The sequence below is a fragment of the Salicola sp. AFF1 genome (assembly GCF_056783195.1).
Genome location: NZ_JBXAYL010000018.1, coordinates 1 through 56,442, shown reverse-complemented (window position 1 = coordinate 56,442; position 56,442 = coordinate 1). Strand labels below are relative to the sequence as shown.

Here is a 56,442-nt window from a genome sequence, read left to right as displayed (position 1 = left end):
CCGGAGCGCCGTTCCTCGGACCAGCTGCGCATGGTAAGCGCGGCGACCAGGAAGATCAGCAGCAGGGGGAACCACTCAAACAGGGGCCGGAGATCGGCCGTGTTGCGGGCAAAAAACGCCTCGCCCCAGAAAAAGGTGAAATGAACCGCAACGAGGAATACGCCCAGTAACAGATAGGCCGCTGGCGAGGCAAAGAAGCTGCGGAATTCCTTTCGGCATACCTGGAAGGTCTCACGCATGGGACGCCTCCTGGATCACGCTTTCGAACAGGGTTTCCAGATCCCGCCGACGGGGCTCGACGGCATGCACTCTGAAGCCGGCCTCAACCAGGGCCGCCACGGCCGCTGGTACCGCCTCATCCGTGGCGGCCAGACGCAAGCGATGACCTCCGCGGTCAGGCCCAACATCGGTGACGCCGCTAACGCCAGATACCGCTTCCAGGGCTGCAACGGGCTGCTCCGCGCCGGAGAGCACCACGTCCACTTCCTCCGATGCCGTCAGGTCAGCGAGCCGTTCATCCACCGCCAGCCTGCCGCTGCGCATGATCAGGACGCGCTCACAGACCGCCTGAACCTCCTGGAGCACATGAGTGGAGAGAATAACGGTGGCGTCCTGGGCCAGGTCGCGGATCAGGTCGCGCATCTGGTGGATCTGGGAGGGATCCAGCCCGTTGGTGGGTTCGTCGAGGATGAGAATGTCCGGCTCATGGAGCAATGCCTGGGCAACGCCAACGCGCTGCTGATACCCCTGGGAGAGCGTGTCGATACGGTCCTCGGCTTTCTCGGCCAGATCGGTCCGCCGGATCGCGCGCGCGATCGCCTGATTGCGTTTTGCCGGATCGATACGGCGCAGCTCCGCCATGTACACCAGGTAGTCGATGACCGTCATCTCGGGCCAGAGGGGGCAGTTCTCGGGCAGATACCCGATGCGCTGCTGAATGCGAGCTGTGGCCTCGCCCATCACATGGTCATCCACCCTGATGGTCCCGGAAGTGGGTTCCAGCGCGCCGGTCATCATTTTCATGATGGTGGTCTTGCCCGCCCCGTTGGGCCCCAGCAACCCCACCACCTCGCCACGCTCGATCCGGAACCCGACGTCCCGAACGGCCATCAGGTCGCCGTACTGTCTGGTCAGGTGCTCGATTTCAATCATCCGGTTGGTCTCCCTGCATCGGAATCCGATAACCTGCCGATTGAGGTTTTGATCGCTCAGACTGTCCGGATTTCAAAAGAAACAGGCTGGGAATTTCAAGAGGTATTACGGCATTGAAATGAACCATAAAACCGTTCAAATTGAATTACTTAAAGAATCCATTCACCAGTGCCGGATCTGCCGTGACTGCCCGGCGCATGGCCCGCCTCTGCCCCATGAACCCCGGCCAGTGATGCAGGCGGGTGCCGGGGCGCGCGTATGCATCGCCAGCCAGGCGCCGGGCAACAAGGCTCACCAGAAGGGCCTGCCGTTCTTCGACCCTTCGGGCGTGCGGCTCAGGGAATGGCTGAACGTCTCCGAAGACCGCTTCTACGATCCGCAGCAGTTCGCCATCGTGCCCATGGGATTCTGTTTTCCGGGGTATGACAGTAAGGGTGGGGACCTGCCCCCGAGGCGGGAATGCGCCGAGACCTGGCATGAATCCGTATTCGCGGCCCTGCCGAATCTCTCGCTGATCCTGGTGATCGGCCAATACGCCCAGCGGTACCACCTGCCCAAGCGTCACCGGGAAAAGACACTGACCGCCACAGTGGCCAACTGGCGGACCATTCTGGACGAAGGCAGCGAGCCGGCAGTACTGCCCATGCCCCACCCCTCGTGGCGGAACAACGCCTGGCTCCGGAACAATCCCTGGTTCGAGGCCGAACTGCTACCCGAACTGCGCCAACGCATCCAGGCCCTGCTGGGCCCCGAGCCTCACTTATGAAGATCCAGAGCGATCCCCCCCACCAGCCCTACCACCACGAACAGGTATCCGGCGATCATGAAAAACAAACCAAGCTTGCGGTCGAATGACGTTGCATAACGCCGTACAGTCGGCACATCAATGGTTGGATCATTTGATGGATTCAACTTCCCCACTGGCAACACGATGGCATAAGCGTACCAAAGCGCCCTGTAGCCAACACCATCCCAGGGGCAGGGCCTTTCCAGCCCATCCTGTTTCATTTCACGTTCAATCCGCGCCATGGACAACCGCGCGAAACCAATCCAGGAAAACGCCATAGCCATAATCAACAGGACAAACGTTATTGCAAACAGGCCCTCAATAGTTCCGAAGAAAAAGCTCACGACCAGCCTCTATCCCAGATTAACTCTGCAACTGATTGCCCAATTTGGTCCATGTAATAACCCACTCCGATGCCGGCTACAACACTCACGCAAAAAATAACGCCCAACACTGCCCATCCCGCAGGACCTGCTACCACCAGCCCAGCATTCACCGCTAACAAAGAACCGCCAGCAAAAACTGCTTTCCCGGCAAGGCCAGCGGACGCACCTCCTGCTCCAAATCCAGTCATCTGGACTGCGCTTTCGCGTAACCACTCCCCTCCTTCTTCCCGCGTCTGGGTTACCCCATAAACCCGCGAGCCAGCATCCAGGGCTACCGCTGTACGACCGAGATTGTTCAGGACTTTTGAAATCGAGGCCATCCTGCTCGCTTGAGTAAAATCCGCAACTTTGATCCTGGGATCAACCTTCCCAGACCGCGCGTCACGACTAGCCAGAGTTATCCCCCTCTCGGCGTTACTCAGGGCATTACCTCGATTTTTTGCGCGCAACGCCTCGGGGCAAAACGCTCCAACTCCAGCCGGTACTGGCTTTCCAGTTTCTGGAAAGCGATGCGCGCATTCTGCTTCATCTTATGGACTCGTGCTCCCATGCCAGGGCCGTGCGCGGATTTGACGCCCTTCCTTAACGCCAGGAGCGCCCTCTGGTATTCCGCCACAGCTTTCTGGAACTTATTGAGGCGCGCCGCAGCTACACCACTTCCAGAATCCACAAAATTGTTAATCATCTTCAGCTTGTCGGAATTCAGGTTCGCCTCGGCAAAAGCCGCTAAGGCGTGCAGATCCTCACCCATTTCACCGGCTCCACGAGCCAACGTGTCGCGCTTTTCCCGGGGAAGGCTATTCAGGTGGGCAACGATTCTTTTTGCCTGGGAGTCATCCAGATCCAGGGAATAGGCACGCGTTGGACGTATACGGTCATGTTTACCAACGCCATTGACGTGACAGAACATTTCCACGGCTTCCGGATCATCGCCGATGAGACCGTTGATGGTCGTCTGTCTACGGGCAAAGCGGATTTCAGGCATGAACTCTCTCCTTGAGTTTAAGTCAGGTTCCATCCTGTGTAGGACTTACTGTGTCAAGAAGGTTACCGTCGCCAAGACTACCTGTCCAGACCCCAACCGAATGTAACGCGTCACCATGAACGAAAAGGCCCGATTCGACGAACTCACACTGAGAACAGGTGTCTACCTGAACTGCGCCAGCGCATCCAGGCCCTGCTGGGCCCCGAGTCAGGCGCCTGACGTCACCACGGGGTAGCCCGGTTCGCCCCAGTCCGCCTCCGGGTGCGCCATCAGGATATCGATGATCACGGGCACCAGTTGGCCAAGAATGTTCGCGCCATCCTGGACCTGCTCCCGGTTCACGGAACTGTTCCAGGTGGAGCCGCCGTGCATCATCTGGTTGCGCAGCGTATAGAGCCTTGAGAACACCAGCCCCAGCACGCGGGCAGTGTCATCCGAACCCAGTGCCCGGGAAGCCGCCACCTTGGCGCGCTCGAACAGCCCCTGCCACTCCCCGCGGGGCCGGCGCCCGTTCTGGCAATCCCAGTACGGCTGGAACACGTACTGATTGTTCAACAGCATCTGGATGGCACTGGGAAAGGCCGTCCAGACCACTGCTGACAGGCGCTTGTCCGCATCCAGAGCAACCAGCCCTTCCAGGAACTCACGCAGTACCCTCTGCTCCGGCATGGGTTCCTCCAGGCGCATTTCCTGAGCGTAAGCGGCGTTGAACGCGATCCACAGGAAGATGAAACGCCCATCCTCGTCATCACACAGTTCCGCCCGCTGGAGCCAGCTCAGGGCGCGGTGGGCCCGCAGGTCCAGAGCGTCCGGAAGATGGCCACGAATGGCTCTGTGACGGCTTTTGAGCGCCTCAAAGGACTGCGGCACCGGCTCCCTCATATTTGACCTCTGATCTCAATACGTATAGGTTCGTACACCATGATCGGGCGGTTACGCACCAGTAATCCTTCCGCGCACCGCCTTCTGGATGTCTCTATCTAATCAGACCACGGGGTATTATTGCAGTGATACGGGCTGAAGGCGTCACCAAAGTATTCGGACCCAATCCGGAATCCGTGAAGCCTCTTCTGGACCAGGGCAAGTCCAAAGACGAAATCCAGGCTGAAACCGGCCACGTCGTCGGGGTCAACAACGCGAGCTTTGAGGTTGGCGCCGGGGAGGTCTTCTGCATCATGGGGCTCTCCGGAAGCGGCAAATCCACGCTCATCCGCTGCATCAACCGCCTCATCGAGCCCACCTTCGGTAAAATCATCCTCAACGATCCCAAGCACGGCGAACTGGACATCGCGGCGATGGACGCTGCCACCCTGCGGCGGGTCCGCGCTGAGCACCTGAGTATGGTGTTCCAGCATTTCGCCCTCTTCCCCCACCGGACCGTGCTCTCCAACGTGGTTTACGGGCTGGAAGTCCAGGGGCGCGACAAGGCGGAACGTGAGGAACTGGGCAAAAAGTTCCTGGAAATGGTTGGCCTTGGGGGATGGGAAAACCACTACCCGGACGAGCTATCCGGCGGCATGCAGCAGCGGGTGGGCCTGGCCCGGGCGGTGGCCACCGAGGGCAACATCCTGCTGATGGATGAGCCCTTCTCCGCGCTTGACCCCCTCATCAAGGTCCAGATGCAGGATGAACTGATGCGGATCCAGCAGGAACTGGGCCGCACCATCCTGTTCATCACCCACGACCTGGACGAGGCTATGCGCATCGGTGATCACATCGCCATCATGGATGCGGGCGAGATCGTACAGGTGGGTAACCCGGAAGAGATCCTGGTCAATCCCAAGACGGAGTACGTTGCCAAATTCGTGGAGCAGGCGGACCCGACCGGCGTCATCACGGCGGAAACGGTGGCCCTGCCGTTCAGCGAACGCTACTTCAGCACCCTGCGCGAGGAGGACGGGAACCAGGTCTGGCACCGCAGCGGCTACATCGACGTGGAGTTCCACGTAGACGCCGATGGCCGTCTCGCAAAAATGCGCTTCGAGGGCAACGACGTCAGCCTCCATGAACTGGAGGAGAAGATCGTTGAAAGCGAGGGCGTCCCGGAGCGCCACACGGACGCGGCCGTCTTCTGCACCACGGATACCGTCCTCAAACGGGTATTGCGCGGGCGTGCCTACTCCGAGCTTCCGGTTCTTGTTCAGGACACCGAAGGGCGCCTCAAGGGCATCATCGACGAGCCGGAGCTGATCCACGGCATTCTCGAGAAACACGGTTACGCACAGGACGACTGAGGCTTACATCATGAATGATCTGATCCCAATGCTCAGCGGTTCCCTGGGCAACCCGTTCGAACTGGTGGACCTGCCCATCGATGACTGGGTCACCCAATTTGTCGACTGGCTGGTGGCCACCTTCCGGGATTTCTTCCGGAGCTGGGTCAGCCCGCCGGTCAAGACGGTTATGGAATGGGTCCAGTGGGCGCTGACTTCCACGCCACCACTGGCCGTGCTCGCCGGTCTGTTCGTCATCGCCTGGCGTGCGGCCTCCTGGAAAGTGGGCGTCTTTGCCGTGGTCGCTTTCGCCTTCATCGGCTTCATGGGCGTTTGGGACGAGCTGATGACCACGCTCTCACTGGTCATTACCTCGGTGCTGTTCTGCCTGGTGATTGGGGTACCCATCGGGATCCTGTGCTCGCGCAAGGATCTGACTTACACCTTCGTGCGGCCGATACTCGACATCATGCAGACCACTCCACCGTTCGTTTACCTGGTGCCGGCGGTAATGCTGTTCAGCATCGGTAACGTGCCGGGGCTGGTCGCAACCATCATTTTTGCCATGCCGCCCACCATCCGACTCACCAACCTGGGGATCCGTCAGGTTCCAGGCCAGTATACGGAAGCGGCAACCGCCTTCGGCTCCACGCCAAGCCAGATCCTGTGGAAGATCCAGGTCCCCCTGGCCATGCCCACCATCATGGCCGGGCTCAACCAGACCATCATGCTGGCGCTGTCGATGGTGGTCATCGCGGCCATCATTGGTGCCGGCGGCCTGGGGCTGCTGGTTTTCCAGGGGCTGAACCGGCTTGATATCGGCCAGGCCTTTGTCGGCGGACTGGGCATCGTCCTGCTGGCCATGGTGCTTGACCGGATCACGCAGGGGCTTGGTGAAAAGGCGCCGGGCAACCGGGCCCAGAATGGGGACTGACATCCATCTGTGAAGTGCGGGTACCGGCGTCGCCGGTACCCGTGGGACGACACAGCTCACAACGACGTGAGTCCAATAAGAGCAAATACGGAGGAACGTATTATGAAACGTCTGAAATCCATTTCGCTGAAAGCGCTGGCACTGGCCTTTGTGGGCTCTCTGGCGGTCAGTGCCCAGGCCGACGACCACAAATCCATGCCCGGTGAGGGCGTAACCGTCCAGCCGGCTGTCGCTACATGGACCTCAGCAGTCCCGGTAAGCTGGGTCTATAGGGAACTGCTGGGCGAACTGGGCTATAATGTCGAGGATCCGATCTCGCTCCAGAACCCTGTGGCCTACCTGGCCATGAAGGAAGGCGACGTGGACTACTGGCCGAACGGCTGGTTCCCGCTCCACAACCCGCAGCTGCCCGACAACTTTGACAAGCACGGGACCATCTTCGATCCGCTGTGCAAGGGCTGCGGTATTCAGGGCTACCTGGTCAACAAGGAAGCCGTGAAGAAGTATGACATCGAAGGCATCATGGACATCGTGAACAACGACAAAGCCCGCAAAGCCTTCGACCACGACGGCGATGGCAAGGTTGAGCTCTACGGCTGCCCGCCCGGCTGGGGCTGCCACGAAGGCATCAACGCCATGATCGACAAGTTTGATCTGGGCGACCGCATTGACCACGTGGATGCCGGCTATTCCGCCAACTTCACGGAAGCCATGTCCCAGATCGAGCAGGGCAATCCAACCCTCTACATGACCTGGGGCCCCAGCGCGTGGATCCTGAAGCTGGTTCCGGGTGAGGACGTGATGTGGGTCAACGCGCCCGGCATCCTCGAGAGCGAGAACGAAAAGGCATCCGGCATCAGTGGCGCCGTGACCGATCCCATCCAGATGGGCTTCGTAGCAGCTGACATCCAGGTGGCGGCCAACAACAAGTTCCTCAAGGAGAACCCGGCGGCTGAAGAGCTGTTCCGCCAGGCAGAGGTTCCGCTGAAGTGGATCAGCCAGGTGGACAGCAAGATGAGCGAGAAGGATCTGGATGACGAAGAAGTCCAGCCTCTCGCCGCTCAGTGGATCGAGGACAATCGTGAGAAGGTCGACAAGTGGCTGAAGGCGGCGCGCGAAGCGGCCAAGTAAGCTGGTAGCGATCCTCGCGGATCGGAACAGGGGGCTCTACGGAGCCCCCTTTTTTTGTGCCCTTTTTCAACGCGATGGCCCGCCTCTGGCTCACTCCTTGCGGAAACGGCTGACAATCTCATTCAGGTCATTGCTCATCTTCGCCAGTTGGGTGGCTGTTTCATTCACGCTGGCCACATCCTGACTCAGATCATCAATGGCCTCGCTGGTTCGAGTCACATTCTGGGTTGTATCCTCGGCCGTTGCCCGCTGCTGCTCGGTGGCACTGGCAATCTGGTTGGCCATTCCGGTGATCCGCTCCACGGCCCCGGCAATCCCTTCCAGTGCTTCACCCGCCTGACTGGCCTGGTCACGGGTTTCATTCGCCGAGCTCTGGGACTGCTGCATCACCGTCACCGTACTCTGTGCGCCGTTCTGCAGTTTCCCCACAATGGTCTCAATCTCACCGGTGGACTCCTGAACCCGTTTGGCCAGGTTGCGCACCTCATCCGCCACCACCGCGAACCCACGGCCCGCCTCGCCCGCTCGGGCCGCCTCAATGGCGGCGTTGAGCGCCAGCAGGTTGGTCTGCTCCGCGACGCTGCGGATCACATCCAGGACCCTTCCAATCTCTTCGGAATCCTGGTTAAGCTGATTGACGGTCTCGCCAGCGTTATTCAACTGCTGCACGAGCTGCTCCACCGACTGGATGGTATGGTTTACCGTTTCCTGGCCGTTCGAGGCCGTCCCCGCCACCGTGTTGGACTCCTCAGCGGCCTCGGCGGTGTTTTTGGCGATATCCTGGGCCGTGGAGACCATTTCTTCCATGGCTACCGATACCTGCTGGATCTGGTCCCGCTGTTGGGACGAACGCTGCTCGGTGCGGTCCGTGATGGTATTGAGTTCGCTGGATTGGGTCGCCAGCGTATTGGCCGAACGCACCACCCGGGAAATGGTGTCCTCCAGTGTGGCCAGGAATTCATTCACGGCCGCGATGAAGTCACCCACTTCATCATTGCGGGCTGGCGTGAGCCGGGTTCCAAGGTAGCCATGGCCGCTGGCGATGTCACTGAGATAGCGCCGGATCTCCTGGCGTGCCCTTACGATGGGGGTTGTCACCATGCGGCCGATCAGCAGGGCCACGGCAATGCCCAGCACCAGCGAAGCCCCAAACGCCCAGTAGATCATGGTGGTGGCGGAATCACTTTCCTGATCCGCCTGCTCAACCAGGTCATCCATGGCCTTGGAGACGGTTGCCTCCAGATCCCGGGACCTTTCGGAAATCGCCGGGCCAAGCTTGTTCAGTGTCCCGGCACTCGCCCGCTGAGCCCGCTCCACGTTGTCCGACAGCGACCGGGCCGCCTCGCTGTAATCCGATATGCCTGAAAGCGCCTCATCCATCAGGCCGCCCAACTCCCCGGGCAACTTCTGCAATGCCGGCTTATTGTCGAGAAAGTCGTTCAGTTCGGAAAGTGATTCATTGATGCGTTGATTGGCGGCATCATCGCGCTCAGCCAGATAACGCTGTGTATCGAGGCGGACACGGTTGAACCGCTCGGACAGGGCCATGATGACCCGGACCAGTTCGGCCTGGCCGTCCCCGGCGGCTATTTCCGCAACCTCATTGAGTTCACTGCTGACCTCCGGCCCCTCGACATTGAGCACATCGCGCAGCAGGCGGTCATTGGCCTTGAACGCCGGGACGACGTCGTTATTAAACGCGTTGTTGTACTTGTTCAGCCGTTGCCGGATACCGTCAATGAGCGCCTGCTGTTCCTCCGTATGCATCCCGTCTTCCGCCGCATCCAGGGCTTCCTTCAGCGAGGCCACGTGCTCGCGATACGACTCATGAACACCTGACTGTGGGTCCGCCGTATAGCGCAGTTCCCGCAATCGCACCCGGTACATTTCGCTGAGGATGTCCACTGCCAGCTGTGTTTCCGGAGCCAGCTCCTGGCTGACGGTATCCAATCGCTCATCCAGCAGGCTGAACCGCTGGGAGGAAAGAAGGGTGACCGCCGCGAACAGCAACAGGATCAGGACAGGGGCAGCCAGAACCTTGCCGCGGACACCAAGACGCTCTTCAATACCGTTCCCCATAACCCTTACCCTTGCGTTCAAAAAATGCCCAGGTGACCCTTCCAAAACCATAGATGGCGCATCGCCTTCACGCCACTGCGGCAAGCGCCTGAGACCGATCAGCCTTCGTCAAACCAATACAAGCAAAAATGGCGCCATTCGATGGGGAAAAGCCAGACGGGTTTCTCGCCATCACTTGCGCTAGCTCTCAGATCCAGGTGGCAAGCGGGTGATAGGGTTGGTCCTGGCATACAGACCACCGCGAGTAAACGCATGGGAATGAACAACCCCGTCCGCATCCTCCTTTTGCTGATCCTGCTTCCGGCTCTTGGCGGCTGCGCGATCCAGCAGTCCATAGGCCATGATGCCGGCGCCTTCCTGCGAGACGTGGAAGGGGACCGCTTCCGCCCGGTTCCCAAACACCGCTGGGACAGCAACAATCACGCCCTGCTTTACCTGTACCGGCCGCAATCGGACTGGGGGGACGCGGAACTCATGGCCCCAAGCTTCTATGTGGACGGCCACCATTACGTGAACCTGCGCAGTGGCGGCTACACCTGGCTGGAAATTCTCCCCGGCACCCGTGAGCTGGACATGCACCGCCCCTTCATGGGCATCGAAGGCGTGGGCTCACCCTTTTCCCACATTCTGGATGCCGAGCTGACGATGAAAGCCGGCGAAATCTATTTCCTGCGCTACTCCGAGGTCAGCGAACCCGACTCCCTGGACCCACGCCTGCCGGCCGACCACCCCCTGAGCCGTGGTGCCGCGCGCCTTGTCGCCCAGGAATCCGCGATGGAAGAGCTGCGCCAGACCCGCTTCATGCAAAGCGTACTGCTGGCCACCAACCATGCCGGCACCTCCATTGTGGCGGATAATCGCGAGGCGGATTACCAGCGCCGGCGCCAGGCCCTTCTGGAAGAGCGCCGGAAAGAGATCGAGCGGATGAAACAGCAAGGCGACTACAGACACGCCCCCTGGTACTGGCCCTGGGGCGGAGGCCCTACCCGCCCGCTGGAAGCGGATCGCAAGCTCAAGCAACTTGAGCAGCAGCGGCAACAGCAACTGGCCTCACAGGACAAAGGGCACTGGTGGTGGCCGTTTTGAACCCAGTCCCGTAGGATGGCGAAGTTATGAGTGCCAATACGATTGCCATCAACCGAAACAAGGATCAGCTGCCAACCAGCGAGCGTCCGGTCTGGCTCTTCGGTTACGGCTCCCTGATCTACAAGGCCGGCTTTGAGTACCTCGAGACCCGTACCGCGACCATCCAGGGCTGGAAGCGCCGCTTCTGGCAGGGCTCCCATGACCACCGCGGAACCCCGCAATCGCCAGGACGTGTCGCCACCCTGGTTGCGGACGAACAGGCCAGTTGCACCGGGCTTGCTTACCGGGTCAAACCGGCTGTTTTTGATCAACTGGACGTGCGTGAGAAGAACGGCTACCTGCGGCTGGTGCGCCCCCTCATGCTGGCAGACGGTGGCGAGGTTGACGGCCTGGTCTACATCGCCACCGAAGACAACGCCGCGTGGCTGGGTCCGGCGCCGGAGTCCGACATAGCACGGCATGTGGCGGTCTCCGAGGGACCCAGCGGGGCCAACAGCGACTATGTCCTTGAACTGGCCCGGGCGTTGCGCGAGCTGGAAGTGCACGACCCTCACGTATTTGCCATTGAACATCATTTGACGGCGTTACTTGATGGGGACCATAAGCGGTCCTACAGTAAGGCCCACTCCCCAGAGACCCAATGAGTCAATGCTGTGGCCGTTAACGCGAACAATAAGTCGGTCCGGGCCCCTCTGCTAGCAACGCCCAACGTCGCGATTGCCTTCAGAAGGCTGCGCACCGACTTCCAGCTGTCGATCATCACCCTGCTCGGCGCCGCGGCGCTGTTTGGCATCATTCCCTTTGCCGTCTACCGGTTCATGGAAGCCAACTACGTGGCCGGCGTTGCCGATTCCCTGATTTCCTTCGGCATCATCATCAGTGTCATCTATGCCTGGATTACCGGCGATACGGAGCGGACCGGCTTTGTCCTGGCCGTTTTCTGCTGTGCGGCAGGCGCCCTCATAGGCTCCATTCTGCCGCAAGTGGGCCACCTCTGGAGCTACCCCATACTGGTGGCAAGCTTTTTCCTGACGCGCCCGGTCATCGCCATCTCACTGAATACCGCCATGGTTGTGGCCATCATGATCTACGGCACGTCCCTGGCCTCCGGGGAAAGCTTCTGGGCGTACTTTGCCACGGCCACGGTTGTCAGCGCCTGCGCCTTCATCTTTGCCATCCGCAACCAGCAGCAACGCCGGGAAATGGCGGTGCTGGCCCGGCGCGACCCGCTCACCGGCGTCCGCAACCGCCGATCCATGGACGATGCCCTGCAACTGGCAGTATCCACGGCCAGCCGTACCGCAACCCCCTATGCGCTGGTCATGCTGGACCTGGACCATTTCAAGGCCATCAACGACGAGCATGGCCACGGCCTGGGCGATGACATCCTGGTGAACCTCGCGCGCATGGTGGAACGCAATACCCGCCAGAGCGACCAGTTGTTCCGCTTCGGCGGCGAAGAGTTCGTATTGCTGATGCCCGGCGTTGACCACACGGGCATGAAGGCAGTGGTTCACGGATTACGCCAAAAGATCCGCTCCACCCTCAGAAGCCCGGACGGCCCTGTGACGGCCTCGTTTGGCGCGGCCCACCTGCACCCCAACGAAAGCTGGGAACACTGGCTGAAGCGCACGGATGATGCGCTCTATCAGGCCAAGGAGAGCGGCCGGGACTGTGTCTTGATCGCCGACGATCCGGAAAGCGACACCGACTGAGGCAGCGGGCTCACCCCACCAGCCAAACCCGTTTACCAGCACGCGCCATACGGCCCTCATCCGCCAGTTTCTGAAGGTGAGCTTCCATGGAGCGCGCGGCCACGGGGTGCATGGCTGCCGGAACATCCGCGTAGACCCGCTCCAGAAGCGCATCCGTATCCAGGCCTTGCGGTGCCTGCGTCAGACAGCTCAGGACCTTGTGCTCACGCAGATGACGATGGGTGATGAGGTAATCGAAAACCGCCTGGGGTTCAGCCATAAGCTGACCGTGGCCCGGCAGCACATGGGCTATAGGCTCCGCCAACAAACGCTCCAGTGTTACCAGATAGTCCCCCAGGTCGCCGTCCGGCGGATCAATGACCACGGTGGAGGACTGCATGACCAGATCCCCGGCCAGTAGCACACGATCCGGTTCCCAGAGAAACGCCAGATGATTCACCGCATGCCCCGGTGTGTGCAGCACCCGCAGCCCTGGCGCAAGGTACTCGCCATCCTCCGGTTCATGGTCCGGCTCAAGGTCATAATCATGATGCGCGAGGCCACCAGCGGGACGCTGGAAAACAAGCTGGGCACGGGTACGCGCCCTCAAGCGGTGGCTGGCCGGCGAATGGTCCAGATGAGTATGGGTGAGCAGAATGCGATCGACCCGACCGCCAGCGGCGGCCAGAACCGCCTCCACATGGCGCTCGTCATCCGGTCCCGGGTCGACCACCAGCACCTGCCCGCCAACACGCAGAATATAGGTATTGGTACCCGGCCCGGTCATCGTGCCGGGATTGGGCGCCGTCAGGCGGGTTATGGCCGGCGTCAGGGGCACTGGCTCGCCCGGCTCGATGCGCCCGGTTGTTGCCCCTCGCCCTTGCGGGTCCAGAAACCGGGCTTCGTCATAGCCGGGGTCACCGGCGGCCACAAGACCATCACCCACCGGCCAGGGCTCGGTCGGCGCCTCATAAGGGGCTGACCCGGCCAGCGATGCGATGAGATCCGCAACACAACGGAAGCCCCGGAGCTGGCGCAGCATCCCCAGGGTTGGGGACACCATCAGGCGCTCCCCGCGTGCATGGTCCGCCAGGGCCTGTTCCGGCGTCAGCCAGCAAGCCGCCACCGTCTCGGCGCCATCAGGCCAGGCATCCTGGCCCGCTGGCACCGGGGCCAGGAAGAACCGGGTATCAAAACGCCGTGGCGGCCCCGGGGGTGTGAGCCAGCGGCCCAGATACACAAGCCCGTCCGTAGCGGGCGCCAGCCCCCTGGCATGGCAGTAATCCGCCAGTGACACTTGCGCTTCATCGAGCCGCTGGCGCTCAGCCTTTTCAGACACCGTGTGAGTGATCAAACCACCCAGCGAGCCCCGGACCACGAGCACACCAGCCTCCTCAAAGCACTCACGAAGCGCCGCAGTGCGGTCCACCGGCGCCTCGTCCAGCGTCCCAGCCGCCCCGCCAGGAAACACGTCGAACCCTGGCAGGAAGACCGCCTCATGGGTGCGCCGCATCAGAAGGACCTCCGGGCCGGTGGCACCATCACGTGCCAATACCAGCGTTGACGCCTCACGAACCTCGGTCATGATCCTCTCAGCAAGACGCCTCCATCACCACCTTGCCCCGGGTATGGCGGGTCTCGATGTGACGGTGGGCTTCTTCGGCATGGTAAAACGGGTACACTTCATCAACATGAACGCGGAGCCTGCCCTCTTCCACCCACTGGCGCAACACGTCCAGATCCGCCCGGTTCGAGTGCACGACCACCAGCCGGCTGCGCTTCTGAACACCAACCCGGGCCAGGCCTTCGGCGGGCAGGCTGCGCGCACCGGGAATCGTACTCACATAACGCCCACCCCGGGTCAGGCTGTCGCTGAAATCACGGGCCCGGTAATTGCCGAAGACATCGAATACCGCATCAAAGGGTCCGGGGATGGCGGGCGCCGGTGTCTGCTGATAATCCACCGCCTCGTTGGCCCCCAGTTCAGTCACGAATTTCAGGTTCCGTTCACTGCACACGGCGGTGACATGACAGCCAAGATTGCGCGCGATCTGTACCGCGAAATGACCCACGCCGCCACTAGCCCCATTGATCAGAACCCGGTGACCCGGCTGCACTCCGGCGCAATCACGCAGTGCCTGCAAGGCGGTCAAGCCGGCCAAGGGTATGGCCGCCGCGTCGCTAAAGGCCAGCCCTGACGGACAGGGCGCTACCTCGTCGGCTTCAAGCACAGCGTATTCCGCATGCACGCCTCCATGGAATCGGTTGCTCATGCCGAAAACCGGCTGGCCCACCACAAGGCCACGAACCTGGTCACCCACCCGGGTGATCACACCGGCCATGTCGAGACCACTGATCCGTGGGAGTGGTTCGCGGTCGAGAAATCCCAGGAAGGAACGGAACGTGCCCTTGCGCAACAGGATATCCTTGGGGTTGAGTGCGCCGGCGCGCACTTTCACCTGGACCTGCCCGGGGCCAACGGTGGGCTCCGGCCAGTCATCCACCCATTCCAGCACGTTGGGTTGTCCAAAAGCCCGGTAAACAATGGCTTTCATGGCGATTCTCCCTGTCCATCGGCGAGGGGTTTGACGCCATTGTAGTCACGAACCGGCGGATTGTCCTTGCAACGATACAGGGCCGTGTGACAAGACACGACCCTGCGCACACTCTTTACCTGGCGGTTAGGGGTTGCGGAAATCGGCTTTCGGACCGAGGTAATACCACCAGTTCACTACCATGCAGACGGCGTAGAAAGCGGCGAAGGCATAGAGCGCGTTTTCCGGGGTAGCCGCCTTGATCTGTTCGCCAAACACCTTGGGAATGATAAAGGCGCCATAGGCGGCAACAGCCGAGGTCCAGCCCAGGACCGGCCCAGCCTGCTCGGTGTTGAAGACCTTGGCAATCGTACGGAAGGTGGACCCATTACCAATGCCGGTAGCCGCGAACAGCACCAGGAACAGCAGCAGGAAGGGGACGAAGAAGTCCTGCGGTGTCTGGGACGCATAAGCCTGCTGCATGTAGTAGGCCACGCCCAGTGAGCTGACGATCATCACTACGGCCACGATGCCGGTAACCAGGGCTCCCCCAACCTTGTCCGCAATCCACCCGCCGACCGGACGGATCAGGGCCCCGATGAATGGCCCCATCCAGGCCCACATCAGCGCCGAGGGACCGGCCGGGTTCGGCGTGTCATGGGTCATCACGCCATCCACCATGATGTGCTGATAGCCGAAGATCACCTTGATGGCGAGACCAAAGCCGGCGGAAAAACCAATGAAGCTGCCAAAGGTCATGGTGTAGATCAGGCTCATCACCCAGGTGTGCTTATTGGAGAAGATCCTGAACTGGCGCTGCAGATTCGGCTTGATCTCACCCGGGATCAGCTTCAGGAGCATAACGGTAGCGAACAGGATGCCCGCGATGACAGGCCACTTGACCCAATCCGGCGTCCCCAGCCCAACCGGCTGCGGCAGGATGATGTAGAGGCCAACGGCGGCAGTGAAAAAGCCGATGAGCAGCATCCCCGTCATCTTGCCAAAGGCACTGAGGGGGCTGCCGATGTTGGGCGATACGCCTTCCGTGCGGATATTGTCCATGCCGAACCAGCCGGCGAATGCCAGCGGGATCAGGAACAGCAACCAGACATAGCCCGCATTGTGGATATAGGTCTCACTGCCGGCGGGAATCTTGCCGATCAGCGTCCCAGAACCGTTTTCCAGAACCATCGGCGCGCCGCCGAAGACACCAATGGTCATGAACAGCGGCACCAGGATCTGCATGGTGGTCACACCGGCATTCCCCAGCCCGGCGTTAAGCCCCAGCGCCAGCCCCTGCTTGCTCTTGGGGAAGAAGAAGCTGATGTTGGACATGGAAGAGGCGAAGTTGCCACCGCCAATACCGGAAAGAAACGCCAACAGCTGGAAGATCCAGAGAGGCGTTTCCTTACTCTGCAGAGCCAGCCCCGTACCGAAAGCGGGAATCATGAGCAGGGCGGTGGTGAAGAAAATGGTGTTGCGACCACCCGCAATGCGGATGAAGAAACTGCTCGGGATACGCAGCGTGGCCCCTGTGAGCCCGGCTATCGCGGTCAGTGTAAACAGCTCGTCCTTGGGAATCGGGAAGCCCAGGTTGTCCATCTGGACGGTAATAATGCCCCAGTAAAGCCAGACCGCGAACCCGCACAGCAGACTCGGTATGGAAATCCAGAGATTGCGGTTGGCGATTGTCTTACCCTTCGACTCCCAGAAGTCAGGGTCTTCAACATCCCACTTATAGAGATCACCCATGATAAGGCTCCGGGTTAATGTGAATGGATTGGCGTGGGCGGGAGGCTGGCCCTCCCGCCAGTGTTTCAGCGTGTCTCGGCCTTGCCCTCATGCCCGTAGTCAGGCTGGATCTCGGGAAGATCAAAGGCGCTTGCGGTGTCGCCGCGCTCCGAATGGCGGCGCTGCTCCATCCGCACGATGGCGCCATGCATCCACAGCAGCGAAACCAGCACCAGCAGGAACAGCAGCATGAAGCAGCTGGTCCAGACCCCGAGCAGGTCATTCAGGCCGCCAAACATGATGGGCAGGAAGAAGCCGCCAAGCCCGCCGATCATGCCGACAAGGCCACCGACCGAGCCCACATGGTCGGGGTAATAGACCGGGATATGCTTGTAGACCGCCGCCTTGCCGAGAGACATGACAAAGCCCAGGGCAATGGTCAGCACCACGAAGAGGGTCAGCGGTATGCCAAAGGCGAACTCGATCGTGCCATCAATGCCCTGAACGATGTAGCGGGTCTGCGGGTAGCTCAGAACGAACAGGCACAGCAGCGACACGCCATAGGTCAGGTACATCACCGTGCGCGCGCCCATGCGGTCGGACATCCAGCCCCCGAGGGCCCTGAAAACCGACGCTGGCAGGGCATAGAGGGCAGCGAGCATGCCGGCCTGTTCCAGACCCAGGTCGTAGACATTGACGTAGTAGTTGGGCAGCCAGGAGGCGAGCGCCACAAAGGCGCCAAAGACAAAGAAGTAGTACAGCGAAAAGCGCCAGACCTGAAGGTTTTTCAGCGGTGCCAGCTGTTGCTTGACCGGGGTGGGCTGGGCGCCTTCTTCTCTGCGGCGCTTGAGGCGCGGGTCATTCTCGGTCATGAACCAGAAAACGACGGCCATGGCAGCGAGAACGACGGCGTAGACCTGAGCGGTCATTTCCCAGCCAAGCGCAACGACGAGAAAGGGAGCCCCGAAGTTGGTGACAGCGGCACCCACGTTACCCGCCCCGAAAACACCGAGGGCTGTTCCCTGGTGCGTTTTGTCATACCACTCAGAGGTATAGGCAATGCCGACGATGAAAGACCCGCCGGCCAGACCGATACCCAGGGCCGCAACCAGGAAAAGACCGTAGGTTGTGACAGTGGAAAGAAGGAAAACCGCCACGGACGTGGCCAGCATCAGGATGGTGAAAACCAGCCGACCCCCGAAGCGTTCGGTCCACATGCCAAGGAAGATCCGGCTGATCGACCCCGTCAGAACCGGCGTCGCCACCAGGATCCCGAACTGCGTATCCGACAGCCCCAGGTCCTGCTTGATCTTGACCCCGATCACGGAAAAGATTGTCCAGACCGCGAAACAGACAGTAAAAGCCAGTGTGGAAAAAGCGAGCGCCTTATGGGCTCGCGGTGGATCGTATTCGTGTTCGCTCAGCATCGTTAGCTCCTATTCCGGTCAGCGGCCACAGGGCGTTTTGCGACCCTATGGCACAGATTAACCAGAAAGGAACCTTTTACATACAGGTTTATTTCCAAATAATCAGTAACCTCCCCACATAGGGGTAGAAGCGGAAAAATTGAGGTATCTCAAAACGGCTTCCACAGGGCCAACACAAAGATAACCCCCAACTGAAACAGGGCTGTCAGAGCCGCCGCCGTCCTCCAGGCCGGCGAACGGCCACGGTCCAGGGCCCACTTGCCAGCCAGGATGTAACCAACCAGAAGGATCACCTTGGCGGTCAGCCAATGGTGAACGAACGGCAACCAGCCCGTGATTGCCAGGAGTCCAAAAGCGGCGGCCAACAGGACGGTATCGTTCGCATGGGGGATCCAGCGCAGGGGGGTCTCACGCCACCCTGGCCGGCCCATAGCGTCCAGCCCCAGACGCAGCAGCATCAGCCCGGCCGTCAGACAGGCCGTCAGCATGTGCACGCCCTTGATGATGTGATAGAACTCCATTGTCGACTCCCGTCACTAAGATTTATTAAAAATATATCTTAAATGGGTTACACTGTGGCTGTCATGCAGTATGGCAGCAGCGCGATGACGGACTGGCTCATGCTCATTAAAGCGTTCTGGCGCGCGCTCGCTGGCGCAGCGGTGCTCCTTGGTGCCCTGGGCGTGGCCCTGCCCGGGCTGCCCACGGTGCCCTTCCTTCTGGTCGCCGCCTGGGCCGGGAGCCATGGCTGGCCGGAGCTCGAGCAACGCCTGCTGGCGCATCCGCACTACGGGCCCGCCATCCGGGCCTGGCGGGAGCACCGTGCCATACCCAAACGGGCGAAATGGGGAGCCTCGGTACTGATCGCCATCAGCGTGCTCATGCTGGTGATCTCGCCAGTGCCGCAACTGCTGCGCTGGCTGCTGCCCCCGTTACTGCTGTGCGTCACAATCTGGCTCTGGAGTCGACCCGATGGCTGAAACCCCCAATACACCACCCCGCCTTTCCCCTGTCACGCTGTTCAATTACCCCTTCCGGATTTTCTTCCTGTCGCTGGCGGTGCAGGCGGTACTGATTGTTCCGCTCTGGGTCGGGGCCGTTACGGGGCGCCTTGAATTGCCGCTGGCCCTGCCGGCACTGGCCTGGCACCAGCACGAAATGCTCTTTGCCTGGCTGCAGGCCGCCATTGCCGGCTTCCTTCTGACAGCCGTCTGTGTCTGGACGGGCACCACCCGCACCCATGGTTGGCCACTGGCCGGGCTCTGGAGCGTGTGGCTACTGGGCCGGCTCCTGATGACCCTGGGAGAATCCCTGCCTGAATGGCTGGTCATCGGCGTTAACCTCCTGTTCCTGCCCCTGGTGGCCCTGGATGCCGGGCGGCGCGTATGGCAGGCACGCCAGCCGCGCCAGATCCCGATCCTGCTGGTGCTGCTGGGCCTCTGGCTGATGCAGGCGGTGTTCCTCATCACCGGCAGCGGCACCGCCCTGGACGGCGCACTGCTGATGGCCATAACCATGATGCTGATCATCGGTGGCCGCATCACGCCCAACTTCTCCAAGGGGTGGCTGCGCACCCGGGGCTACGACACCGATGACATCGCGACCCTTCCCTGGCTGGAGAAGGCGGTTCTGGCCATCATGGCCTTGACGTTCGTGAGCGTTCTGATGCTACCGGATCCTGTGACAGGAGTGCTTGCCCTGGTGGCCGGGGCACTGGTACTGGCCCGGATCCTGTTGTGGCGCGGGTGGCGGGTAGCCCGGGACCCGCTCCTGTGGATCCTGCACCTGTCACTGCTGTGGATTCCCGTGGGGCTCTGGCTGCTGGCCGCCAGTCGCCTCGGGGATGCTCCCGAGACGGTCTGGGTTCACGCCACTGGCCTCGGCGCCATGGGCGGATTGATCCTGGGTGTGATCAGTCGGGTGGTTCTGGGTCATACGGGACGCACACTGACGCTGCCTAGCGGCATGGTCACAGCCTTCGTGATGATCCATCTGGGCGCCCTGCTGCGGGTTGTTACCGGCGCCGGAGGCATGGCCTGGCAGACCGGCATCAGTGTGAGCGCACTTCTGTGGATGATCGCCTTCGGGCTCTTCCTCGTCCGTTATACCGGCATCCTGCTGCGGCCGCGGGTCGACGGGAGGCCAGGCTGATGCGACTCACCAGCCACACTGACTATGCGGTGCGCATGCTCATCTTCCTGGCCCTGCGTGAAGGGCAGCTGGGCACCATCCGCGAGGTGGCCAGCGCCTACGCCATCTCCCGCAACCACCTGATGAAGGTGGCCCATGAACTCCAGGGCCACGGCTACCTGAGGACCCTACGGGGCAAGGGCGGCGGCCTGCGCCTGGCACTGCCCCCGGAGCAGATCAGGCTGGGCGACCTGGTCCGGACCATGGAGCCGGACCTGAAGATGGCGGAATGCTTCGGGTGTGACAACCAGTGCGTGATCACGCCCAGCTGCCAGCTGAAGTTCGTTCTGGATGAAGCGTTGGGGAATTTCCTGAAGGTTCTGGACGGTTACAGCCTGGCCGACGTGACCTCACCACGGGCCCACAAGCTGCGCGAGCACCTGGCCCTGAGCCTCGAAGGCGAGCCCACTCCGGCTCTCAAGGACGCTTCTGATGCCTGACAGGGTGAGCGCTCACAGCGCTCCCAGTTTCAGGCCCCCATGCTGGTCACCCACCAACTGTTCAAGGAAGGCCAGGTCCCGAAGTCCGATGGGGCTGCGACCAGGCGCCAGAACCCCCTCGCGCCGGAAATCGTTGAGAACACGCGAAACGGTCTCCTCCCGCACACCCAGCATCAGCGCCACCTGTTTCTGGCGACAGGGAAGACGAATCTCACAGCTGCCCTGCTCCTCATGCAGCTGCAACAGGAAGGCAGCCACCCGCTGGTCGGCGGAACTGGCCGTAAAAAAATCCACCTGGTTGAAGGAACGCTGCAGGCGCTCGCTCGCCTGCTCCAGAAGGCGGGCTGCAAAGGGCCCGTTCGCCTCGGCCAATGCACGCAGCTGGGCCGCGGGTACCCCAACAACCCGACTGGGCAGGGTCGCCCGATAGCTCATGATGTAGCCACTGTCGTTGAGAAAAGCCGCCGTCAACGCCACCAGCCGGCCAGGGCCATGGGCGCAGAAGAACTTTTCGTCGCCATTTTCGGTGTAGCGCACGCCAGCCAGCTGACCCGTTTCAACCAGAGCACAGTACCGCGCCGGCCCATGTTCACTGAACACGAGTTCCCCCGAACGCGCCTCCAGCCGCACACTCGCCCCCACCAGCTCATCAAGCTCATGCCGGGACAGGCACCGGAACGGGCTGTGCGCCAGCAGCTGCTCACGCAGGTATCGCGCTTCGTCGTTCTGGATCCGTGTCTCGTGCATACACCTGAATCGCTCTCTTAATGGGCAGGCCCGGCCTACCCCATGAATTCCTGCAGCCCCGACCGGTCCAGAATAGTGACCTCGCGCTGAGACACCTGGACCAGCCCGCGCTCACGCAGCTCCCTAAGCACACGTGACAGTGTTTCCGGCTGCATGGCCAGTTGCGAGGCCAGCAGCCCCTTGGGCAAAGGCAGCTCCAGAACCAGCCCACTATTACGCCGTTCCCCATCCGGTATCAGGCTCAACAGGTACTGGACCAATCGCTCGCGGGCGTTCTGTGCTCCCAGGATGGTTCGATCCTCGACCGTCTGGGACATGGCCGCCGCCACGTACCGCATGACATTCATCATGTAATCCGAACGCCCAGCGACCATGTCTCTCAACAAGGCACCGCTGAACGACCGTACCCGGGTCGCTTCCAGGCATTGGGCGTACCAGGGATAGCAACCATCCGGTGAACAGGCCGGCACTTCGGCAAGTACCTCATCAGTCCCGGCACTGCCGAGCACGCGCTCGCTGCCCTGGTCCGTCACCCGGAACAGCTTCACCGAGCCGCTCAGAACGATGAAAAACCGCTCGGCTTCGTCGCCCTCGCGACACACCATGTCGCCCGGGCCCAGGTCATGGAGGCGGCTACGCTGGCAGAGGCTCGCCAGGTCCTGGTCGCTCAGGTCCTGAAAAAAGGGGTGCCGGTGAATGGAGCAGTGCTCCAGGCGTGGGCACAGCAGTGGCTCCGCCAGCCGGGCATGGGTCACGTCGGCCAGTTTGATCGCATCACAGGATGTCAAGGCAGCCTCCTCGGTTTGACCGTTATAGGTAATGGGGATCTTCTGCCTTGACATATTACAAAATCCTGCCCTCTCAGACTGCATCTCTTAGGTGGTACTCCCCGCAATCGGTTGGCGCTCTCACACTGCCACAAAGATTTATCTGTAATGAATCTTATGAAACAAAATCACGGATCGCAACCCTCTATTGATACGCATCAATTCATGATGTCGAGCTGGCTTATCACGTAGCCAGCGAAAACGATCAGGGTTGTGGGGTCATGGAGGGGAAGATACCGCCCCCAATTCACAGAATATTGATTTATCTAATTTACATCTTCAAGGTTGCATTGGATAATCAAATCAGTCACGGAATTGCCGTGCAGACCCCAAAGCCATGACCGGGAGGACACGCCCATGTCCGAGGGACTGACCCGAAACGCCGCGCGCAATATCTTCTATGGGGGCTCGACGATCTTTTTCCTGATCTTCGCGGGCCTGACCCTGCATACCCACTACTACATGAGCACCACCTCAACCAACAGCGAAGCGCTGGACGAGGGTGTGATTGCTGGCAAGGAGGTTTGGGAGGAACATTCCTGCATCAACTGCCACACCATCATGGGCGAGGGGGCCTATTTCGGGCCCGAACTGTCCAACGTCTGGCACCGCTATGGCGGACGCGAGAACCCGAAGGCCGCCCGGGCGGGCATCAAGGGCTGGATGAAAGCCCAGCCCACGGGCGCGCCGGGGCGCCGGCAAATGCCCCAGTTCAACCTAAATGAACAAGAGCTGGATCATCTGGTGGATTTCTTCAAATGGGTGGACGGTATCGAGACCCATGACTGGCCACCGCATAAATCCGGCTAACCGTGCCCACAACCCACTCCGTCCGTTCATCCAGGGAGAGAACCGATGAAGTATGAAACCCAGAAAGTGGCCCTGCCGTTCTTCGCGGTGGCCATGGCGCTGTTCGCGCTGCAGATCTGTTTCGGGCTGATGGCGGCCACCGTCTACGTCATGCCTGAATTCCTCTCGGAGGCCATGCCCTTCCACATCATGCGCATGAGCCATACCAACCTGCTGCTGGTCTGGCTGCTGATCGGCTTCTTTGGCGCCACCTACTACCTGTTGCCGGAGGAAGCCGAGACCGATCATCACTCACCAACCATGGCCTACCTCCAATTGGCCATTTTCGCCGGTGCCGGCGCTGCCGCGCTGATCGGATACCAGTTCGGCATCCATGGCGGTCGTCATTACCTGGAACAGCCGGTCTATGTGAAGGTCCTGCTCACCATCTCGTTCCTGATGTTCCTGTACAACAACACCCGGACCGTCATGAAAGGCCGGCGCACCTCGGTCTCGACCGTACTGCTCCTGGGTCTCTGGCTCGCCGCCATCTTCTGGCTGTTCTCGTTCTACACGCCGGACAACCTGGCCCAGGACAAGCTCTGGTGGTGGTGGATCGTACACGTCTGGGTTGAAGGCGTCTGGGAGCTGATCATGGCCTCCATCCTTGCCTACCTGCTGATCAAGATGACGGGTGTGGACCGCGAGATCATCGAGAAGTGGCTGTACGTGATCGTGGGCCTGGTGCTGTTCTCCGGCCTTCTGGGCACCGGCCACCACTACTACTGGCTGGGCACCCCGGGTTACTGGCAGCCCATTGGCAATATCTTCTCCTCCATGGAGGTCATTCCCTTCTTTGCCATGGTGGTCTTCGCCTTCTACATGTTCTGGAAGGGCTCCCGGGAGCACCCGAACAAGGCGGCCATGCTCTGGACGCTCGGCTGTGCGGTGATCTCCTTCTTCGGGGCCGGCGTCTGGGGTTTCATGCACACCCTGTCCTGGGTCAACTACTACACCCACGGCACCCAGATCACCGCGGCGCACGGGCACCTGGCGTTCTTCGGCGCCTACGCCATGCTCAACATGGCCATCATCACCTACGCCATGCCGCAGATCCGCCGGCTCCAGCCCTACAATCAGATCATGAACATGTGGTCGTTCTGGATCATGGTGGGAGGGATGTGCTTCATGACCTTCACGCTCACCTTCGCGGGTGTGATCCAGACCCACATGCAGCGGGTTCTGGGCAAGGACTTCATGACCGTCCAGGGCCAGCTTGATGTCTTCTTCATCATGCGGCTTGGCTCCGGGGCGGTTGTAGCGTTGGGCGTGGTGCTGTTCCTCCTGTCGATCTTTGGACCGGCTCGGGAACAGCTGCCCGCCCATGTGAAAGGCAACGGCGGTAACGGGAGCGGCCAATGACAGCGGCCGAAGCGCCCTATTACGAGCCGGTCGGCCACGAATGCGAGCTGTTCGAGTATGCATTCCACCGCAAACTCCCACTGCTGCTGAAGGGCCCGACCGGCTGTGGCAAGACGCGCTTCGTCAGCCACATGGCGGCGCGCCTGGGCCTGCCCCTGCAGACGGTGGCCTGTCATGACGACCTTACGGCTTCCGACCTGACCGGGCGCTACCTGCTGCAGGGTGGCGAAACGGTCTGGACGGACGGGCCGCTCACCCGGGCGGTCCGCCATGGCGGTCTCTGCTACCTGGATGAGGTGGTGGAGGCCCGCAAGGACGTGACCGTGGTCATGCACCCGCTGACCGACGACCGGCGGGTACTGCCGCTGGACCGCACAGGGGAGATCCTGGAGGCACCAGATGACTTCATGATGGTGGCCTCCTACAACCCCGGCTATCAGCATGTCTTGAAGTCGCTCAAACCCAGCACCCGCCAGCGCTTCGTGGCGCTGGAGCTGGACTTCCCGCCCCCGGAGCAGGAACTGGCCATCGTGATGCACGAAACCGGCCTGAGCCGGGAGCGGACCACCGCGCTGATCAACCTTGCGGGACGACTGCGCGAGCTCAAGGGGCAGGACCTGGAGGAGGCGGTCTCCACCCGCCTGCTGGTCTACTGTGCCCGCTTGATGGAAGCCGGACTGCCGGTACTGCAGGCCTGCCAGGCCTCGCTGGTGGAACCGCTGAGCGATGATCGCGATGTGCGTGAGGGACTGATGGAAACCATAAGGGCCACTTTCGGGGGCTGAGGAGACGCCTGTTTGGCATCCTTCTTTGAGGTTGAGGAACTTGCCGGAGAACTCTGGCACCGCTGGGCCTCGCGGGCCGTCAGTTACCCGCGCTACCCGCAAGCCGGCATTGCTCTGGCAACCCTTGAGGGCAGCCTGGGCGTGTTCTTCCGGGCCATGGGCGGGCCGGGCGCCATTCCAGTCAGCGCCGTTGAACCCCGGAGCTCGGGCCACCGGCTGACCTTCCGCCAGAAGCTCGGCTTTGACCGGGAAAGCCTCGACATGGCGTTCCGGGATGACGACCAGCTTCTGCTGCCTCCCAGGATGGACTACTTCCCAAGCCAGGCCCTCAACCGGGGTGCCTACCATTGGCTGACCGCCCTGCTGACCCTGCTGCCCGAACCGGAACCGACCCAATCCGCCCTGCGGGCGGACCTGGACTGGTTGCGGGCAGTGCACCAGGCCGAAAGTATCCTGGAACGGGACTTTCCGGGGCTGGCGGCCACTGGCGCCGCCTGCCGGCAGCACCTTCTCTCGGTCCGCCCCCGACAGCGGCTGCCGGCCTGGGAGGACGCCGTGGACCACGTCATCCGGGTGCTTCTGGGCGAGAAGCGCGATCCCGTGTCCCGGGAACGGGAACAGGCGCTGGCATGGGTGCTGGACGGCCATGATCAATCGCTCCCGGCCACGGCACCTGCCGGTTACCGCCCGCCACTGCCCGTCCCCTTCTGGGGTCAGCGCCGCCCTGGCCTCCACGCGGGCACCCCCAAGGAACCGGAGGACGGCGAGGATCCTCGCCAGGGTGCGACCCCCGAGGCCGAAGGCGGCAAACGCCAGGCCACGCGCCGCCGCCAGGACCAGAGCGAACGTGACGACCCACTGGCGCTGAACATCTTCGAGAAGATGCTGTCCTGGACGGAGATGGTCAACGTGAACCGCCCGGTTGAGGACGAAAATGAAGACGACGCCCGCAAGGCCGCGGAACAGATCGAGGAGATCACCCTGAGCCCGCACCGAGAGAAGACCGCCTCACGCCTGAAGGTGGAGCTGGACCTGAGCCCGGACGCACCGGACATTGGGGCTCTCAGCGGGCCGGTCACCTACCCGGAATGGCATTTCCGCAAGAACCGCTACCTGAATGACCAGTGCCGGGTCTACCCGGCCGTGCAATCCACGGAAGGCGAAGACTGGCGCCCCGACGAAGGCACCCGCAAGCGCATCCGCCGCGTCCAGCGCCAGTTCGAGGCCCTGCAGCCCCAGCGCCAATGGCTGCGGGAACAACCGGATGGTGATGAGTTCGACATGGACGCGCTCATCCGCAACCGCTGCGACATCCAGGCCACCGGCAACGGCTCGGAACGCATCCACCAGGCCCTGCTCACCCAGACCCGGGACCTGGCCGTAACCCTGCTGGTGGACACCTCGCTTTCCACCGAGTCATGGCTTGAGGACCGCCGGGTCCTCGATGTGGAAAAGGAAGCGCTGCTGGTGCTCTGCCACGGCCTGGCCGCCTGTGGCGATGATTTCAGCATCCATGGATTCACCTCCCGGCGCCGCCACCACGTGGAAGTCAACACGCTCAAAGGGTTCCAGGAACGGGTGGACGACACCGTGCGCCGCCGTATCCAGGCGCTCAAGCCCGGCCACTACACCCGCATGGGCGCCGCCATACGCCATGTCAGCCAGGAACTGGCCGAGCGCGGCAACCGCAACCGCCTGCTGCTGGTGCTGACCGACGGCAAACCCAATGATACGGACTACTACGAGGGACGCTACGCCCTGGAGGACACCCGCAAGGCGGTACTGGAAGCCCGCCAGCAGGACGTGCGCACCTTCGGCATCACCATCGACCAACAGGCGCGCCAGTACTTCCCCTGGGTCTTCGGGCGCGGGGCCTACCACATCGTGCAGCGCCCGGAACAGCTGAGCGCGGCGCTGCCCGGCGTCTACCAGCAGATCGCAGGAGTCTGACCATGCACCGACTGCCCCTTTCCCTGGCCCTGCTGCTCGCAAGCGCCACTCTCGCGGGTTGCGGCGAAGCACCGGTTCCCGAAGGCTGTGGCCCCGAGGCCAGTGCCATCGACAAGACCGCCATGGACGGCACGCCCATGAGCGAATGCGCCGGCCCCCAGGCCCAGGCCTGCCTGGCGGCCAGTGGCAGCAAGCACTACTTCTGCAGCACCGCCGACCTGCTTGCGTGGCAGAAGGGGCTGGATGAGGACCAGGGCGCGATCGTCACCTTCACGCGCGACCTCTCGGATGTGGACTGGAACCCTGACGATGCCGGCGACTGGGTCACCATGCATACGGCCTGGTACGTGGTCGACCACGAGCGGGATAACGGCCAGGGCGAGACACCCCCGGTGGGTTTCTCCGATCTGGGGGATGCGGAAATCTTCGCCAGCAAGTACGGCGGCCGGATACGCAGCCACCCTGAAACGCCCAACCACTGAGCCACCGAAATGGCTCCCGAACTGACCTTGGTCAATTAAAAACCAAACAACAATCGTTATCATATGCATGAACGATTCAATCATGCAGTGGAAAGGTATGATAACGATGAAAAACCATCTACTACGCTTGGGAGCGGCCCCCCTGACCGGGTTGGCTCTTGTGAGCGGCGCGGCCGCAACCACCCTTGAGGCGCCCCCTGTAATCATTGAGGGTAAGCGGATCCAGGGGGTACAGCCCACCCTGGAGGAAAGCCAGCAGTCATTGAGCCGCACCCCGGGTGGTGTGAACGTCATCGACGTGGCCAAAGGCGACCGGCAACAGAATACCCTGTCCGATGCCTTGGCGCTGCAGCCCGGGGTGATGATCCAGGAGTTCTTTGGCGGCAATGACCAGCCACGGCTCAACATCCGGGGCTCCGGCATCCAGAGCAACCCACAGGCCCGCGGTATCCGGCTGCTGCGTGATGGCCTCCCCATCAATCTTGCGGATGGCTCCTATGTGATCGGCGCGCTGGAGCCCCGGCTCGCCTCCCACATGGAGGTTTACCGGGGCGCCAATGCGGTTGAATACGGCGGAACCGCGCTTGGCGGGGCCATCAACCTGGTTTCTCCTACCGGACGCACCCACCCCGGAACGGCGCTCGAACTCAGCGGGGGCAGCTTTGGCCAACGCCTGATTGAGGTTTCCCATGGCGCCACCGAAGGCAATCGGGATTATCACATCACGGGCACGTTCTCGGAAGCGGACGGCTTCCGCAGACACAACGACTCCCGCCGTGGAGTGCTGGGCGGCAACCTGGGGTTCGCTCACGTGGACGGGGGCGAGACCCGGCTCTATTTCGAGCACGCGGGCCTGGAGTTCGATATACCCGGCCCCCTCAACCAGGCCCAACTGGCGGAAGACCCAGAACAGGTTAACCGGGGTGTTGTGCCCGCGCCGCCCCCGAAACGCCAAGCCGGCTCCGAGAGCGTCGGGCCCAACGTCCTCCGCGACCGGCCCTGGCGGGAATCACGTTTCACGAGGGCGGCTGTCCGCACCACGACGCCCACTGATGCAGGTCGGGCTGAGTTCGGCCTTGGCTACCAGCATGGCGATGACACCTTTGCCTCGCCCACCAACGTAAGGGAAAGCGACAGCGACGATCTCAGCGCCCAGGCCGCGATCGAGATCACGGATACGGGCACCGGCGGCACCCTCAATCTCGGTGTTGATGCGGCCCTGGGTGAGATGACGCGTGAATTCAGCGCCAACGAAGAAGGCAGCGTTGGAAGACCCTTCGCCAAGAACGACCTGACGGCCGTCACCACCATGCTGTTCGGCGATTACCGCCACCCGCTGGCCAAACACTGGACACTGGTCACGGCGGCCCAGTTGATCCACGCGGTGCGAGACGTGGATGAAGCCTTCGCAACCCCCGGCCAGCGGCCCCGCTATAACGCCGGTGCCGGCCAGTACGAGCAGATGCAAACGGACAGCGCGGTCGAGCGGCGCGAGACCTATAACGGCATTAATGCCAGACTGGGCATCCTCTTTGAACCAGGTGACCATACGGCCTGGTTTGCCAACCTGAGCCAGAGCTATGAGCCCCCAACCTTCCTCGAGATCCTGTCCCCGGCCGGCACGGATCCCACCAACAGCGCCACGCCGAACATCGGGCCCGGTGTTATCGGGGCGGCGCCGCTCGACGCCCAGAGCGCGATCACCTTCGAGGCGGGTACACGCGGCCAATGGCAGGACCTGAGCTGGGACATTGCCGCCTATTACAGCCGTCTCGAGGATGAGCTGCTCACGGATGAAGCCTTCACCGGCGGATTCGGTACCACCTCGAACTACTCGGACAACACCACACGCGAAGGGCTTGAGCTGGGGCTTACCTGGCGGATGGCGGACAGTCTTGTGCAGAAAGGCGACCAGTTGCGGTTCCAGAATGCGTATGACTACAGCAACTTCCGCTTTGACGGCGGCAAGTTCGATGGCAACCGGATCGCCGGTATCCCGGAGCACCGGCTCCAGGCGGAACTCGCCTATGAACAGGCCAACGGGTTCAGCATCGCCCCCAAGGTGCTCTGGCTGCCGAGCGATACCCCTACGGACCATGCCAACACGATCGAACAGGAAAGCTACACTCTGCTCGGGCTCAGGATGGGCTATGATCCCGGCGGCGCCTGGTCCGTCTACCTTCAGGGCGAGAACCTGACGGACCAGGCCTACGCGGCCAGCTACCTGATCCGGGACAGGGTTCCCAACCCGGGGCCGCCCAATGCCACCCCGGAACAGGTCACCTCCTTCCTGCCGGGCACCGGCCGTGCCATCAATGCGGGCATCCGCCTGGAATTCTGACCCCAAGGGCCCCGTTTGACGGGGCCTCTCGCCCAATCCCTTTTGCTCTTCTTATCCATCTTGGGTTTTCCTCCCGTTCTGCCTGTCTTCTAGGCTCATACGCCAAGATGCAGTACGGTATAATAGGGTTTTTATCCAGGTCACAAAGTCCTCTGGAGACCCACGATTCCAGAATGCCGCAAGGGATTAGGCGCTCATTGGTACAACCCATCCAAAATCATCAGCAAAAATTGACCAGACCATCATGCACGCTGAGCGTGAGATCGAATTGATGCTCAAATACCGCAGATACTTGCTTCCACATAGGGTCATCGGCCAGGTGTATGTGGGCGACATCGCGGTTATGGGGGTCACCGAGGCGGAACCTGGGACGCTGGGATGATCGAATACAAAAGCGGAGACATTCTGCGTGAGGATGCCGAAGCCCTCGTCAATACCGTCAACTGTGTCGGCGTGATGGGGCGAGGCATTGCGCTCCAGTTCAAGAAGGCCTTCCCCGGAAACTTTACGGCTTATGCCAAGGCATGCAAGAACGACGAGCTCCAGCCCGGTCGAATGTTCGTGTTCGAGACCGGCCAATTAACAGCCCCGCATTACATCATCAACTTCCCCACCAAGCGGCATTGGCGCGGCAAAAGCCGAGTCGCGGATATCGAGGCCGGTCTGGCCGACCTGGTGGACACCATCCGTCAATACGGTATCGGTTCCATCGCCATCCCGCCACTAGGCAGTGGTCTCGGTGGCCTGGAATGGTCAGAGGTAAAGAATCGGATCGAGGCGGCGCTACAGCCCGTTAACGATGTTCGGGTTCTGGTTTATGAGCCGAAAGGCGCGCCAGCTACGGAGGAGATGGTGCACTATCGTGAAGCACCGAAGATGACCGCCGGGCGTGCGGCGTTGGTGGAACTGATGGAGCGTTACCTGCGCGGCCTGCTCGATCCCTTCGTGAGTCTCCTGGAAGTACACAAGCTCATGTATTTCATGCAGGAGGCCGGAGAGCCTCTGCGGCTGAAGTACCGCCAAGCACCTTATGGCCCCTATGCCGAGAACCTCCGTCATGTGCTCAATGCCATCGAGGGGCATATGGTGTCCGGCTATGCCGACGGGGGCGACGCACCGGATAAACCGCTGGAGCTGGTGCCGGGCGCGACACGAGAGGCCGCCGCGTTTCTTGAACAGCACAGCGACACATTAGCCCGTTTCGACCGGGTTTCGGCCCTGGTAGAGGGGTTCGAATCACCGTTCGGCCTGGAACTGTTGTCCACGGTCCATTGGATCATGAAGCATGAAACGCCTCGCTCCGTGGAGGAAGTGGTGGAACATGCCCATGCCTGGAGCGAGCGTAAACGGCAATTCACGCCGCGTCAGATTGGTCTGGCTGTGGACGTTCTGTCGGGCAAGGGATGGGCCAGACTGGCCGGTTGAGGCAATGCTTCATTAACCCTTGAAGCTTCGGCTTCCCAGGCCATTATCAGGACTGCCCGCAGTTCCTTTGAGCTCCCGGTCCGTGACCCGTGCAGCGTCGGTGGCGATAGGCAGCGTACGCCGTCAAACCAGCCAATCCGACAACCGCCACCACCAAGGCATGCTCAAGTGATCCCAGCCACGCCATGGCGCCAACCACCCCGAATAGAGTGACCAGATGGGTGGCCAGGCAAGCAGCCAGCGCCAGGGTCGTGGAGACAAGACCGGTGCGGAACAGACGGTCCTTGAGCAACGGTGCCTGAGGGGAGGAATGCGCCTTTTTCATCATCGTGCTCCTCAATGTTTTGGGGGTTCATCAGCCCCGGCTCACGCCACCTCGAGCCGGGAGTCATCGAGACAATCACTCCTAACCGGGTCGACCATCCAACCTCGGACGAACAAGCATCGGCGCATAGCAAGCCAGATACAGCACAAACGCCGCGGCCCACAGCAGGAAGGCGGCAGCGACGCCAAGAGGCAGGAAGAAGCCGGGCCAGAGCAACGGCACCAGCACCCGGAGCAACGCGGCCGCGGATAGCGCCGCCATACTGATCCAGATGGGCCTGGGCACATCCAGAAGCCGCCCCGTGTGCCTCAGCCCGGCGATGCAGAACACCGACATGAGCGCGGTACCCACCGCGCCGATGGCGAACGCATGCCGCCCCAGATCCGCCGGCATGCCCTCCAGAAGCAGGCCAAGGCCTTTAAAAATCAATCCGAGCACGATCCACAGATAGGCCAATACAACCAGCAGAAGGAAGGGCTGTCCCATCGGGCGCCCCCAGGGCCATTCGGATAAGCGGTCAAGCTGGGAAGCTGCCGCGGCCAGCGCCACCCAACCGGTTACCGGATGGGAGGGCAAGAAAAACGCGACCCCGGTGTAGAGGCACAGCATGCCGATGGCAACACGGATCCGGGCCGGAGTGAGCCGGACCATGGCGCTGTAGCCACTGCGCTCCAGCGCCGAGGGAATCACCACGGCGGTGATGCGGGTCAGCGTGACGGCGACCATGAGGATGTAGAGGTGCAGGGCCAGATCCAGAAGTGCCGCCGGTTCAAACACAGCGCTGCTGCCGGCTGTCCGTGCCACGTGGAAAGCCATCTGGCTGGCACAGACCAGCAGCAGGAGTCCGGCAAGGCTCCAGTGGCGGCGGCCTGGCCGCGCCCTAAAATAGGGGGTGACCTCAAGGCAGAGAGCCAGCAGGAACAGGCAGGCGCCCACGCCGATCAGCCAGTCCGGCAATGACGCATCAAGCCAGAGCGCCAGCCTCGACACCAGCCAGAGACCAACCAGCATCAACAATCGCCGGCCCGCAACCGGCTCACGATCCGTCCAGCTCGGCAGTGCCGTCAGCAGAAAACCGGCCAGCCCCGCCCCCACCACGCCGAACAGCATCTCGTGACCATGCCAGAGCGCGGGATTCAGCCCCCCGTCACTGCTGCCGAATCGCCACAGCAACAGCAGCCAGGGAAGCAGGCTGACCGGCGCATAGACGGCGGCCAGCAGAAAGAAGGGCCGGAAGGCATAGGCAAGCACGGTTCTCATCCGTTACCACCCTTCCAGTAGAAGCCGGCATCCGGCAGGCCGCCACCGATGAAGTCACTGGACAGCGTTGCCAGCTCCCCAAAGAAATACTCGAGCTCTTCCCGAGCCTGAGTGGCCGTGGTCAGCTCAATGGGGGTCCGCTCCAGCGCGTCAGCCAGCACGGGCTGCGGCACATCATCACGTTGTGCACCGTCACGGGCGGCGGCATCACGGTTCTCGTTCACCCAGTCCACTGCCCCGGCCATCCTCTGCTGGACGGTTTCAATGAGTGCCGGCGCCTCTTCGACCAGTTCCCGTCGCGCCACCAGCCCGGCCTGGGGCAACGTCACGTCAGTGCCCGTCGCCTCATGCCAGGCGTTCTGCAGGTCCAGATCCTGCGCATTGAAGCCCATGTTCGCAGCCTGCCTGAGGGCCGCGCTGCGCAGCGGATCCGGCAGCACCACCGCATCCAGGCGCTTGGCAAGCAGCATCTGTACCGCCTCGAACGGGCTGCCGAGATAGGTCAGCCGGAAATCCTCGCGGCTCATGCCCTCGCGCTGGGCCACATAACGGAAGACCAGATCCGGCATGTCGCCCCGCCAGGGCACACCAATGCGCTGTCCGGCCAGCTCTTCCAGATGAGTGGCTGGCCCATCGCGCACCACCACGCCCAGCGTGCCCCGGATGAACACATTGAGCAGCACTACCGGCACGCCACGGTTGTAGAGGTTGGCCGCAACATTCGTGGGCGAGGCGGAGAGCTGGACGCTGCCACGCACAATCCAGGTCCTGAACTGGTCCGGGTCGCGCCAGCTCCGGAGTCGGGGATGGCGCCCGTGGGATTGCCAGTCGCCAGCGTCCAGCATCCGGGCCAGCACCACCCCCGGAAGCCCCGGCGGTGTGCCCACGGCCAGTTCCCGGGCGCCAGCCGCATAGGGGATCGGGCCCGGCATAAGGGCCATGCCGGCGGCGGCCAGCGCCCACCCGAGGCAGTCACGGCGTGTGCGGTTCATGATGGACTCGCCCTCTCTGTCAGGCCCTGGAAGGTGGTGGCGACGGCGCGATGCTCCAGAAGCGTGGCAGCCTCCCGGTACTGGAAGCTCGCATCCCGCTGACTGAACGACTGATCAAGACGTGTCTCGTGGACGATCCGTGAAGGCGGTGCCCCCATGACCACTATCCGATCCGCGAGCCGGGCCGCTTCCGTCAGGTCATGGGTCACCAGCACCGCCGTTAAACCATGCCGGCGCACGGAAGCGTGGAGCAGTGACTGTGCGTCCTGCCGCACGCCCACATCCAGCGCATTGAAGGGTTCATCCAGCAGGATGAGCGGCGCATCCAGCACCAGCGCGCGCGCCAGGGCAACGCGCTGTTTCAGCCCACCAGAGAGTTCATGGGGGTAGCCGTTCAGGTGGGCCTGGAGCCCCAACTCCGCCGCCATGGCGCGGACCCGCTCGCGCCGCTGCCGCGACGGAACCGCTCTGGCCCTGAGACCGAGCGCGATATTGTCGGTCACGCGCTGCCAGGGCAGCAGCCGTGGCTCCTGGAAGACCATGGCGCAGTCACCGGCACGCGTCACACGCCCCCCGGCAGGCGCTATCAGCCCCGCCGCGAGACGCAGCAGTGTTGTCTTGCCACACCCGGACGGCCCCACAATGCAGAGGATTTCGCCCTTTTCCACCCGGAACGACAAGCCCTCCAGCACCGTTGCCTGACCAGCGCGGCAGGCGACGTTTTCAAAATCCAGAATCGTGCTCAAACCATCTCCGTGCTGCGTACGCCAGAGCCCCTGCGCCAGGGTTCAAGCCAGCGTTGCAATGGCCTTAGCGCCCCGTGTTCCACAAACAGCAGCAACACCACCACCAACAGCATCCACGCCTGGGCCGCGGCGGTGTCCAGAGCCACCCTTGCCTGGGCCAGGCCCGCCCCAATGCCGGTCTCCATGGCAAACAACTCCGCCATTACGGTCACCTTCCAGGCCACGCCCATGGCGGTAATGAGCGCCGGAAACAGATAGGAGAGCAGGTGCGGGAGATAAAGCGCCCGCAGCCGGGCCACCGGCCCCAGCCCATAGACCTGTGCCAGTTCTTCCAGGTCGGGATCCCGGGTCCGCATACCGAGCTGGGCCCCGGCAAAGGTGATGGGAATGCTGGTGATCACCACGGTGAATACCGGCGTCATCAGGGTACTGCCAAACCAAAGCATGGCCAGCACAATCCAGGCGATCGGGGGAATGCCGAGCAGCACCGTGGAAACCGGCTCCAGCAGTCGCCCCAGCCCACGGGACATCCCCGCCAACGTTCCGGCCAGGGTCCCGACCAGGGCCGCCGCAGCAAAGCCCAGAAGGGCGCGACCAGCGGTCACAAGCGCATAGTGGAGCGCGTCTCCATGGCCCATCCGGTCCAGTAGTTCAGACCCGGCCTGGAGCGGTCCGGGCATCATGAAGTCGCCGTAGCGGGCATTGGCCCATTGCCACAACGCCAGGAACAACAGCAGGCCGGCCAGGGCGCCCACCCGGCTCAACAGGCCCTGCCAGAGACGGGCGCACCGGGGCATCCAGTGACTCCATGAATTGTTCCGTGAATCATTCGTATTCATTGTTGCAATCTAGCACAAGGCCTTGGCGGTTGTTGTTGATGGGTATCAATAACGGAGGCGGGTGAGGCGCCGGGGCATTATTTGACCGATTCGCTGGCCGCCCTCTCTGGTCAGTGAGACAGTGCCACTTTCGTAGACCCCTTAGCCAACGGACGCCCCTGAATGCCTTTACCGGATACCGAGCCATTCTGGCACCACCCTATTGCCCCGCCCGCCTCTCATTGGCACAGCAACGCGCTCGCGCGTCAGGACCACCTGACCAAGCCGCCTGGCTCCCTCGGCCAGCTGGAGTCCATAGCCTGCCGCCTCAGCGCCCAGCAGAACCAGCCGTTTCCGTCCGTGGCTCGCCCCTGGATCTCGGTATTCGCCGCCGACCATGGCATTGCCAACGATGGGATCTCGTTGATGGCGCGGGAGGTCACCGCCCAGATGATCAACAACTTCCTGGATGGTGGCGCGGGGATCAGTGTTCTGGCGGCTGAGTTCGGCGCGCACCTGGAGGTGATCGATACCGGCGTGGCAACGCCCTTCCCGGACCACCCCGCCTTGATCCGTTCCCCCATTGCCGCCGGCACCGGCAACATACGCCACGAACCGGCCATGACCGGCCCCCAGCTTGAGCAAGCCCTCGCCATTGGTGATGAGGCGGCCGAACGCGCCCACCAGAACGGTGCTGACCTTTACATTGCGGGCGAGATGGGCATTGGCAACACCTCGGCGACCTCGGCCGTCGCCGCCGCCCTGCTGGGCCAACCGGCAAAAACCATGACGGGACGCGGCAGCGGCCTGGACGCCGAGGGGGTTGCACGCAAAGCCCGGTTCCTTGACCAAGCGCTGACGCGCCACGGCGACGACCGCTCGCCCTCGGTCGTGCTGGCCTCCCTCGGAGGGTTTGAGATTGCGGCCATGGCGGGCTCGTTCATTGGCGCGGCCCGGCGCGGTCTTCCTGTTCTGGTGGACGGATTCATCGCTTCCACGGCGGTACTGGCCGCGGTCCGGATGAATCCCTCCCTCTCCCCCTGGCTCCATTTTGGTCACTGTTCAGGGGAGTCCGGCCACCGCCTGCTGCTGGAGGCGCTGGAGGCCACGCCCATCCTGAATATTGGCATGCGCCTGGGCGAGGGAACGGGCGCCGCCATGGCGGTCCCTGTGCTGAAAGCAGCCTGTGCCCTTCATCACCAGATGGCCACTTTTGACGAAGCAGGGGTGGCCAAAAACGGAAGCTGACGTTCCCAGGCCAGGCCGGTTCAGCGTCGTTCCCCGTAAAAGCGGACCAGTGCGAGAAGCCGGTATACCGCATGGGCGGATTTGCCCTGTGGGAGCACCAGGAAGAAGGCAAGAACCGCCCCCAGATGCAGCCCTAGGAGCAAACCCATGGCGGCTGTGCCGCGCAGCCCCTGGAGCAGGAGCCCGGTCACCGCAACCACCATGAGCAGTTGCACCAGCAGCCGGGAGTGGGCATCGGGTGCGCTTGCGCGTGGTCGCGTAGCACGGCTGTGGTGCAGCCACAGCATCACCGCGCCGCCCACCAGAATCATCAGCCCTCCCAGAGTCCCGGAAACGCCCGGCACGGACAGGGCCGGGTAAGGGGCGAGCCAGCCCAATCCATGGTGATACAGGGTTCCTGCACTGGTGGCCATAAAGCACAGCGCAAAACCGGCAACCAGGACCTGGTGCGCCATACGCCGGACATGCCCGGTACGGTCGTCACGGTCATGGCAGCCCGCGCCATCGCCACCGCCCAGATGCCTGAGACCCACCAGGTCCCGAACCAGTTCCCACCGGCTTGCGGCGCGGGGCGCCACGGCTGACGGCCCGGCACTGTCGCGCCAGAAGCGGCCTCCGCCCCAGGCAAGGACCAGGACCGCCCGCATGAGGGCCATTGATGCCACCAGGCTCATCCAGCCCCAGGGAATGAGTTGGTAGAAGGCACCCGCGCCGCGGTGCACGGCAAAAAGCCGGTCCCAGGGGATCCCAATCAGCATCAGCAGGGGAACCATCAGCGTCACGCCCCAGACCCAGAGCCCTTCCCGTGCCCAGGGCGGGGTTCCGCTGTAGCGCTGGCGGCTGGCTTGCCGGGCTTCGGATAACGCGGCGGGCAGGTTCACCCCCAGTTCATGGGGCGGCGCGTACTGGCACGAATACCAGCAGGCCTGGCAGTTGTGGCAGAGGTTCGCCAGATAGGCCACGTCCTGCTCCCTCAGATCGGGCCTCAGGGGCGCTGCTTCGAAAACCGGGCAGAGGTCGCTACAGTACCGGCAGACCTTGCAGATATTGAGAGCACGCGCCGCTTCATCATTCATCCCGCGCTCGCACTCTCGCTTTGCTGAACGTAGTGCGCTGCCGAGGCGCCGGCAATCCGCCCGAAGACCCCAGCGATGCTCAGACCAGCCCCTGCCAGGTAGCCCGTCCCGAGCAGGGTCGGCGCCATGATGGAACCAGCCGCAAAAAGCCCATGCCCGGACATTTCCGGAATCCGGATCCGGGCATCGGCATCCACTGCCACGCCTTGGGCCGCGAAGGTAACCCCGGCGGCCAGTGGATAGAGGTGGAGACGCGGGGGAATCCCGCCAAAACGCTGCGCCAGAGCCCGCGTCACCGGCTGCTGGCGCAGCCCCGTATAGTGCAGGAGTTCGGAAACGCTGCCGAAACGCACAGGTGGGTAGAGTGTGGCGGGCATGCGAGCAAGGCCTGTGTCATCAAGGACGAGCCAGCCACGACCGCCCCGGCACGCCGCGATACACTGCCCCCATACGGCATAGCGTGACGGTGAGGAAGGCGCGACATCCGGGCATAGCCGTTGGCCCTGGGCATCCAGGACCACCCCCAGATCCAGCCCGTCGAGACGGGTCACGATCCCGCCATCCACCTCCGGCCCACGGGCATCCACCACCACCGCATGACCTGACCCTGCCTCGCCCGACGGTTCCGCGCCGCGTTCCCGAAGCAGGGCCAGCAGCTCACCACGGTTGTGCGGTGTGCCCCGGCACAGAAGGCCACCAGCGGCATAGGGATAAGCCCGCGCGAGCCACTCCGGATCCCAGTGACAGCCGCCTGCCGCCACGACCACAGCGCCCGGCTGTTCCCACGCGTACCGCCCGTTGGCCTGTTCCATGCAGACCGGTTGCCCCGGTCCCTCATGGGCGGGCATGGCCCTAACGCGCCTCCCCATACGAACAGGCACCCCCAGCGCCTCAAGCCGGCGGCCCAGGGCACCCACCAGGGCCTGCCCGCCTCCCAGCAGGAATGCCGTGCGGCGGGAGTAACGCCGATTCCGGGACGCCGGATCCTGATACCGGACGCCCTGCGCTGCCAGCCATTCAACCAGCGCCCTGGAGCCCTGGGCCCACTGTTCAAACACCGGGCCACGGGCATGCCCTCCTGCGGCTTCCAGCTCCCTCGCCAGCTCATTCGCACGGTAATGACCAGCAATCCATGGCAGGGGAGCCTCATGCACCACGCGAAAATTACGGGCGTGTCTGGCATTGCCACCAAAGCGGGCGGTGGGCGCCGCGTCGACCAGCAGCACCCGCGCCCCCTTCAGGGTGGCCTCTATGGCAGCGCAGAGCCCGGCAAGGCCGGTTCCAATCACCAGGACCGATTTGCGGGTTGGTCCTGGCACACCTGCCCCTGGGCTCTGACGGCGCGGGTTCCGGGGAATGGTTACTGGGCCTCCCGCCAGCCTTCACTGCGCATGAAACGGGCGGCATCCACCATGGCCCGAAGGGCGGGGAGCACTTCCTCCCAGTTGCGGGTCTTGAGGCCACAATCCGGGTTCACCCAGAGCCGCTCCGGCGGAATGCGCCCCTGTGCCTGCCTGAGCAGATCCACCATGCGGGCCTCAGACGGTATATTGGGCGAGTGGATGTCGTAGACGCCGGGCCCGATCTCGTTGGGGTACTCAAAGGCATCGAAGGCATCCAGCAGCTCCATGTCCGAACGCGAAGTCTCGATGGTGATCACGTCCACATCCATGCGGGCAATGGCCGGCATGATGTCGTTGAACTCGGAGTAGCACATGTGTGTGTGGATCTGGGTCTCGTCCTTGACGCCGTTAGCGGCAATGCGGAAGGCATTGATCGCCCAGTCCAGGTACTGGTCCCACTCGGAACGCCGCAGCGGGAGGCCCTCGCGCAAGGCGGCTTCGTCAATCTGGATCACACGGATTCCCGCCTTCTCCAGGTCCTGAACCTCCTTGCGAACGGCCAGCGCCAGCTGATTGGCGGTTTCCGCGCTGGACTGGTCATCCCGCACAAAGGACCAGTTGAGCAGCGTCACCGGGCCGGTCAGCATGCCCTTAACCGGCTTGTCAGTCAGCGACTGGGCGTAGCGGATCCACTCCACCGTCATGGGCGAGGGCCGGTCCACGTCCCCGTAGATGATCGGCGGCTTCACACAGCGCGAGCCGTAGGACTGGACCCAGCCATGGCGGGTAAAGGCGAAGCCATCCATCACCTCCCCGAAGTACTCCACCATGTCGTTTCGCTCAGCCTCACCATGGACCAGCACATCCAGCCCCAGCTTTTCCTGTTCACTGATGCAGTCCCTGATGGCCTCTTTCATGGCCTCCTGATAGGCCTGCTCGGACAGCCGGCCCTGGCGGTAGTCCAGCCGCGTCCGACGGATGGCCCGCGTTTGCGGGAAGGAGCCAATCGTGGTGGTCGGGAACGATGGCAGCTGCAGGTCACGTTGCTGCGCCTGGGCCCGCGCGGGATAGGGTGACTGGCGTTCGCCCATCCGGGCACCAATGGCCGCGACCGCGTCGCGTACTGCCGGGTTACGCACCCGCTGGGACCGCCGCCGGCTTTCCAGGCGATCCCGGTTGGCCGCCAGTTCCGGCTCGATGGCATTGCGCCCCTGGTTGAGGCCTTTCTCCAGGACCCGCAATTCGTCCAGCTTCTGGACCGCAAAGGCCAGCCAGCCGCGCAGTTCGTCATCCAGGTCCGGTTCCAGATCCAGGTCGATGGGCACATGCAACAGCGAACAGGCCGGCGCGAGCCAGAGGTTGTCGCCAAGGGTCGCATGGATCGGCTCCAGCCAGTCCATCAGCGCCTGCAGGTCGGCCCTCCAGACATTACGACCATCGACCACGCCCAGCGACAGCACCCGCTCCGAGGGCAGCGCGGCCATCACGGCCTCCACGTCCTGCCCGCCACGCACGGCATCCAGGTGCAGGCCGGCCACCGGCAGGGCGCAGGCCAGATCACGGTTATCACCAAGGTGCCCGAAATAGGTGGTCAGAAGCAGCCGTGCCGGGGCGTTCGCAAGCCGGTGGTAGGCCGTTTCAAGGGCGTTACGCCATTCCGGAGGCAGGTCCATGACCAGAATGGGCTCGTCAACCTGGACCCAATCCGCGCCTGCCGCGGCCAGCTCCTTGAGGATGGTATTATAGGCCTCGACCAGCGCCGGCAGGTGCTCCAGCCGATCGCTGTCGTCCTTGCTCTTGCCCAACCAGAGGTAGGTCACCGGCCCAACCAGCACGGGCTTGGGGTTGTAGCCCTGGTCCCGCGCTTCCTGCAGTTGCGCCACCAGGGCGCTGGCATCCGGTGTGAAACGGGTGTCGCGAGTGAATTCCGGTACGATGTAATGGTAGTTGGTATCAAACCACTTGGTCATCTCGCCGGCATCCACCACACTCTCACCCTGGTCCACGGCGGAGCGGCCCCGGGCAAGGCGGAAATACTGATCGGTGGCATTCCCGCCAAGCTTGCTGACACGGGCGGGGATGTGACCCAGCATGACGCTGGTGTCCAGAACATGGTCGTACCACGAGAAATCCCCTACCGGCACCTGGTGCAGGTTCGACTGCTGTTGCCAGTGGCGCTGGCGCAGGTCACGGCTGCGCTGTGTCAGCTCCGCTTCGCTGAGCTCACCGGACCAGAAACCTTCAAGGGCCGTCTTGAGCTCACGCTTGGTGCCGATTCGTGGGAAACCGAGGTTATGCGTTGTCACCATGTTGTCGCTTCCTTTGCTGCTGAATGTGCGCAACACAGTGACAAACCCGTACCATCTATAAAATTGATCTTTTATCGATTACTGTTGAATTAATTTCATTGTTCAGAAGCCGGCAGGGCCTCCTCAAACTGCTGCCGGGACTCCTTGAAGCGCGCGACCGGAAAGCTGATGGGCACGCCTTCCAACGCCGCCTCCAGCATCTGCAGGTGGGCGTCCCAGCCGGCGGCGGAGAGCGCAACACGATCCCCGGCCTGCAAGCCCAGTGTCAGCACCAGGCGGGTCACGCCACCGCCGGGCTCCAGCAGCCACCGGATGGGCCGTTCCGGCTCTTCTCCCTGGCTCCAGGAGTAGGCCAGGCACCGTCCGGGCTCCAGCTCCAGTAACCGTGAATCAATAGGCTCACCGCTCATCTCGAACTCAATTCGGACCCGACCGCCCGGAGTCAGTTCCATTTCACCCGGTGCCAGCCATTCACGCAGCCCCGCGGATTCAGTCAGCCAGGACCAGACGCGTTCCGGTGGATGCGCCAACTCCCGTGCCAGCGTCACCCGCCAGCTCCCGTCAACCGGCTCGAACCCGGCCCGCTCACAGGTGATTGTGGTGTCGTCACTCATCGTATTGGGTCTCCCAGGGTGTGCGGCGTCCGCTCGCCACCAGTCTACGCCAGGATGGGTCACGACCTGTTGACGGCCGTCAACACGCCAGGGGCAATCAGCGGTGATTAATTGACCGATTCAGTCCCGTCTCGCGCGCGCCTGGGCCACAATAGGCCCTGCACCGGTCAATGCCCGAGGTGAATTCATGAGCAGCCACCGCCCGGACTGGCACCCACGCCATCCGGCGACCCTGAAGAACCCTCTTGCGGAATACGACCGCATGCGCGGGCAATGCCCCGTGGCCTGGAGTGCCTACCAACACTGGTCGCTGTTCCGGCATGCGGATGTGATGCGGGTGCTCCAGGATCCGGAGACCTTCTCCAACGCCGTCTCCCAGCACCTGTCCGTCCCCAATGGCATGGATCCACCGGAACACGGGCATTACCGGGCCATCATCGAACCCTACTTCAACCCGGACGCCATGGCGCGATTCGAGCCGGAATGCCGCCGCATTGCCAGGGAGCTCGTGCAATCACTTCCCGAACAGGGCGAGCAGGATGTGATTCCCGCCTTTGCCGAGGATTTCGCACTGCGGATCCAGTGTGCCTTCATGGGGTGGCGCTCCGACCTTCACGAACCGCTGCGGGAATGGCTCCACCGCAATCAGGCCGCCACCCTGGCCGGCGACCGCGAGGCCATGGCCCAGGTGGCCGTGGACTTCGACAGCGCCATCCGCTCGCTGCTGGCGGAACGCCGCGACGCCGGTGACCAGGCACCGGCGGACACCACCACGGCCCTGATGCATGAAACCGTCAACGGCCGGCCCCTGAGCGATGAGGAACTGGTCAGCATCCTGCGCAACTGGACGGTGGGCGAGCTGGGTACCATCAGCGCCAGTGTCGGCATTGTGCTCCATGCCCTGGCAGGCGACCCGGGGCTGCGCGATGGGCTTGCAGCCAACCCGGAGTCACTGAACGCCACCATTGATGAACTGCTGCGGCGGGACGCCCCACTGATGTCGAACCGCCGCGTGACCACCTGCCCGGTCACGCTGGGTGGCCAGACCATTGAGGCGGGCGAACGCATCACCCTGCTGTGGGCCGCCGCCAACCGGGATGAAACCGTCTTCGGGGATCCGGAGGCCATCAAGCCGGAGGCTAATGCCGCCAACAACCTGCTCTACGGCGCCGGCATTCACGTCTGCCCGGGCGCGCCGTTGGCCCGGCTGGAACTGGGCACGCTCTTTGAAGAGCTGCTGTACTGGCGCCCCCGGTTCCAACCGGCAAGCAACGGGGCGCCGCGTCGGGCCCATTATCCGGCCGGGGGGTTCTCGGCGTTACCGCTGTTGTTCGGATAGAGAAGTGTTGGTCTCATGCGCGTATGCAAGCTATCCATCGCCGCTTGAGAGCCTGAAAACCAAAAGGCCATCAGCCGTTAAGCGCACGAACCAACAGCGCCGTCTCCGGCACGACGCCGGTCACCGGTGCCGGCACCCAGACCCGATGGCCACTCCCCGGCGCGGCGGCTACCGCTTCTTCGCTCCTTGCTGAGAGGAGGGTCTCCGGCTGGAACCAGTGGTTACCATTGGGCGTCATCAGCTCCAGCCAGTCGCCGGTCTCAAACCGGTTCTTGGCTTCAATAAAGAGCCAGTTCCCCGACTCGGCCAGCACCTCGCCCACCCACTGGCGCGTGCCCAGCAGCGAGGTGCCGGATTCGTAGCGCTGATACGCCGCTGGCGGATGCCGGCGCAGAAAGCCTTCCGTGTAACCCCGGTTGGACAGCGCCTCGAGCTCATCCATCAGGCTCTGGTCAAAGGCATTGCCTGCCATGGCGTCGTCAATGGCACGCCGGTAGATCTGGACCGTCCGGGCCACGTAATAGGGGCTCTTGGTCCGGCCCTCGATCTTCAGCGAATCCACGCCCATCCGGCACAGCCGCTCCACGTGCTGCACTGCGCGCAGGTCCTTCGAATTCATGATGTAGGTGCCGTGCTCATCCTCGTGCATGGGCACGCTCTCGCCAGGACGGCCGGCCTCTTCCACCAGCAGGCTGCGCTCATCATCCTCCTGGTGCACGGGGATCAGGTCGCCGGTGCTGTCGTGGGTCGAGGGTTGCGGGGTGTAGGACCAGCGGCAGGCGTTGGTGCAGGCGCCCTGGTTGGCATCGCGATGGTTCATGTAGCCGGACAGCAGGCAGCGGCCCGAATAGGCCATGCACAGCGCACCGTGCACGAACACTTCCAGCTCCATGCCGGGCACCTGCTCGCGCATCCCCTCAATCTCATCCAGCGACAGTTCCCGCGAGAGGATGACCCGCTCCAGACCCTGCCGGCGCCAGAATTCAAGGGTGGCCCAGTTCACGGCATTGGCCTGTACGGAAAGATGGATCGGCATCGCCGGCCAGTGTTCCCGCACCAGCATGATCAGGCCCGGATCGGAAAGGATGAGCGCGTCCGGCCCGAGGGCGATCAACGGCTCCAGGTCCCGCAGGGCAGAACGGATCTTGTCATTGTGGGGGGCGATGTTCAGGACCAGGTAGAAGCGCCTGCCATGGGCGTGGGCGTAGCCGATGGCCTCCGCAAGGGCGCTGGCATCCCGGAAGCTGTTGTTGCGCACACGCAGCGAATAGCGCGGCGGGCCGGCGTAGACGGCGTCCGCACCGTAGGCGATGGCCATTTCCAGATGGCGCCAGTTTCCCACTGGCGCCAGTAGTTCAGGAGCATGCTCAGTCATGGGCGCAGGATAGGCCATGGCCCGGCCTGGCTCCTTGATTTCCATCAGCGGTCAGGCCTTCCCCTGCGCCGCAGTCGCGTTTAGGGTAATGCCATGACGGATTTCAGCCTGCACCCACAGCTTGCGGCCGACTGCCACTGGGTTGGCCGCCTGGAACACTGCCAGATCCTGCTTCATCACAATGCCGGCGTGCCCTGGTACATCGTGGTTCCCGAAACCGAGGCGGGCGAGCTGCACGAAATGGGCATGGCCGAGCGCGCCGACGTGGATTGGGTGCTTGATGCCACGGCCCGCTTCATCAAGCAGCATCACGGCAGTGAACGCATCAACCTGGGGGCCATCGGAAACCGGGTTCCCCAGTTGCATATCCACGTGATCGGCCGCAGCGAAGGCGACCCCTGCTGGCCGGATGCGGTCTGGGGCCACCTGCCCGAAGGCCCTGCCTGGAGCGAGGCGGCGATTGAGGCCATACGCCAGGAGGCCCCGGTTGAGGCCTGACCCCTACCAGGCCCCGCGGGTAATCCGGCGGCACCCCCGAACACTGCCGTTGTAAAAATAGACCCAGGCCGGACCAAACCGCGTTGCCATCCGCCGCCGGGTATAGTCACCGCGTTCCGGCGCCTGTGGGTTGTAGCCTTCCAGAGCATCCACCCTTGCGAAGGTGCGCTCATCCACCTCGTACACTTCCACCAGCACGCCTGCCGAGGGCCTTTCAACAGCACCAGGGCAAGGACCCAGGTCATGAAGCACGATCGTGCTCAGGTGGTCCGTACCCAGAAAGCGGGCCCTCATCAGGAGCTGGTGGTTCCTGTAACCGCGTTTCAACGTGCCATAGACGGCGATACGTTCACATTCCTGCTCGCCGGGCTCACTGGACTCCGGCGCGCTGTCATACTGAATGGTCACTGTTGCAGGTTCCTCCGTTTTGGGTTGACCGATCAATGGGATGCGTCACCCCCGTTACGCCGGTAATAGCGTGCCTCAATACCATGGCGCTTCAATCGGGACGCCAGTGTCGTCGGCTTCACGTTCAGCAACTCAGCGGCACCCCCTTGCCCAAACACCTTGCCCTGGCACTGGCGCAGCGCGCTGACCATGTTCTCACGCTCCCGCTGGCGTTGCTCGGCTTCGGTCAGGGGCCGCTGTGGCGCGCCACCATTGTCGCTACCCGCCACCCCGGAGGGCATCTCGCTGGCGTTCCGGTCCGCCGGCAGGTCGAAATGCAATCGGCGGCCCCGGGTCACAATCACCTGCCGCTCGATCACATTCTCCAGCTCACGCACGTTCCCCGGCCAACTGTAGCGCTGGAGCGTCTCCACATTGGCGCGGCTGAGCTCCAGTGGCTCGCGGTGGAACTTCCGGCATGCGTTGCGCAGAAAAAGCTGCGCCAGGGGCGGAATATCTTCCGGGCGATTGCGCAACGGAACGGATTCAATCGGGAAAACGTTCAGGCGGAAATAGAGATCTTCCCGGAACCGGCCCGACTCAACCTCGGCCTTGAGGTTGCGGTTTGTCGCCGCGATCACGCGAACGTCCACATGGCGTGTGCGGGTCTCCCCAATGCGTTCGAAGGTCTGCTCCTGCAGAACCCTTAACAGCTTGCCCTGAAGCGATAAGGGGATATCACCCACTTCATCCAGAAACAGCGTGCCGCCATCCGCGAGCTCAAAACGCCCGCCCCGGTCGTTCACCGCCCCCGTGAAAGCGCCTTTGGCATGGCCAAAGAACTCGCTCTCGAACAGCTCCGTCGGGATAGCCGCACAGTTCACCCGGATCATGGGTCTTTGGGACCGGTCACTGGCATTGTGAATGGCCCTCGCGATCAGTTCCTTGCCGGTACCGGACTCACCGGTCACAAGCACGTTGGCACCAGTCGGCGCGACCAGGTCAATGCGCTGTATCATGGACGTCACCGCCTCGCTGCGCCCAACAATCTCATGGGCGTTGTGCGAGGCGCTGATCTCTTCCTGAAGGTAGGCATTTTCCATCTCCAGGCGGTGCTTGAGGCTTTCCACCTCCTCGAGCGCTTCCTTGAGACTGTGCTCGGTTCGGCGGTGGTCGGTTATGTCGCGGAAAACCACCACGGCGCCCACCAACTGGCCGTTGTCCACGATGGGGGTGCTGGTGTATTCCACGGGAAACCCGGAGCCGTCCTGGCGCCAAAAGAAGTCATCACTGACGCGGTGCACGGCGCCGTCCCGGAACGCCTGGTAGATGGGACAACACTCGCGCTGATAAGGACTCCCATCCGAGTGGCTGTGATGGATGGCCGTATGCATGACCCGCCCGAGCAGCTCATCCCGGTGACATCCCAGCATGCGCTCAGCCGCGGAGTTGATGAAGGTGGCCCTCCCCTCGGCGTCCACCCCATAGATGCCCTCGCCCACCGCTTCCAGGATCAGCTGGTTTTCGCGCTCGATCTCGCGGAACAGGTTCTCCACGCGCTTCCAATGCAACAGACCACCCCGGTGATAGCTGTTGATCTCGTGGCGTTCGCGGCGCTCGCGAAGCAAGTCCAGATCGCGCAGCAGCATCAGGACCCGAGGTTCACTGGTCAGCGTCATGACAGACAGGGAGGTTTCCAGCTGGATGATCTGCCCATCACTGTTCAAAAGGCTCAGCTCACGACTCCACGCCTTGCCCCGGGTCATGGCTTCATCAGTAAGGGTGACCAGCTGGGGCGTCTGCCCCCCAAACAGCGTGGTCACGCGACCCTCGGCCAGCTCCGTGATCGGGCGCCCGAGCATGGAGGCAAGGTGCGTATTGGCGGCCTCCACGGTGTCCCGGACTGGATCCACCAACAGCGCCGGATCCGGCAACACTTCAATCCACTGCGCCTCTGTGTGCGGCGTCATCACGGCGTTCATGAGCGTCCCCTTTCGTGCTTCCCCCTCACTTCTTCAAACACTGAGCCAGGACACGACGTTTCGTAATGCCTCCCTACGAAACGTCGTAAAACACGAAACCGCGTAGCCGCCGCGCCTCCTCAATATCACCATAGGCATCTGATTTTAAAGCTTATAAGTCTTGATTTACGCATTGGCACGATGACTGCGACGGGGATGAGGCACTGCCCGGAAACGATGGTTCCGGGTGCCTTGGGGAACGCCCCGTTGAGGGGCATGCAACGTTCAAGTGCACAACGCTGAATCAGGAGAAGCATCGTCATGAACCATGAAACAATGACCGCAACCATCCTCAACGCCAAGAACGAACAGGGCTACAGCTGGGACCAGCTGGCCGAGTCCATTGGCATGTCGCCCGTGTGGACCGCCTCGTGCTGCTACGGCATGAACTCGATGCTGGCCGAACAGGCCCAGGCGCTGTGCCAGACCCTGAACCTGGATGACAAGGTGGCACAGACCCTGCAGAGCTGCCCCCACAAGCATTGGGACAACGCGGTCCCTACAGACCCACTGATCTATCGCCTCTATGAGGCATGCATGATCTACGGCGAGAGCGTGAAAGACATCGTCCACGAACGATTCGGGGACGGGATCATGAGCGCCATCGATTTCAAGCTGGACGTAGATCGTGTGGAAGATCCTAAAGGGGACCGCGTCGTGATCACGATGGATGGCAAGTTTCTCCCCTTTAGGCGCTGGTAACAGTCAGGGGCCACGGCCCCTGTCAGGAAATAACCGGACCAAAGAGCAAACGGAGCCATCATGACACGCACTGACGAGCAATCCCCATTCCGGTCAATACCGCTACTGCTGGCAGGACTGGCGGCAACCGCCCCGGCTCAGGCGATGGATCCACTGACGGAGGCCATCAAAAACGGGGAAGCGAATCTGGATACACGCTATCGCTATGAAGCTGTTGACCAGGAGGGCATGGAGCAAGATGCCGGCGCCTCAACGCTGCGCACCCGTCTCGGTTATCGCACTGGCAAGGTCAGTAACCTGACCGGCTTTCTGGAGGCCGAGCACGTCACCCGCCTGGGTGGAGCCACCTACAACAGCACCCTCAACGGTGTTGGTGACCGACCCGTTGTGGCTGATCCCACGGGCACCGAGATCAATCAGGCCTACCTCCGGTATGACGGCCTGGCGGATACGCGGCTGACCTACGGCCGGCAACGGTTCTTCCTGGATAATCACCGGTTCATCGGCACCGTGGGCTGGCGCCAGAACGAGCAGACCTTTGACGGATTCACCGTGGTGAATGAGTCCCTGCCCGACACCACCCTGACCGGGGGCTACCTCTACAACGCCAATCGCATCGTCTCCGACGCAAGCCCCAACGGCAATGCAGCCATGGATACGGGCGTGCTCAACGCGCGCTATGAGGGATGGGAGGCAGGCTCGGTCACCGCCTACACCTACCTGTTGTCCTACGAGAACGCACCGGCGGACTCAACCCGTAGCCATGGGCTGCGCTTCAGCGGCGAGAGCACGCTCACCGACGACGTTGCGGCCCTCTACACCCTGGAATACGCCCAACAGTCGGATTACGACGATAATCCGGGCAGTTTCAGCATGCCCTACTACCGCATTGAAGCCGGAGGCCGTACTGGCGGGGTCACAGCGTCCATCGGGCAGGAACTGCTGGGGTCGGACGACGGCAACCGGGCCTTCCAGACCCCCCTGGCCACCCTCCATGCCATGAACGGCTGGACGGATCAGTTCCTGAGCACACCGGATACAGGGCTGCGGGATACCTATGCGTCACTGGCCACGAGCCTCAGCGGCGTTTCGCTCAAGGCGATCCATCACCGCTTCGACAGTGATGAAGACAGCCAGGACTACGGCTCCGAAACCGGCATCGTAGCCACCTGGTCACCCAACACCACCTACACCCTCGGCGCCAAGGCTGCGCTCCATCACAGCGAGGATGGCAACCAGCAGACCTCGGATACCGATAAGGCCTGGCTCTGGGTCGATGCCAGTTTCTGACCATCCAATCCCAACGTCCTGAAGGAGAACCAATATGTCCTATCTTCAACCCAATGAATTCGTCACCAAGCTTGTAGATGCGGGCGAGTCCAAGGTTTACATGGGCGCCCGCGACACATTGATACGAGCCTTTATGGCGGGCGCCACACTGGCTCTGGCGGTGATTTTCACAATCACCATCGCCGTCCAGACCGGGTCCTTCCTGGTGGGCGCACTGCTGTTCCCGGTGGGCTTCTGCATGCTCTACCTCATGGGGTACGACCTGCTCACGGGCGTATTCACCCTGGTACCCATGGCATGGCTGGATAACCGGCCCGGCGTAACCCTGCCGCGGCTACTGCAGAACTGGGGGCTGGTCGCGCTCGGTAACCTGGGCGGTGCCCTCTTCATCGCCATTTTCGGCTACCTCAACTTCTCCATGGGGGGCTCTGAAGCCATCAACGAAGTCGGTCAGAAAATCATGTCCGTCGGCGAAAGCCGCACCGTGGGCTACCAGGAAGCGGGCCTCGCTGGCTGGATTCTGCTCTTCCTGCGCGGCATGTTCTGCAACTGGATGGTTTCCATGGGCGTGGTCGGCGCGAGCATTTCCACCCACGTATCGGGCAAGATCATGGCCATGTGGATGCCGATCATCATCTTCTTCTATCTTGGCTTCGAGCACTCCGTCGTAAACATGTTCCTGTTCCCGATCGGGCTGATGATGGGCGCGGATTTCACGCTTTACCAGTACATCATGTGGAACGAGATCCCGACGGTGCTGGGCAACCTTGTGGGCGGCCTGACGCTCGTTGGGCTGGTCCTGTACACCACCCATGTCCGCACCCAGCCCAAGAAGAGCTTTTCCTGAACAGGGCCGGAACAAGCCTGACATGACAATCCAGCAATAACCCGCGACGCCGGGGCCGGATGGCTTGCCGCCACCCGCCCCGGCTTTCTATTCTGGGGGCTCCATACAGGACAGGGAGTGACAGCATGAACGCACTGACTCGCACCCTCACCGGCCTCACCCTGGCTCTCGGCACAACCGCGGCCATGGCCAGTGACGCCCCGGAAGACGCTTCCGCCTACTTTATTTCGCCAAACGAAGGCGAAACCGTGACATCACCCGTGACAGTCCGTTTTGGGCTTAACGGCATGGGCGTGGCGCCCTCGGGCGTCGACCGGGAAAACACCGGGCACCACCACCTGCTGGTGGACGTGGACAGCATGCCCCCGATGGATGAACCCATCCCCTCCGATGACCAGCACCTGCACTTTGGTGGTGGCCAGACCCAGACCACACTGGAGCTGGAACCGGGTGAACACGAGCTGACGCTGTTACTCGGGGACGAAACCCATACTCCCCACAATCCACCCGTAAAATCCGAAACCATCACCATTACCGTTGAATAATCGTCTTTGACGGGCCAGGGAGGGCGGCTTATGTTGCTTTCCCTATGAGCACTCCCTTACCCGGCCCGGTCAACTGGAAATGGAAGGCGCTACGCGCCGCCGTGCGCGTACGCCGCCACCCCTACCTATTCGCGGCCCTGGGGTTCGCGGCTGGCATTGCCAGCTTTCTGCTCGTCGACCGCCAGAAGGACTCCGCGGGGCTGATCGCCGTTCTGATGCTCGCGGGCTGGCTCTGGCTGATTCTGGAAGACCCGCTGCGCCGGCTCATCAGCCTGATCCCCGGGGTGGACCTGCCGCCACCACTGGTCCGTTTCACAACCCAGCTCATTCACCAGGAAAGCTTTTTCTTTGTCCTGCCCTTCTTTGCGATCACCACCACCTGGACCAGCCTCCAGTCCGTGTTCACAGTACTGATCGGGGTCGCCGGCCTGATCTCGATCCTTGATCCGGTGTACCACGGTTGGCTCACCCGCCACCGCTGGCTCTACCTGGCATTCCACTGCCTCGCGCTGTCCACCATCCTGCTGACAGCTCTGCCCCTCATCCTCCACCTGACCACCTGGGAGAGCTACATCATCACGGCGGTGCTCACCCTGATCCTGGCACTGCCCAGTCTGGCCCAGACAATACCTCTTGCCGGCGTAAAACGGGTGGCGGGCATGCTGGCATTGCTCATGGCGCTGACGGCCACTGCCTGGTTCGGGCGCTTTGCCGTTCCACCCGTGACCCTGTGGCTGACCGAAAGCCGTATTTCCCACCTGGTTGACCGCGAAGAGCTCGAACCGGGGCGCCCCCTTGAAACGCCCACCGCTGAAGCAGTGCTCAACCGCGGCGTCTATGCCTACACGGCCATCCGGGCTCCGCGCGGCCTCCATGAAACCGTCTATCACGAATGGGTTCATAACGGTCGCGTTTACGACCGTATTCCGCTCGAGGTCACGGGCGGGCGGGAAGCGGGCTACCGCGCCTGGAGCCATAAGCTCTCCTTTCCGCCCAACCCGGAAGGAACCTGGTATGTGCGCGTCAAAACCGAATCGGACCAAATGGTGGGCCAGGTGCGTTTCCGGGTCCGCGAGGGCCCGGACTAACAACCCATAGCATCAGAACCCGTGCCCCACCATGCCCAGAACCCCCATGGCAATCAGATAGCCTGCCACAATGTAGTTGAGCAGCTTGGGAAAAATCAGGATGCCGATACCGGCTCCCAGCGAGATCAACGGTGCAAGATCAATATGAAAGGTCACAATACCTCCTTTCTGGTTTGCGGAAATCCCTAAGGGAAGGCTTACAGACGATCACTAGAATCCTAATAACGTTCAGAACCGGATGCAGTGACCATGTTTTCATCCTCCCTTAGACCACGATCCACCCCCACCCTGGGCCTGCTCCTGATGATGGTCTCCTCTCATGCCATGGGCACCGGAACCCTGAGCGTTTCCTGGGACAATGACCTGCTGACGGGCGAGGACAAGGGCTACACGAACGGCCTCAGGATCTCCTATCTGGAAGAAGCAGCAGAACAGCAAACCGACTGCGGGCTGTGCCTGAGCCGCCGTGGCCGAGACCACCTCCAGCTCCTGCCGGGCATTGGGGGAGCGCAGCGTCATCACGCGCTGGCCTGGTCCCTGCGCCAGCTGATGATTACGCCGCAAGCCATCGAGGCCCAGCAACCCCAGTATAATGACATTCCCTACACCGGTTACCTTACCGGCCAGGTGACGCTCTGGAGCTGGACCGGCCGGAGCATTACTGGTTATGGCCTGTCAGCTGGGGTTGTCGGGCCGGAATCCATGGCGGAGGAGGCGCAAAAGGGCGTTCATAGCCTCACTGGCAGCACCGACCCCAAGGGTTGGGACAACCAGCTCGGCACGGACTGGACCGGGGGCCTCCAGATCCAGCATGCCCACCGGGCGTTTCAGGCCGGTGGCCAGGATGAGCTGCAGCACCAGGTCAGCTGGCTGGCCAGTGCCAGGGCGAACAGCTTCGTCTCCAATGCCCAGTTCGGCACGGGGTGGCGTTTTGGCGAGAACCTGCCCAGCAACTTCATTTCAGACTATGCCGTGCTGTCGTCATCGGTCGGCATGCCGGGAATCCTGAACGCCCCGGGACCAGGCTGGTCCGTTTTTGCGGGGATCATGGGCGAATGGGTTCCCTATTCCTACCTGGAAGACCATTCCGGCCGATACCAGTATGACCAGGAACCCGTTGTTGGTCACGCCGGCATTGGCGCCAGCTGGCACACGCAGGATGTGCATGTTTCGGTCTCGCTGCGAACCACCACATCGCAGGACGCGACCAACAAGGAGCCCCTGTCTTTTGGTACGGTTTCACTGGTCTGGCGCCTCTGACGCCATCAACCGATACAGGATGGAGACCCCATGGCAACCCGCAAACGGATTCCGGTTCGCTACAGCGCCTATCTGGCCTGCATCCTCATCAGCCTCGCTACACTGTTGCTCAGTCCGCTGTCAGCATGGTGGCTGGCCCTCGCATTGCCCGCCCTTGCCCTGACGGCCCTGGGCACCTGGGACCTGCTGCAATCGCGGCATACCATCAGCCGCAACTACCCGGTTCTGGCCCATTTCCGGTACTTTCTGGAGTCCATTGGGCCCGAGATCCGCCAGTACTTCATCTTCTCGGACACGGAAGGCCGCCCCTTCAGCCGGGAGCAACGCCGCATTGTCTACCAGCGCGCCAAGAACACTCTGGATAAGCGCCCCTTCGGCAGCCTCCTGGATATGGACGATGCCGGTTATGAGTGGATCAACCATTCGCTTACCCCAGTGGAACACGCCCACACGGACTTCCGCATCACCATTGGCAGCCGCTGCGCCCAGCCCTACAGCGCCAGCATTTTCAATATCTCAGCCATGAGCTTCGGCTCCCTGTCCGCCAACGCCATCCGGGCCCTCAACCATGGCGCGGCCCGGGGCGGTTTCTATCACGACACCGGCGAGGGCTCGATCTCGCGCTACCATTTGGAGGGTGGCGGCGACCTTGTCTGGGAAATCGGCTCCGGCTACTTCGGGTGCCGAGATGATCAGGGGCGCTTTGATGAGCGCCTGTTCGTGGAGAACGCCACCCGCGATGCCGTGAAGATGATCGAGGTCAAGCTCTCGCAGGGAGCCAAACCGGGGCATGGCGGCATTCTGCCAGGCGCCAAGGTGACTCCGGAGATCGCCGAGGCCCGGGGTGTGCCAGTGGGTGAGGACGTGGTCTCGCCTGCCAGCCACTCAGCGTTCAGCACGCCCATTGAACTGTTCGAATTCCTGGACCGGCTGCGGATGCTGTCCGGCGGCAAGCCCGTGGGTTTCAAGCTGGCCATCGGCCATCCCTGGGAATGGTTCGCTATTGTGAAAGCCATGCTGGAGACCGGCCGGAAACCGGATTTCATCGTGGTCGACGGCGGCGAAGGAGGCACCGGCGCAGCGCCGCTGGAGTTCATCAACCGGTTGGGCATGCCTCTTCTGGACGCCCTGCTTCTGGTCCACAACACCCTGGTAGGCACCAACCTGCGAGAGCACATTGCCGTGGGTTCGGCGGGCAAGATCACCTCCGGCTTCCATCTCGCCAAGACACTGGCACTGGGCGCGGATTGGTGTAATGCCGCCAGAGGCTACATGTTCGCCCTCGGCTGCATCCAGGCACTGAACTGCCACACGGGCCGCTGCCCCAGCGGCGTCGCCACCCAGGATCCGCACCGCGGCAGCAAGCTGGATGTCCCCCTCAAAAGCGAGCGTGTGCACCACTTCCACCAGAACACCGTCCAGGCGTTCGGGAACCTGATCGGGGCCGCCGGCCTGCGGGATGCCTCGGAACTGGGGCCGGATCACATCATCCAGCAGACCTCCCAGACCGAGTTCCGCACCTACCGTGACCTCTACCCCTTCCTGGAGCCTGGCGCCCTGCTACAGGGCGCGGCAACCGGGTACGAGCTGTTCGACCATTACTGGGAGGAAGCCAGTGCCCGCGAGTTCGGCATCCCCAGTTCCGTTATCAAGTTCAGCCGGAACCCGGTGCGCTGACAAAGACCAGCTGGGCCCATCCTGTGGGCCCTCCATCACGCCGTGAGCTGTTCAATCGACTTTCTCGCACCAGCCAGCGCCTCATTGGCTGCCGTCTCGCCCATCGCCAATCCTTCCGCGCGAACAACGTGCACGTCCTCAATCCCCAGAAAGCCCAGAAAATGCTGAACATAGGGCTTCTGGAAATCCATGTCCGTGCCCGCATACTGGCCTCCGCTGGTCAGGAACACATAGGCCGTCTTGCCGGACAGCAAACCGACCGGCCCATTCTCGGTGTACTGGAAGGTCGTGCCGGCCCGGGCCACATGGTCGAACCAGGTCTTAAGGGTCGAGGCCACGTTAAAGTTGTAGGTCGGGGCGCCAATCACCACCTCATCCGCTGTTTGGAGCTCCTCGATGAGCGTGTCCGCCAGGGCCGCCTCCCGGGCCTGCTCCGGCGTGCGCTCCTCAGGCGCCGTGAGGGCCGCGCTGAACCGCTCCGCCGTCAGGTGGTCAACCGGCTCCGCAGCAAGATCCCGGCGAATGACCCTGACCCCGGGTTCGGCCTCGCGCCGCTTCGCCACGAACTCATCCGCCAGCTGGGACGACTGGCCATTGTCACCAAAAACGCTGTTGTTCAGCTGCAGTATCGTTGTCATGGGACTATCTCCTCGCTTTTTGACTGTAAGGCCATTGAACAAGGTTCCCATTCGATAAAAAATCGGAAATATTTGGTTAGTTTGATCAACTGAGGCGATAGGTATGCTTCCAAGGATTTCACTGGACCAATGGCGGGCCCTGGTGGCCGTGGTGGATACGGGCAGCTACGCCCGCGCGGCTGAGACACTGCACAAGACGCAGTCCTCCGTCAGCTACGCCATACAACGGATTGAAGAGCAGCTGGGCGTGCCCGCCTTCCGGATTGAAGGGCGGCGGGCCGTGCTCACGCCAGCCGGGCGCGTTCTCTACCGCCGCGGACGGGCGCTGATTGAACAGGCTGGCCGGCTGGAGGAAGCCGCCGCCCGGCTGGGCGCCGGCGTGGAAGCGGAGATCGGTCTGGGTGCGGAGATCCTTTACCCCACCTGGCTGCTGCTCCAGTGCCTGGAGACCTTTGCCGACTCCTTCCCCGACACCCGCGTGGAGCTCTACGAGACCGTACTTGGCGG

The 56,442-nt window shown here is 62.6% G+C and carries 55 protein-coding genes (1 of these 55 only partly in view); 28 read left to right on the top strand and 27 right to left on the bottom strand.

Features of this window, described 5'->3' with window-relative positions:
• Both AC1RQI_RS12420 and AC1RQI_RS12415 read right to left on the bottom strand, forming a co-directional pair.
• Positions 1-239, bottom strand: the 5' end (the start) of a protein-coding gene (locus AC1RQI_RS12420) for a Gldg family protein (protein WP_481905035.1). Its footprint begins 2,656 nt before the window's first position; 239 of the gene's 2,895 nt are visible here — the first part of the coding sequence; its start codon is at positions 237-239; its stop codon lies beyond the left edge, outside the window.
• Positions 232-1,152, bottom strand: coding sequence for an ABC transporter ATP-binding protein (locus tag AC1RQI_RS12415; RefSeq protein ID WP_481905034.1), 921 nt, complete (start codon positions 1,150-1,152; stop codon positions 232-234). Before AC1RQI_RS12415 ends, AC1RQI_RS12420 begins: the two co-directional genes overlap by 8 nt.
• Positions 1,153-1,270: 118 nt before the next feature.
• Between AC1RQI_RS12415 and AC1RQI_RS12410 the strand changes: the two genes are divergently transcribed.
• The gene (locus tag AC1RQI_RS12410) at positions 1,271-1,918 is read left to right on the top strand and encodes a uracil-DNA glycosylase family protein (RefSeq protein WP_481905033.1); all 648 of its coding nucleotides are present in this window, start codon (positions 1,271-1,273) and stop codon (positions 1,916-1,918) included.
• On the opposite strand, the gene AC1RQI_RS12405 is transcribed toward AC1RQI_RS12410, so the two are convergent.
• The 3 genes from AC1RQI_RS12405 to AC1RQI_RS12395 all read right to left on the bottom strand — a co-directional run bounded on the left by AC1RQI_RS12405 (position 1,909) and on the right by AC1RQI_RS12395 (position 4,192).
• Positions 1,909-2,283 (bottom strand): hypothetical protein, encoded by a 375-nt coding sequence (locus tag AC1RQI_RS12405; RefSeq protein ID WP_481905032.1) that lies wholly within the window; start codon positions 2,281-2,283, stop codon positions 1,909-1,911. The two genes, AC1RQI_RS12410 and AC1RQI_RS12405, sit on opposite strands and share 10 nt — an antisense overlap.
• Positions 2,284-2,743: 460 nt before the next feature.
• Complete coding sequence (locus AC1RQI_RS12400; RefSeq protein WP_481905031.1) at positions 2,744-3,310, bottom strand: hypothetical protein; 567 nt, start codon at positions 3,308-3,310, stop codon at positions 2,744-2,746.
• A 207-nt stretch (positions 3,311-3,517) separates the two neighbouring features.
• A complete protein-coding gene (locus tag AC1RQI_RS12395; protein WP_481905030.1) occupies positions 3,518-4,192 on the bottom strand; it encodes a hypothetical protein in 675 nt (224 codons plus the stop codon).
• Positions 4,193-4,317: 125 nt separating this feature from the next.
• Here AC1RQI_RS12395 and AC1RQI_RS12390 point away from each other — a divergent pair, with 125 nt between their 5' ends.
• The 3 genes from AC1RQI_RS12390 to proX all read left to right on the top strand — a co-directional run bounded on the left by AC1RQI_RS12390 (position 4,318) and on the right by proX (position 7,588).
• The gene (locus AC1RQI_RS12390) at positions 4,318-5,544 is read left to right on the top strand and encodes a quaternary amine ABC transporter ATP-binding protein (protein WP_481905029.1); all 1,227 of its coding nucleotides are present in this window, start codon (positions 4,318-4,320) and stop codon (positions 5,542-5,544) included.
• Between the two features lie 10 nt (positions 5,545-5,554).
• Complete coding sequence (locus AC1RQI_RS12385) at positions 5,555-6,457, top strand: ABC transporter permease (protein WP_481905028.1); 903 nt, start codon at positions 5,555-5,557, stop codon at positions 6,455-6,457.
• 102 nt (positions 6,458-6,559) lie between these two features.
• Positions 6,560-7,588: a glycine betaine/L-proline ABC transporter substrate-binding protein ProX gene (gene proX, locus AC1RQI_RS12380; RefSeq protein ID WP_481905027.1), complete on the top strand. Its 1,029-nt coding sequence runs from the start codon at positions 6,560-6,562 to the stop codon at positions 7,586-7,588.
• Positions 7,589-7,678: 90 nt separating this feature from the next.
• Here proX and AC1RQI_RS12375 read toward each other — a convergent pair whose 3' ends face one another.
• A complete protein-coding gene (locus AC1RQI_RS12375; protein ID WP_481905026.1) occupies positions 7,679-9,667 on the bottom strand; it encodes a methyl-accepting chemotaxis protein in 1,989 nt (662 codons plus the stop codon).
• A 252-nt stretch (positions 9,668-9,919) separates the two neighbouring features.
• Between AC1RQI_RS12375 and AC1RQI_RS12370 the strand changes: the two genes are divergently transcribed.
• Genes AC1RQI_RS12370 through AC1RQI_RS12360 form a run of 3 tightly spaced genes read left to right on the top strand, consistent with a single transcriptional unit; the run spans position 9,920 to position 12,468 of the window.
• A complete protein-coding gene (locus tag AC1RQI_RS12370; protein ID WP_481905025.1) occupies positions 9,920-10,753 on the top strand; it encodes a DUF2846 domain-containing protein in 834 nt (277 codons plus the stop codon).
• Positions 10,754-10,779: 26 nt separating this feature from the next.
• On the top strand, positions 10,780-11,397 hold the full coding sequence (locus AC1RQI_RS12365; protein ID WP_416632664.1) for a gamma-glutamylcyclotransferase: 618 nt from the start codon (positions 10,780-10,782) through the stop codon (positions 11,395-11,397).
• Between the two features lie 9 nt (positions 11,398-11,406).
• Positions 11,407-12,468: a GGDEF domain-containing protein gene (locus AC1RQI_RS12360; RefSeq protein WP_481905024.1), complete on the top strand. Its 1,062-nt coding sequence runs from the start codon at positions 11,407-11,409 to the stop codon at positions 12,466-12,468.
• 10 nt (positions 12,469-12,478) lie between these two features.
• On the opposite strand, the gene AC1RQI_RS12355 is transcribed toward AC1RQI_RS12360, so the two are convergent.
• From AC1RQI_RS12355 to AC1RQI_RS12335, 5 genes are all read right to left on the bottom strand, one after another.
• A complete protein-coding gene (locus tag AC1RQI_RS12355) occupies positions 12,479-14,032 on the bottom strand; it encodes an MBL fold metallo-hydrolase (RefSeq protein ID WP_481905023.1) in 1,554 nt (517 codons plus the stop codon).
• 7 nt (positions 14,033-14,039) lie between these two features.
• Positions 14,040-15,002: an NAD(P)-dependent alcohol dehydrogenase gene (locus AC1RQI_RS12350; RefSeq protein ID WP_416632667.1), complete on the bottom strand. Its 963-nt coding sequence runs from the start codon at positions 15,000-15,002 to the stop codon at positions 14,040-14,042.
• Positions 15,003-15,128: 126 nt separating this feature from the next.
• Entirely contained in the window at positions 15,129-16,733 is a 1,605-nt protein-coding gene (locus AC1RQI_RS12345) for an MFS transporter (RefSeq protein ID WP_481905022.1), read from the bottom strand.
• Between the two features lie 65 nt (positions 16,734-16,798).
• Positions 16,799-18,139, bottom strand: a complete 1,341-nt coding sequence (locus tag AC1RQI_RS12340) for an MFS transporter (RefSeq protein ID WP_481905021.1) — start codon at positions 18,137-18,139, stop codon at positions 16,799-16,801.
• A gap of 149 nt (positions 18,140-18,288) precedes the next feature.
• Positions 18,289-18,660, bottom strand: coding sequence for a SirB2 family protein (locus AC1RQI_RS12335; RefSeq protein ID WP_481905020.1), 372 nt, complete (start codon positions 18,658-18,660; stop codon positions 18,289-18,291).
• Positions 18,661-18,702: 42 nt separating this feature from the next.
• On the opposite strand from AC1RQI_RS12335, the gene AC1RQI_RS12330 reads away from it, so the two are divergent.
• From AC1RQI_RS12330 to AC1RQI_RS12320, 3 genes are read left to right on the top strand one after another with little or no spacing between them, the layout of a single operon-like run.
• On the top strand, positions 18,703-19,119 hold the full coding sequence (locus AC1RQI_RS12330) for a YbaN family protein (RefSeq protein ID WP_481905019.1): 417 nt from the start codon (positions 18,703-18,705) through the stop codon (positions 19,117-19,119).
• Complete coding sequence (locus AC1RQI_RS12325; protein ID WP_481905018.1) at positions 19,112-20,290, top strand: NnrS family protein; 1,179 nt, start codon at positions 19,112-19,114, stop codon at positions 20,288-20,290. The genes AC1RQI_RS12330 and AC1RQI_RS12325 overlap by 8 nt, the downstream gene beginning before the upstream one ends.
• Positions 20,290-20,769, top strand: coding sequence for an Rrf2 family transcriptional regulator (locus tag AC1RQI_RS12320; RefSeq protein WP_416632673.1), 480 nt, complete (start codon positions 20,290-20,292; stop codon positions 20,767-20,769). The genes AC1RQI_RS12325 and AC1RQI_RS12320 overlap by 1 nt, the downstream gene beginning before the upstream one ends.
• Before the next feature lie 12 nt (positions 20,770-20,781).
• Here AC1RQI_RS12320 and AC1RQI_RS12315 read toward each other — a convergent pair whose 3' ends face one another.
• Positions 20,782-21,516: a Crp/Fnr family transcriptional regulator gene (locus tag AC1RQI_RS12315; RefSeq protein WP_481905017.1), complete on the bottom strand. Its 735-nt coding sequence runs from the start codon at positions 21,514-21,516 to the stop codon at positions 20,782-20,784.
• A gap of 35 nt (positions 21,517-21,551) precedes the next feature.
• The gene (locus AC1RQI_RS12310) at positions 21,552-22,304 is read right to left on the bottom strand and encodes a Crp/Fnr family transcriptional regulator (protein WP_416632675.1); all 753 of its coding nucleotides are present in this window, start codon (positions 22,302-22,304) and stop codon (positions 21,552-21,554) included.
• Positions 22,305-22,700: 396 nt separating this feature from the next.
• Between AC1RQI_RS12310 and AC1RQI_RS12305 the strand changes: the two genes are divergently transcribed.
• The 7 genes from AC1RQI_RS12305 (at position 22,701) to darG (ending at position 31,537) form a co-directional block, all read left to right on the top strand.
• Entirely contained in the window at positions 22,701-23,153 is a 453-nt protein-coding gene (locus AC1RQI_RS12305) for a c-type cytochrome (protein WP_416632676.1), read from the top strand.
• A 45-nt stretch (positions 23,154-23,198) separates the two neighbouring features.
• Positions 23,199-24,554 (top strand): cbb3-type cytochrome c oxidase subunit I, encoded by a 1,356-nt coding sequence (locus tag AC1RQI_RS12300; protein ID WP_481905016.1) that lies wholly within the window; start codon positions 23,199-23,201, stop codon positions 24,552-24,554.
• The gene (locus AC1RQI_RS12295; protein ID WP_481905015.1) at positions 24,551-25,339 is read left to right on the top strand and encodes an AAA family ATPase; all 789 of its coding nucleotides are present in this window, start codon (positions 24,551-24,553) and stop codon (positions 25,337-25,339) included. Before AC1RQI_RS12300 ends, AC1RQI_RS12295 begins: the two co-directional genes overlap by 4 nt.
• 12 nt (positions 25,340-25,351) lie before the next feature.
• On the top strand, positions 25,352-27,289 hold the full coding sequence (locus AC1RQI_RS12290) for a nitric oxide reductase activation protein NorD (protein ID WP_481905014.1): 1,938 nt from the start codon (positions 25,352-25,354) through the stop codon (positions 27,287-27,289).
• 2 nt (positions 27,290-27,291) lie between these two features.
• Positions 27,292-27,771, top strand: a complete 480-nt coding sequence (locus AC1RQI_RS12285; protein WP_481905013.1) for a nitrous oxide reductase accessory protein NosL — start codon at positions 27,292-27,294, stop codon at positions 27,769-27,771.
• A 106-nt stretch (positions 27,772-27,877) separates the two neighbouring features.
• The gene (locus tag AC1RQI_RS12280; protein ID WP_481905012.1) at positions 27,878-30,112 is read left to right on the top strand and encodes a TonB-dependent receptor family protein; all 2,235 of its coding nucleotides are present in this window, start codon (positions 27,878-27,880) and stop codon (positions 30,110-30,112) included.
• Between the two features lie 378 nt (positions 30,113-30,490).
• The gene (gene darG / locus AC1RQI_RS12275; protein ID WP_481905011.1) at positions 30,491-31,537 is read left to right on the top strand and encodes a type II toxin-antitoxin system antitoxin DNA ADP-ribosyl glycohydrolase DarG; all 1,047 of its coding nucleotides are present in this window, start codon (positions 30,491-30,493) and stop codon (positions 31,535-31,537) included.
• Positions 31,538-31,583: 46 nt separating this feature from the next.
• On the opposite strand, the gene AC1RQI_RS12270 is transcribed toward darG, so the two are convergent.
• From AC1RQI_RS12270 to AC1RQI_RS12250, 5 genes are all read right to left on the bottom strand, one after another.
• Entirely contained in the window at positions 31,584-31,862 is a 279-nt protein-coding gene (locus AC1RQI_RS12270; protein WP_481905010.1) for a mercury resistance system transport protein MerF, read from the bottom strand.
• A gap of 81 nt (positions 31,863-31,943) precedes the next feature.
• The gene (locus AC1RQI_RS12265; RefSeq protein ID WP_481905009.1) at positions 31,944-33,122 is read right to left on the bottom strand and encodes an NnrS family protein; all 1,179 of its coding nucleotides are present in this window, start codon (positions 33,120-33,122) and stop codon (positions 31,944-31,946) included.
• The gene (locus tag AC1RQI_RS12260) at positions 33,119-34,114 is read right to left on the bottom strand and encodes an ABC transporter substrate-binding protein (protein WP_481905008.1); all 996 of its coding nucleotides are present in this window, start codon (positions 34,112-34,114) and stop codon (positions 33,119-33,121) included. The genes AC1RQI_RS12265 and AC1RQI_RS12260 overlap by 4 nt, the downstream gene beginning before the upstream one ends.
• Positions 34,111-34,860, bottom strand: coding sequence for an ABC transporter ATP-binding protein (locus AC1RQI_RS12255; protein WP_481905007.1), 750 nt, complete (start codon positions 34,858-34,860; stop codon positions 34,111-34,113). Before AC1RQI_RS12255 ends, AC1RQI_RS12260 begins: the two co-directional genes overlap by 4 nt.
• The gene (locus AC1RQI_RS12250; RefSeq protein WP_481905006.1) at positions 34,857-35,657 is read right to left on the bottom strand and encodes an ABC transporter permease; all 801 of its coding nucleotides are present in this window, start codon (positions 35,655-35,657) and stop codon (positions 34,857-34,859) included. The genes AC1RQI_RS12255 and AC1RQI_RS12250 overlap by 4 nt, the downstream gene beginning before the upstream one ends.
• Before the next feature lie 204 nt (positions 35,658-35,861).
• Between AC1RQI_RS12250 and cobT the strand changes: the two genes are divergently transcribed.
• Complete coding sequence (cobT, locus tag AC1RQI_RS12245; protein WP_481905005.1) at positions 35,862-36,926, top strand: nicotinate-nucleotide--dimethylbenzimidazole phosphoribosyltransferase; 1,065 nt, start codon at positions 35,862-35,864, stop codon at positions 36,924-36,926.
• Positions 36,927-36,946: 20 nt separating this feature from the next.
• On the opposite strand, the gene tcuB is transcribed toward cobT, so the two are convergent.
• From tcuB to AC1RQI_RS12225, 4 genes are all read right to left on the bottom strand, one after another.
• Positions 36,947-38,002, bottom strand: a complete 1,056-nt coding sequence (gene tcuB, locus AC1RQI_RS12240; RefSeq protein WP_481905004.1) for a tricarballylate utilization 4Fe-4S protein TcuB — start codon at positions 38,000-38,002, stop codon at positions 36,947-36,949.
• Positions 37,999-39,321, bottom strand: coding sequence for an FAD-dependent oxidoreductase (locus AC1RQI_RS12235; protein ID WP_481905003.1), 1,323 nt, complete (start codon positions 39,319-39,321; stop codon positions 37,999-38,001). Before AC1RQI_RS12235 ends, tcuB begins: the two co-directional genes overlap by 4 nt.
• Positions 39,322-39,362: 41 nt before the next feature.
• Positions 39,363-41,654, bottom strand: a complete 2,292-nt coding sequence (gene metE, locus AC1RQI_RS12230; protein ID WP_481905002.1) for a 5-methyltetrahydropteroyltriglutamate--homocysteine S-methyltransferase — start codon at positions 41,652-41,654, stop codon at positions 39,363-39,365.
• Between the two features lie 95 nt (positions 41,655-41,749).
• On the bottom strand, positions 41,750-42,268 hold the full coding sequence (locus tag AC1RQI_RS12225; protein WP_481905001.1) for an SRPBCC family protein: 519 nt from the start codon (positions 42,266-42,268) through the stop codon (positions 41,750-41,752).
• A gap of 187 nt (positions 42,269-42,455) precedes the next feature.
• Between AC1RQI_RS12225 and AC1RQI_RS12220 the strand changes: the two genes are divergently transcribed.
• Positions 42,456-43,607 (top strand): cytochrome P450, encoded by a 1,152-nt coding sequence (locus AC1RQI_RS12220; protein WP_481905000.1) that lies wholly within the window; start codon positions 42,456-42,458, stop codon positions 43,605-43,607.
• 70 nt (positions 43,608-43,677) lie between these two features.
• Here AC1RQI_RS12220 and trhP read toward each other — a convergent pair whose 3' ends face one another.
• Positions 43,678-45,000 (bottom strand): prephenate-dependent tRNA uridine(34) hydroxylase TrhP, encoded by a 1,323-nt coding sequence (gene trhP / locus AC1RQI_RS12215; protein ID WP_481904999.1) that lies wholly within the window; start codon positions 44,998-45,000, stop codon positions 43,678-43,680.
• Between the two features lie 75 nt (positions 45,001-45,075).
• Here trhP and AC1RQI_RS12210 point away from each other — a divergent pair, with 75 nt between their 5' ends.
• A complete protein-coding gene (locus tag AC1RQI_RS12210; protein ID WP_416632691.1) occupies positions 45,076-45,480 on the top strand; it encodes an HIT family protein in 405 nt (134 codons plus the stop codon).
• A gap of 3 nt (positions 45,481-45,483) precedes the next feature.
• On the opposite strand, the gene AC1RQI_RS12205 is transcribed toward AC1RQI_RS12210, so the two are convergent.
• Both AC1RQI_RS12205 and AC1RQI_RS12200 read right to left on the bottom strand, forming a co-directional pair.
• The gene (locus tag AC1RQI_RS12205; protein ID WP_481904998.1) at positions 45,484-45,888 is read right to left on the bottom strand and encodes a gamma-glutamylcyclotransferase family protein; all 405 of its coding nucleotides are present in this window, start codon (positions 45,886-45,888) and stop codon (positions 45,484-45,486) included.
• 32 nt (positions 45,889-45,920) lie between these two features.
• Positions 45,921-47,849: a sigma 54-interacting transcriptional regulator gene (locus AC1RQI_RS12200; protein WP_481904997.1), complete on the bottom strand. Its 1,929-nt coding sequence runs from the start codon at positions 47,847-47,849 to the stop codon at positions 45,921-45,923.
• A gap of 300 nt (positions 47,850-48,149) precedes the next feature.
• Between AC1RQI_RS12200 and cynS the strand changes: the two genes are divergently transcribed.
• The 5 genes from cynS to AC1RQI_RS12175 all read left to right on the top strand — a co-directional run bounded on the left by cynS (position 48,150) and on the right by AC1RQI_RS12175 (position 52,360).
• Positions 48,150-48,590, top strand: a complete 441-nt coding sequence (gene cynS / locus AC1RQI_RS12195; RefSeq protein ID WP_481904996.1) for a cyanase — start codon at positions 48,150-48,152, stop codon at positions 48,588-48,590.
• A 60-nt stretch (positions 48,591-48,650) separates the two neighbouring features.
• A complete protein-coding gene (locus AC1RQI_RS12190) occupies positions 48,651-49,880 on the top strand; it encodes an alginate export family protein (RefSeq protein WP_481904995.1) in 1,230 nt (409 codons plus the stop codon).
• A gap of 34 nt (positions 49,881-49,914) precedes the next feature.
• Positions 49,915-50,727, top strand: a complete 813-nt coding sequence (locus AC1RQI_RS12185) for a formate/nitrite transporter family protein (protein ID WP_416632696.1) — start codon at positions 49,915-49,917, stop codon at positions 50,725-50,727.
• A gap of 125 nt (positions 50,728-50,852) precedes the next feature.
• Positions 50,853-51,272 (top strand): DUF4399 domain-containing protein, encoded by a 420-nt coding sequence (locus tag AC1RQI_RS12180; RefSeq protein WP_416632697.1) that lies wholly within the window; start codon positions 50,853-50,855, stop codon positions 51,270-51,272.
• A gap of 44 nt (positions 51,273-51,316) precedes the next feature.
• Positions 51,317-52,360 (top strand): DUF5924 family protein, encoded by a 1,044-nt coding sequence (locus tag AC1RQI_RS12175; protein ID WP_481904994.1) that lies wholly within the window; start codon positions 51,317-51,319, stop codon positions 52,358-52,360.
• A gap of 12 nt (positions 52,361-52,372) precedes the next feature.
• Here AC1RQI_RS12175 and AC1RQI_RS12170 read toward each other — a convergent pair whose 3' ends face one another.
• Positions 52,373-52,516, bottom strand: coding sequence for a DUF3096 domain-containing protein (locus tag AC1RQI_RS12170; protein ID WP_416632699.1), 144 nt, complete (start codon positions 52,514-52,516; stop codon positions 52,373-52,375).
• Positions 52,517-52,609: 93 nt separating this feature from the next.
• On the opposite strand from AC1RQI_RS12170, the gene AC1RQI_RS12165 reads away from it, so the two are divergent.
• A complete protein-coding gene (locus tag AC1RQI_RS12165; protein WP_481904993.1) occupies positions 52,610-53,620 on the top strand; it encodes a lipid A deacylase LpxR family protein in 1,011 nt (336 codons plus the stop codon).
• A gap of 30 nt (positions 53,621-53,650) precedes the next feature.
• Positions 53,651-55,297, top strand: a complete 1,647-nt coding sequence (locus AC1RQI_RS12160) for an FMN-binding glutamate synthase family protein (protein WP_481904992.1) — start codon at positions 53,651-53,653, stop codon at positions 55,295-55,297.
• Between the two features lie 35 nt (positions 55,298-55,332).
• Here the strand turns inward: AC1RQI_RS12160 and AC1RQI_RS12155 are convergent, their stop codons facing one another.
• A complete protein-coding gene (locus AC1RQI_RS12155) occupies positions 55,333-55,935 on the bottom strand; it encodes an FMN-dependent NADH-azoreductase (RefSeq protein WP_416632702.1) in 603 nt (200 codons plus the stop codon).
• Between the two features lie 103 nt (positions 55,936-56,038).
• On the opposite strand from AC1RQI_RS12155, the gene AC1RQI_RS12150 reads away from it, so the two are divergent.
• The coding region (locus AC1RQI_RS12150) for a LysR family transcriptional regulator (RefSeq protein ID WP_481904991.1) at positions 56,039-56,442 on the top strand (404 nt) is incomplete at its 3' end.

What these genes read in the sequence shown, in the direction of transcription:
- metE (WP_481905002.1), bottom strand. Translation starts at nt 41,654, where the DNA reads ATGGTGACAACGCATAACCTCGGTTTCCCACGAATCGGCACCAAGCGT.
- AC1RQI_RS12285 (WP_481905013.1), top strand. Translation starts at nt 27,292, where the DNA reads ATGCACCGACTGCCCCTTTCCCTGGCCCTGCTGCTCGCAAGCGCCACT.
- proX (WP_481905027.1), top strand. Translation starts at nt 6,560, where the DNA reads ATGAAACGTCTGAAATCCATTTCGCTGAAAGCGCTGGCACTGGCCTTT.
- AC1RQI_RS12395 (WP_481905030.1), bottom strand. Translation starts at nt 4,192, where the DNA reads ATGAGGGAGCCGGTGCCGCAGTCCTTTGAGGCGCTCAAAAGCCGTCAC.
- AC1RQI_RS12265 (WP_481905009.1), bottom strand. Translation starts at nt 33,122, where the DNA reads ATGAGAACCGTGCTTGCCTATGCCTTCCGGCCCTTCTTTCTGCTGGCC.
- AC1RQI_RS12415 (WP_481905034.1), bottom strand. Translation starts at nt 1,152, where the DNA reads ATGATTGAAATCGAGCACCTGACCAGACAGTACGGCGACCTGATGGCC.
- cobT (WP_481905005.1), top strand. Translation starts at nt 35,862, where the DNA reads ATGCCTTTACCGGATACCGAGCCATTCTGGCACCACCCTATTGCCCCG.
- AC1RQI_RS12315 (WP_481905017.1), bottom strand. Translation starts at nt 21,516, where the DNA reads ATGCACGAGACACGGATCCAGAACGACGAAGCGCGATACCTGCGTGAG.
- AC1RQI_RS12375 (WP_481905026.1), bottom strand. Translation starts at nt 9,667, where the DNA reads ATGGGGAACGGTATTGAAGAGCGTCTTGGTGTCCGCGGCAAGGTTCTG.
- cynS (WP_481904996.1), top strand. Translation starts at nt 48,150, where the DNA reads ATGAACCATGAAACAATGACCGCAACCATCCTCAACGCCAAGAACGAA.
- AC1RQI_RS12410 (WP_481905033.1), top strand. Translation starts at nt 1,271, where the DNA reads ATGAACCATAAAACCGTTCAAATTGAATTACTTAAAGAATCCATTCAC.
- AC1RQI_RS12330 (WP_481905019.1), top strand. Translation starts at nt 18,703, where the DNA reads ATGGGTTACACTGTGGCTGTCATGCAGTATGGCAGCAGCGCGATGACG.
- darG (WP_481905011.1), top strand. Translation starts at nt 30,491, where the DNA reads ATGATCGAATACAAAAGCGGAGACATTCTGCGTGAGGATGCCGAAGCC.
- AC1RQI_RS12250 (WP_481905006.1), bottom strand. Translation starts at nt 35,657, where the DNA reads ATGCCCCGGTGCGCCCGTCTCTGGCAGGGCCTGTTGAGCCGGGTGGGC.
- AC1RQI_RS12325 (WP_481905018.1), top strand. Translation starts at nt 19,112, where the DNA reads ATGGCTGAAACCCCCAATACACCACCCCGCCTTTCCCCTGTCACGCTG.
- AC1RQI_RS12345 (WP_481905022.1), bottom strand. Translation starts at nt 16,733, where the DNA reads ATGGGTGATCTCTATAAGTGGGATGTTGAAGACCCTGACTTCTGGGAG.
- AC1RQI_RS12190 (WP_481904995.1), top strand. Translation starts at nt 48,651, where the DNA reads ATGACACGCACTGACGAGCAATCCCCATTCCGGTCAATACCGCTACTG.
- AC1RQI_RS12400 (WP_481905031.1), bottom strand. Translation starts at nt 3,310, where the DNA reads ATGCCTGAAATCCGCTTTGCCCGTAGACAGACGACCATCAACGGTCTC.
- AC1RQI_RS12260 (WP_481905008.1), bottom strand. Translation starts at nt 34,114, where the DNA reads ATGAACCGCACACGCCGTGACTGCCTCGGGTGGGCGCTGGCCGCCGCC.
- AC1RQI_RS12155 (WP_416632702.1), bottom strand. Translation starts at nt 55,935, where the DNA reads ATGACAACGATACTGCAGCTGAACAACAGCGTTTTTGGTGACAATGGC.
- AC1RQI_RS12385 (WP_481905028.1), top strand. Translation starts at nt 5,555, where the DNA reads ATGAATGATCTGATCCCAATGCTCAGCGGTTCCCTGGGCAACCCGTTC.
- AC1RQI_RS12365 (WP_416632664.1), top strand. Translation starts at nt 10,780, where the DNA reads ATGAGTGCCAATACGATTGCCATCAACCGAAACAAGGATCAGCTGCCA.
- AC1RQI_RS12270 (WP_481905010.1), bottom strand. Translation starts at nt 31,862, where the DNA reads ATGAAAAAGGCGCATTCCTCCCCTCAGGCACCGTTGCTCAAGGACCGT.
- AC1RQI_RS12340 (WP_481905021.1), bottom strand. Translation starts at nt 18,139, where the DNA reads ATGCTGAGCGAACACGAATACGATCCACCGCGAGCCCATAAGGCGCTC.
- AC1RQI_RS12370 (WP_481905025.1), top strand. Translation starts at nt 9,920, where the DNA reads ATGGGAATGAACAACCCCGTCCGCATCCTCCTTTTGCTGATCCTGCTT.
- AC1RQI_RS12300 (WP_481905016.1), top strand. Translation starts at nt 23,199, where the DNA reads ATGAAGTATGAAACCCAGAAAGTGGCCCTGCCGTTCTTCGCGGTGGCC.
- AC1RQI_RS12320 (WP_416632673.1), top strand. Translation starts at nt 20,290, where the DNA reads ATGCGACTCACCAGCCACACTGACTATGCGGTGCGCATGCTCATCTTC.
- AC1RQI_RS12165 (WP_481904993.1), top strand. Translation starts at nt 52,610, where the DNA reads ATGTTTTCATCCTCCCTTAGACCACGATCCACCCCCACCCTGGGCCTG.
- AC1RQI_RS12220 (WP_481905000.1), top strand. Translation starts at nt 42,456, where the DNA reads ATGAGCAGCCACCGCCCGGACTGGCACCCACGCCATCCGGCGACCCTG.
- AC1RQI_RS12185 (WP_416632696.1), top strand. Translation starts at nt 49,915, where the DNA reads ATGTCCTATCTTCAACCCAATGAATTCGTCACCAAGCTTGTAGATGCG.
- AC1RQI_RS12175 (WP_481904994.1), top strand. Translation starts at nt 51,317, where the DNA reads ATGAGCACTCCCTTACCCGGCCCGGTCAACTGGAAATGGAAGGCGCTA.
- trhP (WP_481904999.1), bottom strand. Translation starts at nt 45,000, where the DNA reads ATGGCCTATCCTGCGCCCATGACTGAGCATGCTCCTGAACTACTGGCG.
- tcuB (WP_481905004.1), bottom strand. Translation starts at nt 38,002, where the DNA reads ATGAATGATGAAGCGGCGCGTGCTCTCAATATCTGCAAGGTCTGCCGG.
- AC1RQI_RS12355 (WP_481905023.1), bottom strand. Translation starts at nt 14,032, where the DNA reads ATGACCGAGGTTCGTGAGGCGTCAACGCTGGTATTGGCACGTGATGGT.
- AC1RQI_RS12160 (WP_481904992.1), top strand. Translation starts at nt 53,651, where the DNA reads ATGGCAACCCGCAAACGGATTCCGGTTCGCTACAGCGCCTATCTGGCC.
- AC1RQI_RS12305 (WP_416632676.1), top strand. Translation starts at nt 22,701, where the DNA reads ATGTCCGAGGGACTGACCCGAAACGCCGCGCGCAATATCTTCTATGGG.
- AC1RQI_RS12180 (WP_416632697.1), top strand. Translation starts at nt 50,853, where the DNA reads ATGAACGCACTGACTCGCACCCTCACCGGCCTCACCCTGGCTCTCGGC.
- AC1RQI_RS12200 (WP_481904997.1), bottom strand. Translation starts at nt 47,849, where the DNA reads ATGAACGCCGTGATGACGCCGCACACAGAGGCGCAGTGGATTGAAGTG.
- AC1RQI_RS12225 (WP_481905001.1), bottom strand. Translation starts at nt 42,268, where the DNA reads ATGAGTGACGACACCACAATCACCTGTGAGCGGGCCGGGTTCGAGCCG.
- AC1RQI_RS12280 (WP_481905012.1), top strand. Translation starts at nt 27,878, where the DNA reads ATGAAAAACCATCTACTACGCTTGGGAGCGGCCCCCCTGACCGGGTTG.
- AC1RQI_RS12295 (WP_481905015.1), top strand. Translation starts at nt 24,551, where the DNA reads ATGACAGCGGCCGAAGCGCCCTATTACGAGCCGGTCGGCCACGAATGC.
- AC1RQI_RS12350 (WP_416632667.1), bottom strand. Translation starts at nt 15,002, where the DNA reads ATGAAAGCCATTGTTTACCGGGCTTTTGGACAACCCAACGTGCTGGAA.
- AC1RQI_RS12335 (WP_481905020.1), bottom strand. Translation starts at nt 18,660, where the DNA reads ATGGAGTTCTATCACATCATCAAGGGCGTGCACATGCTGACGGCCTGT.
- AC1RQI_RS12210 (WP_416632691.1), top strand. Translation starts at nt 45,076, where the DNA reads ATGACGGATTTCAGCCTGCACCCACAGCTTGCGGCCGACTGCCACTGG.